General features: G+C 64.2%; 52 protein-coding genes, 1 tRNA gene and 1 other RNA gene (2 of these 54 cut by a window edge). 30 read left to right on the top strand and 24 right to left on the bottom strand.

Annotation, left to right across the window (positions count from 1 at the left end; all coding sequences use genetic code 11):
* The 4 genes from ACZZ0O_RS12365 to ACZZ0O_RS12380 form a co-directional block, all read right to left on the bottom strand.
* A protein-coding gene (locus tag ACZZ0O_RS12365) for a M2 family metallopeptidase (RefSeq protein ID WP_463590897.1) crosses the window boundary here: on the bottom strand, positions 1-1,374 show its 5' portion. The gene continues 645 nt to the left of window position 1, outside the view; 1,374 of the gene's 2,019 nt are visible here — the first part of the coding sequence; the start codon lies at positions 1,372-1,374; its stop codon lies off the left edge, out of view.
* A gap of 136 nt (positions 1,375-1,510) precedes the next feature.
* On the bottom strand, positions 1,511-3,172 hold the full coding sequence (locus ACZZ0O_RS12370) for a phosphoethanolamine transferase (RefSeq protein ID WP_463590898.1): 1,662 nt from the start codon (positions 3,170-3,172) through the stop codon (positions 1,511-1,513).
* Complete coding sequence (locus tag ACZZ0O_RS12375) at positions 3,169-3,933, bottom strand: phosphatase PAP2 family protein (RefSeq protein ID WP_463590899.1); 765 nt, start codon at positions 3,931-3,933, stop codon at positions 3,169-3,171. Before ACZZ0O_RS12375 ends, ACZZ0O_RS12370 begins: the two co-directional genes overlap by 4 nt.
* A gap of 99 nt (positions 3,934-4,032) precedes the next feature.
* Entirely contained in the window at positions 4,033-5,766 is a 1,734-nt protein-coding gene (locus ACZZ0O_RS12380) for an ArnT family glycosyltransferase (RefSeq protein WP_463590900.1), read from the bottom strand.
* A 146-nt stretch (positions 5,767-5,912) separates the two neighbouring features.
* Here ACZZ0O_RS12380 and ACZZ0O_RS12385 point away from each other — a divergent pair, with 146 nt between their 5' ends.
* Together ACZZ0O_RS12385 and ACZZ0O_RS12390 are read left to right on the top strand one after the other, a co-directional pair.
* Entirely contained in the window at positions 5,913-6,629 is a 717-nt protein-coding gene (locus ACZZ0O_RS12385; protein ID WP_055845616.1) for a response regulator transcription factor, read from the top strand.
* Positions 6,622-7,920: a sensor histidine kinase gene (locus ACZZ0O_RS12390; RefSeq protein ID WP_115553257.1), complete on the top strand. Its 1,299-nt coding sequence runs from the start codon at positions 6,622-6,624 to the stop codon at positions 7,918-7,920. Before ACZZ0O_RS12385 ends, ACZZ0O_RS12390 begins: the two co-directional genes overlap by 8 nt.
* A 186-nt stretch (positions 7,921-8,106) precedes the next feature.
* Here the strand turns inward: ACZZ0O_RS12390 and ACZZ0O_RS12395 are convergent, their stop codons facing one another.
* The 5 genes from ACZZ0O_RS12395 to ACZZ0O_RS12415 form a co-directional block, all read right to left on the bottom strand.
* Entirely contained in the window at positions 8,107-8,604 is a 498-nt protein-coding gene (locus tag ACZZ0O_RS12395; RefSeq protein ID WP_463592445.1) for a hypothetical protein, read from the bottom strand.
* 150 nt (positions 8,605-8,754) lie between these two features.
* Positions 8,755-9,012, bottom strand: a complete 258-nt coding sequence (minE, locus tag ACZZ0O_RS12400) for a cell division topological specificity factor MinE (protein ID WP_005994583.1) — start codon at positions 9,010-9,012, stop codon at positions 8,755-8,757.
* Positions 9,013-9,014: 2 nt separating this feature from the next.
* Entirely contained in the window at positions 9,015-9,824 is an 810-nt protein-coding gene (gene minD / locus ACZZ0O_RS12405; protein WP_055845610.1) for a septum site-determining protein MinD, read from the bottom strand.
* A 35-nt stretch (positions 9,825-9,859) separates the two neighbouring features.
* Positions 9,860-10,606, bottom strand: coding sequence for a septum site-determining protein MinC (minC, locus tag ACZZ0O_RS12410; RefSeq protein ID WP_055845608.1), 747 nt, complete (start codon positions 10,604-10,606; stop codon positions 9,860-9,862).
* A gap of 2 nt (positions 10,607-10,608) precedes the next feature.
* The gene (locus ACZZ0O_RS12415; RefSeq protein WP_055845605.1) at positions 10,609-11,208 is read right to left on the bottom strand and encodes a GNAT family N-acetyltransferase; all 600 of its coding nucleotides are present in this window, start codon (positions 11,206-11,208) and stop codon (positions 10,609-10,611) included.
* Positions 11,209-11,439: 231 nt separating this feature from the next.
* Here ACZZ0O_RS12415 and ACZZ0O_RS12420 point away from each other — a divergent pair, with 231 nt between their 5' ends.
* The 6 genes from ACZZ0O_RS12420 (at position 11,440) to ACZZ0O_RS12445 (ending at position 16,274) form a co-directional block, all read left to right on the top strand.
* Entirely contained in the window at positions 11,440-12,636 is a 1,197-nt protein-coding gene (locus ACZZ0O_RS12420) for a sensor histidine kinase (protein ID WP_463590901.1), read from the top strand.
* Entirely contained in the window at positions 12,636-13,277 is a 642-nt protein-coding gene (locus ACZZ0O_RS12425) for a response regulator (protein WP_005990002.1), read from the top strand. Before ACZZ0O_RS12420 ends, ACZZ0O_RS12425 begins: the two co-directional genes overlap by 1 nt.
* 7 nt (positions 13,278-13,284) lie before the next feature.
* Positions 13,285-13,428 (top strand): transcriptional regulator, encoded by a 144-nt coding sequence (locus tag ACZZ0O_RS12430; protein WP_115527308.1) that lies wholly within the window; start codon positions 13,285-13,287, stop codon positions 13,426-13,428.
* Between the two features lie 518 nt (positions 13,429-13,946).
* Positions 13,947-15,131 carry a polyketide cyclase gene (locus tag ACZZ0O_RS12435; protein WP_055845596.1) on the top strand — a complete coding sequence of 395 codons (1,185 nt, stop codon included), beginning with the start codon at positions 13,947-13,949 and terminating at the stop codon, positions 15,129-15,131.
* 95 nt (positions 15,132-15,226) lie between these two features.
* The gene (locus ACZZ0O_RS12440) at positions 15,227-15,598 is read left to right on the top strand and encodes a DUF423 domain-containing protein (protein WP_463590902.1); all 372 of its coding nucleotides are present in this window, start codon (positions 15,227-15,229) and stop codon (positions 15,596-15,598) included.
* Between the two features lies 1 nt (position 15,599).
* The gene (locus tag ACZZ0O_RS12445) at positions 15,600-16,274 is read left to right on the top strand and encodes a DNA-3-methyladenine glycosylase family protein (protein ID WP_463590903.1); all 675 of its coding nucleotides are present in this window, start codon (positions 15,600-15,602) and stop codon (positions 16,272-16,274) included.
* Between the two features lie 33 nt (positions 16,275-16,307).
* Here ACZZ0O_RS12445 and ACZZ0O_RS12450 read toward each other — a convergent pair whose 3' ends face one another.
* From ACZZ0O_RS12450 to ACZZ0O_RS12470, 5 genes are all read right to left on the bottom strand, one after another.
* Positions 16,308-17,105, bottom strand: coding sequence for a M15 family metallopeptidase (locus ACZZ0O_RS12450; RefSeq protein ID WP_463590904.1), 798 nt, complete (start codon positions 17,103-17,105; stop codon positions 16,308-16,310).
* A 15-nt stretch (positions 17,106-17,120) separates the two neighbouring features.
* On the bottom strand, positions 17,121-17,732 hold the full coding sequence (locus tag ACZZ0O_RS12455) for a PH domain-containing protein (RefSeq protein ID WP_463590905.1): 612 nt from the start codon (positions 17,730-17,732) through the stop codon (positions 17,121-17,123).
* A gap of 172 nt (positions 17,733-17,904) precedes the next feature.
* Positions 17,905-18,084 carry a type II toxin-antitoxin system antitoxin gene (locus tag ACZZ0O_RS12460; protein ID WP_055845582.1) on the bottom strand — a complete coding sequence of 60 codons (180 nt, stop codon included), beginning with the start codon at positions 18,082-18,084 and terminating at the stop codon, positions 17,905-17,907.
* The gene (locus tag ACZZ0O_RS12465) at positions 18,081-18,365 is read right to left on the bottom strand and encodes a hypothetical protein (RefSeq protein WP_055845579.1); all 285 of its coding nucleotides are present in this window, start codon (positions 18,363-18,365) and stop codon (positions 18,081-18,083) included. Before ACZZ0O_RS12465 ends, ACZZ0O_RS12460 begins: the two co-directional genes overlap by 4 nt.
* A gap of 9 nt (positions 18,366-18,374) precedes the next feature.
* On the bottom strand, positions 18,375-19,244 hold the full coding sequence (locus ACZZ0O_RS12470) for an SPFH domain-containing protein (protein WP_115527315.1): 870 nt from the start codon (positions 19,242-19,244) through the stop codon (positions 18,375-18,377).
* 127 nt (positions 19,245-19,371) lie between these two features.
* Between ACZZ0O_RS12470 and purT the strand changes: the two genes are divergently transcribed.
* Positions 19,372-20,574, top strand: a complete 1,203-nt coding sequence (purT, locus tag ACZZ0O_RS12475) for a formate-dependent phosphoribosylglycinamide formyltransferase (RefSeq protein ID WP_115559490.1) — start codon at positions 19,372-19,374, stop codon at positions 20,572-20,574.
* A gap of 267 nt (positions 20,575-20,841) precedes the next feature.
* Here the strand turns inward: purT and ACZZ0O_RS12480 are convergent, their stop codons facing one another.
* On the bottom strand, positions 20,842-22,071 hold the full coding sequence (locus tag ACZZ0O_RS12480) for an endonuclease/exonuclease/phosphatase family protein (RefSeq protein WP_463590906.1): 1,230 nt from the start codon (positions 22,069-22,071) through the stop codon (positions 20,842-20,844).
* Positions 22,072-22,122: 51 nt separating this feature from the next.
* Positions 22,123-23,037: an arginyltransferase gene (locus ACZZ0O_RS12485; RefSeq protein ID WP_115527318.1), complete on the bottom strand. Its 915-nt coding sequence runs from the start codon at positions 23,035-23,037 to the stop codon at positions 22,123-22,125.
* Positions 23,038-23,076: 39 nt separating this feature from the next.
* On the opposite strand from ACZZ0O_RS12485, the gene ACZZ0O_RS12490 reads away from it, so the two are divergent.
* Complete coding sequence (locus tag ACZZ0O_RS12490) at positions 23,077-23,676, top strand: EF-hand domain-containing protein (protein ID WP_463590907.1); 600 nt, start codon at positions 23,077-23,079, stop codon at positions 23,674-23,676.
* A gap of 11 nt (positions 23,677-23,687) precedes the next feature.
* Here the strand turns inward: ACZZ0O_RS12490 and ACZZ0O_RS12495 are convergent.
* From ACZZ0O_RS12495 to ACZZ0O_RS12510, 4 genes are all read right to left on the bottom strand, one after another.
* Positions 23,688-23,763, bottom strand: a non-coding RNA gene (locus tag ACZZ0O_RS12495) — sX9 sRNA.
* 420 nt (positions 23,764-24,183) lie between these two features.
* The gene (locus ACZZ0O_RS12500) at positions 24,184-24,687 is read right to left on the bottom strand and encodes a putative signal transducing protein (RefSeq protein WP_055845563.1); all 504 of its coding nucleotides are present in this window, start codon (positions 24,685-24,687) and stop codon (positions 24,184-24,186) included.
* Positions 24,688-24,918: 231 nt separating this feature from the next.
* A complete protein-coding gene (gene tesB, locus ACZZ0O_RS12505; RefSeq protein WP_463590908.1) occupies positions 24,919-25,824 on the bottom strand; it encodes an acyl-CoA thioesterase II in 906 nt (301 codons plus the stop codon).
* Between the two features lie 59 nt (positions 25,825-25,883).
* Positions 25,884-26,654 (bottom strand): enoyl-CoA hydratase/isomerase family protein, encoded by a 771-nt coding sequence (locus ACZZ0O_RS12510; protein ID WP_115527321.1) that lies wholly within the window; start codon positions 26,652-26,654, stop codon positions 25,884-25,886.
* A gap of 23 nt (positions 26,655-26,677) precedes the next feature.
* On the opposite strand from ACZZ0O_RS12510, the gene ACZZ0O_RS12515 reads away from it, so the two are divergent.
* The gene (locus ACZZ0O_RS12515) at positions 26,678-27,142 is read left to right on the top strand and encodes a copper chaperone PCu(A)C (RefSeq protein ID WP_463590909.1); all 465 of its coding nucleotides are present in this window, start codon (positions 26,678-26,680) and stop codon (positions 27,140-27,142) included.
* A gap of 240 nt (positions 27,143-27,382) precedes the next feature.
* Here ACZZ0O_RS12515 and ACZZ0O_RS12520 read toward each other — a convergent pair whose 3' ends face one another.
* Both ACZZ0O_RS12520 and uvrA read right to left on the bottom strand, forming a co-directional pair.
* On the bottom strand, positions 27,383-27,787 hold the full coding sequence (locus ACZZ0O_RS12520) for an acyl-CoA thioesterase (protein WP_323538013.1): 405 nt from the start codon (positions 27,785-27,787) through the stop codon (positions 27,383-27,385).
* The gene (gene uvrA, locus ACZZ0O_RS12525) at positions 27,787-30,753 is read right to left on the bottom strand and encodes an excinuclease ABC subunit UvrA (RefSeq protein WP_463590910.1); all 2,967 of its coding nucleotides are present in this window, start codon (positions 30,751-30,753) and stop codon (positions 27,787-27,789) included. The genes ACZZ0O_RS12520 and uvrA overlap by 1 nt, the downstream gene beginning before the upstream one ends.
* Before the next feature lie 292 nt (positions 30,754-31,045).
* Here uvrA and rplU point away from each other — a divergent pair, with 292 nt between their 5' ends.
* From rplU to obgE, 3 genes are all read left to right on the top strand, one after another.
* On the top strand, positions 31,046-31,366 hold the full coding sequence (gene rplU, locus ACZZ0O_RS12530; RefSeq protein ID WP_005989959.1) for a 50S ribosomal protein L21: 321 nt from the start codon (positions 31,046-31,048) through the stop codon (positions 31,364-31,366).
* 12 nt (positions 31,367-31,378) lie between these two features.
* Complete coding sequence (gene rpmA / locus ACZZ0O_RS12535) at positions 31,379-31,639, top strand: 50S ribosomal protein L27 (RefSeq protein WP_002807880.1); 261 nt, start codon at positions 31,379-31,381, stop codon at positions 31,637-31,639.
* 254 nt (positions 31,640-31,893) lie between these two features.
* Positions 31,894-32,943, top strand: coding sequence for a GTPase ObgE (obgE, locus tag ACZZ0O_RS12540; protein WP_055845546.1), 1,050 nt, complete (start codon positions 31,894-31,896; stop codon positions 32,941-32,943).
* A gap of 91 nt (positions 32,944-33,034) precedes the next feature.
* Here obgE and rpsT read toward each other — a convergent pair whose 3' ends face one another.
* Positions 33,035-33,304, bottom strand: coding sequence for a 30S ribosomal protein S20 (gene rpsT / locus ACZZ0O_RS12545; protein WP_002807888.1), 270 nt, complete (start codon positions 33,302-33,304; stop codon positions 33,035-33,037).
* A 116-nt stretch (positions 33,305-33,420) separates the two neighbouring features.
* Here rpsT and murJ point away from each other — a divergent pair, with 116 nt between their 5' ends.
* The 13 genes from murJ to ACZZ0O_RS12610 all read left to right on the top strand — a co-directional run bounded on the left by murJ (position 33,421) and on the right by ACZZ0O_RS12610 (position 49,841).
* On the top strand, positions 33,421-35,025 hold the full coding sequence (gene murJ, locus ACZZ0O_RS12550; RefSeq protein ID WP_463590911.1) for a murein biosynthesis integral membrane protein MurJ: 1,605 nt from the start codon (positions 33,421-33,423) through the stop codon (positions 35,023-35,025).
* Positions 35,026-35,297: 272 nt separating this feature from the next.
* Complete coding sequence (locus ACZZ0O_RS12555) at positions 35,298-36,386, top strand: bifunctional riboflavin kinase/FAD synthetase (protein ID WP_463590912.1); 1,089 nt, start codon at positions 35,298-35,300, stop codon at positions 36,384-36,386.
* A 6-nt stretch (positions 36,387-36,392) separates the two neighbouring features.
* Positions 36,393-39,224, top strand: a complete 2,832-nt coding sequence (gene ileS, locus ACZZ0O_RS12560) for an isoleucine--tRNA ligase (protein WP_463590913.1) — start codon at positions 36,393-36,395, stop codon at positions 39,222-39,224.
* A gap of 299 nt (positions 39,225-39,523) precedes the next feature.
* The gene (gene lspA / locus ACZZ0O_RS12565; RefSeq protein ID WP_055845533.1) at positions 39,524-40,042 is read left to right on the top strand and encodes a signal peptidase II; all 519 of its coding nucleotides are present in this window, start codon (positions 39,524-39,526) and stop codon (positions 40,040-40,042) included.
* A 64-nt stretch (positions 40,043-40,106) separates the two neighbouring features.
* The gene (ispH, locus tag ACZZ0O_RS12570) at positions 40,107-41,057 is read left to right on the top strand and encodes a 4-hydroxy-3-methylbut-2-enyl diphosphate reductase (RefSeq protein WP_463590914.1); all 951 of its coding nucleotides are present in this window, start codon (positions 40,107-40,109) and stop codon (positions 41,055-41,057) included.
* Positions 41,058-41,197: 140 nt separating this feature from the next.
* A tRNA-Thr gene (locus ACZZ0O_RS12575) sits at positions 41,198-41,273 on the top strand.
* Between the two features lie 360 nt (positions 41,274-41,633).
* The gene (cyoA, locus tag ACZZ0O_RS12580; protein ID WP_115512260.1) at positions 41,634-42,569 is read left to right on the top strand and encodes a ubiquinol oxidase subunit II; all 936 of its coding nucleotides are present in this window, start codon (positions 41,634-41,636) and stop codon (positions 42,567-42,569) included.
* Positions 42,569-44,569 (top strand): cytochrome o ubiquinol oxidase subunit I, encoded by a 2,001-nt coding sequence (gene cyoB / locus ACZZ0O_RS12585; protein ID WP_055845528.1) that lies wholly within the window; start codon positions 42,569-42,571, stop codon positions 44,567-44,569. The genes cyoA and cyoB overlap by 1 nt, the downstream gene beginning before the upstream one ends.
* Complete coding sequence (gene cyoC, locus ACZZ0O_RS12590; protein ID WP_181112921.1) at positions 44,566-45,198, top strand: cytochrome o ubiquinol oxidase subunit III; 633 nt, start codon at positions 44,566-44,568, stop codon at positions 45,196-45,198. Before cyoB ends, cyoC begins: the two co-directional genes overlap by 4 nt.
* Positions 45,198-45,533, top strand: coding sequence for a cytochrome o ubiquinol oxidase subunit IV (gene cyoD, locus ACZZ0O_RS12595; protein ID WP_005989936.1), 336 nt, complete (start codon positions 45,198-45,200; stop codon positions 45,531-45,533). Before cyoC ends, cyoD begins: the two co-directional genes overlap by 1 nt.
* Positions 45,534-45,703: 170 nt before the next feature.
* Entirely contained in the window at positions 45,704-47,584 is a 1,881-nt protein-coding gene (locus ACZZ0O_RS12600; protein ID WP_463590915.1) for a M61 family metallopeptidase, read from the top strand.
* Between the two features lie 198 nt (positions 47,585-47,782).
* Positions 47,783-49,174 (top strand): DNA repair protein RadA, encoded by a 1,392-nt coding sequence (gene radA / locus ACZZ0O_RS12605; RefSeq protein WP_115527328.1) that lies wholly within the window; start codon positions 47,783-47,785, stop codon positions 49,172-49,174.
* A 280-nt stretch (positions 49,175-49,454) separates the two neighbouring features.
* Positions 49,455-49,841: a DUF805 domain-containing protein gene (locus ACZZ0O_RS12610; protein WP_463590916.1), complete on the top strand. Its 387-nt coding sequence runs from the start codon at positions 49,455-49,457 to the stop codon at positions 49,839-49,841.
* A 708-nt stretch (positions 49,842-50,549) separates the two neighbouring features.
* Here ACZZ0O_RS12610 and ACZZ0O_RS12615 read toward each other — a convergent pair.
* Positions 50,550-51,335, bottom strand: coding sequence for a response regulator transcription factor (locus ACZZ0O_RS12615; protein WP_115561606.1), 786 nt, complete (start codon positions 51,333-51,335; stop codon positions 50,550-50,552).
* A 901-nt stretch (positions 51,336-52,236) separates the two neighbouring features.
* Between ACZZ0O_RS12615 and ACZZ0O_RS12620 the strand changes: the two genes are divergently transcribed.
* From ACZZ0O_RS12620 to ACZZ0O_RS12630, 3 genes are all read left to right on the top strand, one after another.
* A complete protein-coding gene (locus ACZZ0O_RS12620) occupies positions 52,237-53,592 on the top strand; it encodes a helix-turn-helix transcriptional regulator (RefSeq protein WP_463590917.1) in 1,356 nt (451 codons plus the stop codon).
* A 223-nt stretch (positions 53,593-53,815) separates the two neighbouring features.
* A complete protein-coding gene (locus ACZZ0O_RS12625) occupies positions 53,816-55,684 on the top strand; it encodes an ATP-binding protein (RefSeq protein WP_463590918.1) in 1,869 nt (622 codons plus the stop codon).
* Between the two features lie 24 nt (positions 55,685-55,708).
* Positions 55,709-56,833, top strand: the start of a protein-coding gene (locus ACZZ0O_RS12630; protein ID WP_115561607.1) for a tetratricopeptide repeat protein. Its footprint extends 1,200 nt past the window's final position; the window shows 1,125 of its 2,325 coding nt (coding positions 1-1,125); the start codon lies at positions 55,709-55,711; its stop codon lies off the right edge, out of view.

The following is a 56,833-nucleotide window of genomic DNA, read 5'->3' on the forward strand; positions in this document are numbered from 1 at the left end:
GATGGTGTCGCCGATCGCTTCGTGGAAGCCGTCGTTGGCGCCGTTCTGAAACAGCGGCGGCAGCGGGTTGTAGGCCAGGTCGTAATAGATGTGGCCGAGCTCGTGATAAATGGTGGTGAAGTCTTCTTCGGTGGGCTTGATGCACATCTTGGTGCGCACATCGGCACCGATGTTCTGGTTCGGCTCGCCGCCCATGTTCATGTCCCACGCGCTGGCATGACAGACCACATCGCGGTCCAGCGGCTTGATGAACTGCGAGCGTTGCCAATAGGTGTCGGGAAGCTTGGGCATACCCAGCGAGGTGTAGAAATCCTGCGCGCGCTCGGTCATCTGTTTGGCGGTGCGCAGTTGCGCCTCGCGCTCGGCATTGAAGCGTGCCGCCGTCCCGCCGTCGCCGCCGGTGTTACGCGCCAGTACCGCGCTCAGATTGCCCTGGTACTGTTTTTCCAGCGCGGAGGTGATGTCCAGATCGCCGGCGCCGGGGTAGGGCTGCAGCAGATCCCACAGATTGCTCCAGTCCTGCTGCCACATATTGCCCATCAAATGCGCCGGCAACAGACCGCCGGCCACTTCGCCCTTGTCCTTGCCGTACTGCGTATCGAGCTTGCCGCGCGCGTAGCACTGCAGCTGCGCATACAGCGGTTTGACTTGCTCCCACAACCGGTCGGTCTCGCTGGCCAACTGCGCCGGCGGCATGTCGTAGCCGCTGCGCCACATCACCCCGACATCGGCAAAGCCGTTGCCGCGCGCGCCTTCGTTGGCCAGCTCGACAAAGCGCTGGTAGTCCTTGCGCATCGGCTGGGCGGTGCTATGCCAGCCCTGCCAGGCATCGAGTTGTTCGGTGTAGTCGCGGCTGCTGGCCAGCACTTGTTCCAGCTCGCCGAGCTGGCGGCAGCGGCGTTGTTCGCCATCGCCCACGCAGTAACTCCCGGCGCCGTAGTCGCCTTCCATCTTGGCGGCGATGCGGGTGAGTTCAGCCAGTTTGGCCGGGTCGCGCGGTGCGGGTAGGGCGCTCATCAGTTTGAGCAGCTGCAGTGCGCGTGCGCTGTCTGCCGACATCGGCGTACCGACGTACTGCTTGGATTGTTCGATCCAGCGATCCAGCTGCGCCAGCGAACGCTCGTTGGCCTTTGCGGCCAGCAGCTGCGAGTCGCCGTTGATGTAGGTCGACGACAGCCACTGCGCGGCAGTGACTTCCGGGTAGGCGGCCTTGTACTCGGCGCTGATGCGCGCGACGAACTGGTCGGCGCTTTCGGCAGGCGCGGTGTTGGTCGCTGCCGGTTTGGCTGGCGGCGGGGCATCCTTGCGGCAGGCCGACAGCGATAACGTGCCGGCGGCCACAGCCAATGCCAGCAACAGCAGACGAGGATTCACGGGTGGTCCTTGCAGTGAAGTCCGGCGAAGGCTAGAGCGCGCGAGGCTTCAGGGCAAGCGGTGCTTCATGGGCAAGCGGTGCCGGTGCGGATGCCACGCAGCGGCAATGGATCCCGCCGTTGGCGGTCCGGAACGCTCAACCTTTCCCCGTGCACGGCGCAAACACGTCGCGTTCGCGTGCATACACGCTGGTCTTGACCTGCATCAGGCCCAGCACCGAGGGGAATAGCGCGTCCTGATCGGTGTATTGCCCGGCGCGATGGCGCAGGCAGGCCTCATCCAGGCCACGGTCGCGCGCAAACTCCGGCGAGAACCACATCACCATTGGTACGTGGGTCTGCTCCTTCGGTGCGATGGCATACGGCACGCCATGCAGATACAGGCCCTTCTCGCCCAGCGACTCACCGTGATCGGAGAGATAGATCATCGCGGTGTCGTAGTCGGACAAACCACGCAATGTATGGATGGCCTGATTGAGGAAATGATCGGTATAGCCGATGGAGTTGTCGTAGGCGTTGACGATGCTCTGACGGCTGCAGCTACCCAGATCAGCGGTCTTGCACACCGGCTTGAAGCGCTCGAACTGCGCCGGGTAACGTTCGAAATAGCTGGGGCCGTGGCTGCCGAGTTGATGCAGCACCACCACGCGGTCGCCGGGCTTGGCACGCACTTGCGCCGCCAGATCGCGCAACAGGATTTCGTCCATGCAACGGCCATCGGCGCACAGCTCCGGCGTGGTGGCATCGTCCAGCTTCTGGATCTCCAGCCCCTCGCACACGCCCTTGCAGCCGGACTGGTTGTCGCGCCACAGCGTGGAGATGCCGGCGTGTTCAAGCACGTGCAAGAACGACTGGTGGCCGCGGATCATGTCTTCGTTGTAATCACGGCGGCCGAACGGTGAAAACATGCAGGGCACGGACACTTCGGTGCTGGTGCCGCACGAATGCATGTCCGGGAAATTGATCACGCCTGCCTGCGCCAGTTCCGGCGTGGTCTGGCGCGCATAGCCGCTGAGGCCCCAGTTCTGCGCACGTGCTGTTTCGCCCAGCACCAGCAGCAACAGACGCGGGCGGCTGCCAGCAGCGCGCGGCGTGGCGATGGCGTCATGTTCGATCGGCTGCTTGGGCGCACGCTTGATCGGCGAATCGGACTTGAGGTTCTGGCGCAGTGCGACGATGTAGTTGATCGGCGTGGCCAGGTAGCGCACTTCGCGGTGATTGCGCATCAACGCTGAGATATCCTGCGATGACAGCATGGTGCCGGCGGCACCCACCACCGCTACCGCCAGCAAGAAGCCGACCCGCACCAGCAGCGACTTGCCCATGCTGCGTGCACGCAAGCGCGTACGCCACAGCAGCACGGTGGGAATCAGGAAGTAGCACAGCAGCGGAAAAATCAGCCCCGGCGTGAGCAGCTCGCGCGATTCCTTGTGGTCGGTATGCAGCACGTTGCGCAGCATGTCCGCATCCAGATAGACGTTGTAGCTGTCCATGTAGTGCGCAGCCAGCGCGGTGGTGAACAGCAGCAGGGTCAACAGCGGTTTGGCGTTCCAGCGCCACACCAGCAGACCCAACAACAGCGCGTGCACGGCGACCAGTAGCGCCATCAACGAAATGGCAAACCCGATACTTCCCGGGTGCGTGGCCATTGCCGTGCGCCAGAACAGCTGATTGCATACCAACGCGAAAAACACGCTCGCCAGCAACACCAGCGCTTCGGTCGACACGATCGGCCGAGTACTCCATGTCAGCGCGCGCGTGCTGGTGCGCCCGCGCGGTTCCGGTAACCAGGTGCTCATGCTGCATCCCCCGATGGCAACATCGAATCAGACGTGCGATGTGGCCGAGCCAGCATCACGCAGTACAACCCCAGTGCCGTCAGCCAGCACACTGCCAGCGACCATACATCGTGCGAGAGGAAATGCGCGCCGCGCAGTTGCTGCGCAACGCCGAAAACGAGACCTGCTGCCAGCCCTATCAATAAACCTGGAACGCGCCACGCAGGACGCAGCGACAACGCACAGAAATACAGTGCGACCCACGCATACCCGGCACTGGCATGGCCCGCCGGAAAACAACCGGACGCGGCAATGCCCTGGCGCGATTCGAACAAGCCGATCATCGCCTGCGTGCCGCCATATCGGCTCAGATCCCACGGGCAATCCATTGCGGTCCACGACTTGAGCAACGACACCAGCGAGGTCGACAACGCGATCGATGCGGCTAGATAGGTGAGGGGCCAACGCAGCACGCGCAAACGCGGCCTGCACCAGGCAGCCACCGCCAGAATCACGACGCTGACACCCGCAGCGGTACTCAACCCTCTGCCGATGCGATGAATCACGCCACTGGTAAACCAGTGGTCCTTGAGCAGCCAGTGCCCGCCTTCCAGCCGATACAGCGCATCGGCAATCCACTGGTCGCCGCCCGCGCCCATCAACAACGCGCTGACCAACAGCACAGCCGCCAGCGGCATCCACAGATGGCGAACGAAGAAGCGCGCCTGCACATCACGGGCGGTGCGCGCCAAAACTGGCGCGTGGACGGGAAGCGTGCTCATCGAGATGTCGGCCTGTGTCATTGCCCGGCATCTTCGAAACCCGGATGTCGGAGAGCGGTCGGACTGAAGTTGCCCAGCCGTTAACCCGACACCAAGCGTTCAGTCTGTGTCGCCGTCGCTACCGGTTTGTTCGCTGTCGGACGCCGTGGTGATGCAACCGGCGTGCCACGCGGTGCCTGGCACCAATTGCCATTGATTGCGATTGGATTCGCCGATATCGATGCGTTGCGCCGGATCGATGCACGCCGGTACAGCCTGCTTGAGCACGAACAACCAACGTTTTTCTGGCGCCTGCGCAAGCCAAGGGCCTGCCTTGTCCCATTGCTGCTGCCAACTCGCCTTGAAGCCGAAATCGGTCACCGCGCGGTCGACCTGCAGCAGGTTCTGCTCGCGCCAGGCCAGCATGCCCAGCTCGGCATCCGGGCCGATACGCTGGCCGACGCGCTGCATCAGCCGCGCGGACGAACTGTAAGGGTCCAGCGCGGGCATCAAGCCCAGGCCGTACACGCTCCACAGCGCCGCCGTCATGACCACCACCGCGGTGCCAGCGCGACGACCGCGCGACCACGCCAGCGCCGCCACGCCGACGATGCCAAGGCCGATCAGCCAGAAACCCACCGACTGCAACGACGCCAGCTCCATGCCGCGCTTCAGCGCGGTGTTTTCGGCCCAGTGCAGATGCAGCGCAATGCCGGCACCCAGGACCAGGCCGGCAAGTGCGAGCAGCAGCACATAGCCGGTGAGCAGCACGCGGACACCGCGACGGCGCAGCAGCCCGGCTAGCAACGGCGCCGCTGCCACGCACAGCGCGGGCAGCATTGGAAAGATGTAGACCTCGCGCTTGCCCGGGCTGGCACTGAAGAACAGCAGCACCAGCACGCTCCACGCCAGCAGCAGCACATAGCGCGGGTCGCCGCGACGCAGCCGCCGCCACCACGCCGGCAGCAGCCACGGCAACAACAGGCAGCCCGGCAGCCACAGCGTGGCGATCACTTGCAGGTAGTACCAGAACGGTTTGACGTGATGCCAGGCGTGCGCGTAACGCGTGCCGGTTTGCTTGAACAGCAGCTCATGCGCGTAAGCGTGCAATTGCGGGTCGTCGCTGTGCAGCAGCGCGATGCCCAGCGGCCCCAGCCAGACTGCGGTGCCAGCCAAAAACGCCGGCAGTACCAGCAGCCAGCTGCGCCCGGCCTGCGCCCGCGCCGGCAGCACGCTCCAATGCCGGCGCGGCAGCGCCATCCACGGCAGCAACAGCAGCAGCGGCAGGAAGCCGACGCCCTTGGTCACCGTGCCGACGCCAGCGGCGAACAGGCCCAGCGTCCACGCGCGCCAGTCCGGCCCGCGCAGCACATGCCGCAGCAGCCCCCACAGCGACAGCGTGGTCAGCGCCACCAGCACCATGTCGATCTGCGCACGTTTGGCCATCAAGCCGAACTGCAGCACCGCAAATAACGCCAGCACCGCGTAGCCGGCCACGCGCCGGTTCCACAGCCGGCGCGTCATGTCCCAGGTCAGCCACAGCGTTGCCAGCGCGGCCAGCAGCGAGGGCAACAGAAACGCGACAGACCAGTGCGGCACCAGCTCATAACTCGCCGCCTGCAGCCACATGAACACCGGTGGCTTTTCCGCGTACAGCTCGCTGCCACGGTGCGGCAGCAGCCAATGGCCGCTTTCGACCATGGTGCGTGCGGCCAGCACAAAGCGCGGCTCATCCGGCGGATTGGGTTGGCGTAGCCCGAGCCCGGCCAGCAGGCTGACGACGATCAGCAGCAACGCGGCAAGCAACGCGCGCCGATGAGGGAGAGAGGCAGAGCTGGCAGCCGACAAGTGCATGCCCCGATTAAAAGGGGCCGAACGATAGCTGGCAAGCAGGTCGGAGTTTTGTCGGAACGCGCGCCGAGCCGCTTGGAGCGGTCGGGTTCGGCTCGGCTCGGTTAGGATGCGCAAACCGTCCCTGTCGGGCTGTTCTGGAAACCGCCATGCGGCTGCTGGTCATCGAAGACAACCGCAACATGGTTGCCAACCTGTTCGACTATTTCGAAGCGCGCGGGCATACCCTGGACGCAGCGCCCGATGGCGTTACCGGCCTGCATCTGGCCACCACCCAGCAGTACGACGTGCTGGTGCTGGACTGGATGATGCCGCGCATGGACGGGCCGGAGGTGTTGCGCCGCCTGCGCGAGCAGCATCAGTCCGAACTGCCGGTGATCATGCTGACCGCGCGCGACGAATTGCCGGACAAGATCGCCGGCTTCCGCGCCGGGGCGGACGATTACCTGACCAAGCCGTTCGCGCTGCCCGAGCTCGAAGTGCGCATCGAGGCCTTGCTTGCGCGTGCACATGGCCGCCGCCGCGGCAAGCTGTTGCAGGTGGCCGATCTGCGCCTGGATCTGGCCACCCTGGAGGCCACCCGCGACGGGCAGGTACTGCACCTGTACCCGGCCTGCCGCAAATTGCTGGAAGTGTTAATGCAGGCCAGCCCGGCCGCCGTCACCCGGCAGCGCCTGGAACAATCGTTGTGGGGCGACGACCCGCCCGACGGCGACATGCTGCGCTCGCATATCTACGAATTGCGCCGCAGCGTGGACGGCCCGTTCGCGCAGAAGCTGATCCATACCCTGCCACGGCTCGGCTACCGTTTGGCAGAACTCGATGGCGCCAGCGAACCGACGAGCAGCGATCGCGCCGATGGCTAAGCCGCGCCCGTTGGGACGTCGGGTCATGGTGTGGTTGTTCGGCTACACCTTGCTGATGACGTTGGCGGTGTTCGGCACCGCGCAATACCTGCACGAGCGCGCCGAGCATGGCGTGTGGCGCTCGCTGCTCAACTCGGAACTGGACAGCATCCTGGACAGCAGCGCGCAAAGTCCCGGTTACCACTGGCAGGATTCGGACACCTTGCGGTTGTATCGTCTCGATGGCAGCAAGCCCGTGCCGCCGTTGTTACGCACCTTGCATCCCGGCCTGCATGAGCGTGACGTCGATGGCCGCCCGAGCGCGTTGATGGTGCGCGACACGCCGCATGCGGGTCGCCTCGTGCTGGTGCTGGATATCACCGATTTCGAAGCGCTGGAAAAATTCCTCACCCGCTGGATGCTGGCCGCCGGGATCGCGCTGATCGGCATCACCTTGCTGATGGGCGCTTACGCAATGGCCCGATTGGTGAGCCCGTTGGTGAAGCTGGCCCGCGACATCGGTGCGCTGCGTCCGGAACGCCGTGCGCAACAGATTGCCGTGGGCGCGCAGGGCAGCGCCGAGTTGTACGTCATCGCCGATGCGCTCAACGATTATCTGGAGCGCAACGGCCAGTTCGTCGAGCGCGAACGCGCCTTCATCGACAGCGCCAGCCACGAGCTGCGCACGCCGATTGCGGTGATCGGCAATGCGGTGGAACTGGCCTTGGAGCAACCCGGCACGCCGCCGGCGGTGCGCCATCAATTGCAGCGCATCGCACAGACCAGCGCATCGGTAGAGCAACTGATCACCTTGTTGCTGGTGCTGGCGAAAGACCCAAGCCGGCTGGTGGGCAGCAGCGATACGTTGCGGCTGGATCATCTGATCCCGGACATCGTCGCCGACCACGCGCATCTGTGCGCAGACAAGGATCTGCAGCTGGTCATCGACCCGTTGCCGCCATGCAGCCTCACCGCCCCGGTCGCCATCGTGCAGACCGCCATCGGCAATCTGCTGCGCAATGCGATCGAAAACAGCGACCGCGGCATTATCCGCATCACCCTATCGGCGCCCGGCATGGTACGCATCGCCGACCCGGGCCACGGCATGACGCCGGAAGAGATCAGCGCGATCTACGCACGCCTGGCGCGCGGCAATGCACGGCAGGGCAACGGCATCGGTCTGGAACTGATCGGGCGGCTGTGCGAGCACCTGGGCTGGAAACTGAGCCTGGAATCCGATGCAGGGCAGGGCACCGTCGCGACGCTGGATCTGTTCGGTGCCGTGGCCGCGATCGAGCCCACACACGCATAGCCCTCAGCGTGCGCACTGCCTGCATCGCAAGACGGTGCAGCGCACGGCGCACGCTGCGACGGCATGCTGATCGCGCACGTTGATCTGCAGGCACAGGCAATAGTCCTCAGCCTGCACCCCAAGCCATGCAAGCGTCTTGCCCCTTGGTGGGCGCCACAGCGCGCACCGCACCATCATGCAGCCAGCTCAGACCGGCAGCAGCCCGCGTTCGTGCAACCAGCTGCGCGCGTTCTCCGCATCCTGCTCGAACCAGGCACGGGTGGACCCCAGTCGATAGGTATAGCCCCAGGCATCCATGTCGGCCATCAGCCGCGCACTGCCCACGCCCGGTAACTGGTCGGCCAGCAGAATCTGCAGGTAGCAGGTGGCGTCTTCTTCATCCACCGAATCGGTGGCATCGGTATGTACGGCGGCGCGTTTGTCGGCAGGCAGCACGATCAGGTGCCCGGCTTCATGCAGCATCGAATGCACCGGCGTGTCGTCGCGCACATAGACATCGCAGCCGATGATGCCCGCTTCCGGTTCGCCCCAGAAACTGCCAGGAATCGGCGCGTCAGCGTCCACGCGATTCAGGCGCAGGCCATACCGGCCAAGCAAGGCTGCCGGTGCGTCCAGGCCGATATCGGCCACGCACAGCACAGCGGAAGCATCGGACGCGGAAGCAGGATGTGGAATCACGCGCAGTGGCTCGCGGTCGGGCGCGCCGCAATGGCGCGTAGTGGGGCAGAAACCAAAACGGCACCGTGCGAACACGGTACCGTCAGGAGGACAATGCGGCGACCGCCACACAGCGCGCAAGCGTCTACGGGCTGCACGCTGGCGGCAATGACCGCGTTACTTGTCGCCGTCTTCCGGCAGGGCGACTGAAATATCCAGCACGTCGTGCTCGCCGTCCTTGACCAGATCCACCCGCACCGCATCGGCATCGATGTTGACGTACTTCTTGATCACTTCCAGCAATTCGCGCTGCAGCAGCGGCAGGTAATCCGGCCCGCCACGGTGGTTGCGCTCCTGCGCAATGATGATCTGCAGGCGGTTCTTGGCCGTCTCGGCGGTGTTCTTCTTGCTCTTGAGAAAATCGAGCAGGCCCATGCTTAGCCTCCGAACAGCTTGCTGAAGAAGCCTTTCTTCTCCACGGATATGAATCGCATCGGGCGCTCTTCGCCCATGATGCGTGCGACCGCGTCGTCGTAGGCCTGGCCGGCCGGGGACTCGCCATCCAGGATCACCGGCTCGCCCTTGTTGGAGGCGTTGAGCACGTCGCCGGACTCGGGGATCACACCGATGGCCTTGAGCCCCAGCACTTCTTCCACGTCGGTGATGCTGAGCATCTCGCCGCCTTCCACGCGGCCCGGGCTATAGCGGGTCAGCAACAGGAACGCCGGTACCGTCTTGCCTTCTTCGGCCTTGCGGGTCTTGGAATCGAGCAGGCCGATGATGCGGTCGGAGTCGCGCACCGAGGACACTTCCGGGTTCACCACCACTACGGCGCGGTCGGCGAAATACATCGACAGGAACGCGCCTTTTTCGATGCCGGCCGGCGAATCGCAGACGATGTACTCGAAGCCGTCGGCGGCCAGGTCCTTGAGCACCTTCTCCACGCCGTCCTGGGTCAGCGCATCCTTGTCGCGGGTCTGCGAGGCAGCCAGCACGTACAGGTTGTCGAATCGCTTGTCCTTGATCAGCGACTGCTTGAGCGTGGCTTCGCCATGCACGACGTTGACGAAGTCGTACACCACGCGCCGCTCGCAGCCCATGATCAGGTCCAGGTTGCGCAAACCGACGTCGAAGTCGATGACGGCGACCTTCTTGCCGCGCCGTGCCAGCCCGCAGGCCAGGCTCGCGCTGGTGGTGGTCTTGCCGACGCCGCCCTTGCCGGAGGTGACTACGATGATTTCAGCCAAAGGATTTCTCCGAATATTTCTGTGGTTGGGCCGCGTCAATCAAGCGCAGCGATCTTGATCTGATCCTGCTCCAGCCAGACCTGGACGGCCTTGCCACGCAGGTCCATGGGAACATCGTCCAGCACCTTGTAGTGGCCAGCGATGGCGACCAGTTCGGCGTGGAAGTCGCGGCAGAAGATGCGCGCGTCCGGGTTGCCCTGCGCGCCGGCCAGAGCGCGGCCACGCAGGGTACCGTAGATATGGATGCTGCCGTCGGCGATGACCTCCGCCCCGGCGCCGACCGTATTGAGTACGGTCAGGTCGCAGTTTTCCGCATACAGCTGCTGGCCCGAACGCACCGCATTGCGTTGCATGCGGCCCGGCGCCGGGCGCGCGGCCGGCGCTGCGGGTTCGGCGCGTGCCGCCGGCGGCGGTGGAGGCGGTGGGCTGACCGCGGTCGGCTCGTATTGCGCGCGGAACTTTGCCAACAGCGGCACGCCGAGTTGTTGCGACAGTAGGTCGATCTCGCTGGTGCCGTAAGCCAACGCTACCGGCAGCACGCCAGCATCGCGCAGGCCATCCAGCAGCGCCTTGGCGGTGGCCACGTCCGGCACCTGCGAGAGGCCGCCGAAATCCAGGATCACCGCCGCCCGGCCGAACAGCTTGGGTGCGCGGGTCACGCGCTCGCGCATTTCCTGCACCAGGCGCGGCACATCCAGCGTCCGCACGCGCAGGTTGGCAATGCCCACCTGGCCGATCTTGAGTTCGCCGGCCTGTTCAAAATCCACATTCACACTCGACACACTCAGCTCCCCGTCGATGGGTTGTCGGTGGCGGCGGCATGCCGCGGCCGGCCGACCCACGGCAATTCTTCGGGCAACTTGCCGCCATAGGTCTCCTTGACCCACGGATAGCTGCTCATGTCTTTCATCAGCATGCTCGCGCGCACTTCCACGTCGGGCATGGTGTTCTGGCCGACCTCGCGGAAGCCGAAGCTGCCATGGAACAGCAACGCCGCATCGGCGCCGTGGTCCAGGAACACCTCGCAGGCCAGCTGCGGGTAGCGCAACTCGGTGTAGCTCTGCACATCGGCATAGAACGCACGCCCGACGCCACCGCCGCGACGGCGGCTGGCGACCACGATGCGGTCGATATAGAAGAATTCCGGATGACGGTCCCGGAACCAGGCGAAGTTGCTGCTGTCATGGGCACTGCCGCTACCGAACCCGACCAGGAAGCCGGCCAGGTTGCCGTCGCGCTCGGCGACGCGGAAATATTCGGCCTGTTCGTAGAAGCGTTGCAGCTTGTTTGAATCCAGCGGCAGGATCGCCAGTCCGGCATTGTTGTTCAGGGCCAGGACGGAATCGAGCTCGTGCTCGCGCACGTCGCGGATGACGATCGACATTGGGACTCCGTGGGGTAACGCTCTCGATCCGAAATCGGATCTGCGTCGGATTATTACATGCGTGGCCTGAAGCGGCGACCTGCCGCGTGCGCCCCGGCGCGCAAGTCGCCTTCGCGCAGGGCAACGCGCATGCGCAAACCCGGCCCGGCCGGCAGGTACGTGCAGGCGAACACGTGCATGCATGACTTCCGGCAAGAGGGCAGCGGCGGCGCTTGGGCCTAAGATGCCAGCATGTTGGGATACCTCAGTCATACGCGCGTCCTGCGCTTCGCCGGCCTGTTCACCTGGGCGATGATCGCCATGCCGTTGGTGTACACGTATTGGCCCGCTGCCGAAGAGGGCGACCACCGCAGTGCGGCGGAAGGTCTGCTGATGTCGACGGTTTTCGTCGGATTTGGCGCCAGCTACTTCTGGCTGACCCGTGGCTTGAGCGGTGGCGGACACGCCCATTGGTACGATCGGCTGATCCTGCTGCTGCTCACGATCTTCGCGCTGGCGGTCAGCTATCTAAGCGGAACCGGGCTGGGCAGCATCCTGATGATGGTGGCCGCCGGTGTGATCCCCTGGTTGCTGCCGCTGCGCATTGGCGTGGCTTGGTTGGTGCTCAGCCAGCTGGCTGTGCTGCCGGTCTTCTATTACTTGCGCCCGGATTTCACTTTGTTCGCTGCGCTGATGCAGTCGTTGTTGTACGGCGGTTTCTCGATGTTCATTTTCGTGACCAGTCTGGTGGCGCGCCAGCAGACCGATGCACGAGAAGAACAGCGCCGGCTCAACGCCGAACTGCGCGCCACCCGCGCGCTGCTGGCCGAAAGCGCACGCATCAACGAGCGCACCCGCATCTCGCGCGAGCTGCACGATCTGCTCGGTCACCATCTCACCGCGCTCAGCCTAAACCTGGAAGTGGCCGGCCACATCACCGATGGCCAGGCGCAGGAACACGTGCGTCAGGCGCACACCCTGGCCAAGCTGCTGCTCACCGATGTGCGCGAGGCGGTCAGCCATTTGCGCGACAGCGGTGCCATCGATCTGGAAGCGGCGCTGCGCCCACTGGTGACCCAGGTCCCGTCGCTGGACATCCATTTGGATATCGCCCAGCCGCTGACCCTGGACGACCCCGAGCGGGCGCACGTGCTGCTGCGCTGCACCCAGGAAATCATCACCAACGCGGTGCGCCACGCCGGCGCGCGCAATCTGTGGATCCAGGTGCGGCGCGATGCGGATACCGTGCTGATCGACGCCCGCGATGACGGCCATGGCGCCGATGCGGTGGCGCCCGGCAACGGACTGCGCGGCATGCGTGAACGGCTCAACCAGTATGGTGGCAAGCTGGAAATCCAAACCCGGCGCGGCGACGGCTTCGGCCTGCGCATCTGCGTTCCAGGCGCGCCGGCACTGATGCCTGCGGCCGTTACTCAAGGAGTGTTCTGATGATCCGTGTGTGCCTGGTCGACGACCAAACCCTGGTGCGCCAGGGGATCCGCTCGCTGCTGGCGCTGGACAACGGCATCGAGGTGGTGGCCGAGGCCTCGGACGGCAAGCAGGCGGTGGAGCAGATTCCGCAGATCCAGCCGGACGTGGTGCTGATGGACATGCGCATGCCGGTGATGTCCGGCCTGGAAGCCCTGCAGATGCTCTCGCGCAACGGCACGCTGCCGCCGACCATCATCCTGACCACCTTCGACGACGACCAACTGGTGCTGGCCGGGCTCAAGGCCGGCGCCAAGGGCTATCTGCTCAAGGACGTGTCGCTGGAACAGCTGGTCGGTGCGATCCGCACCGTGGCCGACGGCGGCTCGCTGGTGCAGCCGGCGGTCACCCAGCGCCTGCTCTCGGGCCTGGAGCACATGCGTAACGAGTTCGTCAGCCTGGACCGGCCCGATCCGCTCACCGATCGCGAGACCGAGATCCTGCGGCTGATGGCGAGTGGCTTTTCCAACAAGGAAATCGCCAATTCGCTGGGCGTGGCTGAGGGCACCATCAAGAATCACGTGTCCAACATCCTGTCCAAGTTGGGCGTGCGCGACCGCACCCGCGCGGTACTCAAGGCATTCGAGCTGCAGCTGGTCTGACGGCAGGATGTCTCGCCCGGCGCAGCGCGCCGGGCGTTCGCGGGCGCGCAAGCCTGCGGCTTGCAGGCAGCGCCTGCTCACCCTGTCCAAACTGGGCGTGCGCGACCGCACCTGTGCGGTGCTCAAGGCGTTCGAGCTGCAGCTGGTCTGACGGCAGGATGTCCCGCCCGGCGCAGCGCGCCGGGCGTTCGCGGGCGCCTAAGCCTGCGGCTTGCAGGCAGCGCCTGCTCACCCTGTCCAAGTTGGGCGTGCGCGACCGCACCTGTGCGGTGCTCAAGACGTTCGAGCTGCAGCGCGTCTGACGGCATTGCTGTCGTAACGCAATGCCGCCCTGCACGGCGATTGCTGCGCGATGCGGTATCGCGGTCCTGCATGCATTTTTATGCGGTTGCGTTGCGCCGAGTGGGGCGGTGACACACCCCTCAATGCCTTTGGCTAACGCGGCATCACACGCACGCAGCGCGCGATGTGCATGATGACTGCGCGCAATTGGCGCAAACCCTTGTACAGACTGGGATTGCGCAGTTCCGCAACAGCGCCGCGTGCGCTAAATGACACCGCAAGACCGCGCTACCCGTCGCACAACTGAACATCTTTCTCGAAGCCTGCTAGGATGGTGGCTTCGCTTCACTCAACCCGGCCGTGGGATCGGCCCCGGAGACCTCCTGAATGACCCGTATTATCGAGTTCCTGATCGCCTTGGGGATCGTGGCTGGCTTGTTTGTCGTGGTGGGCTTGGTGTTGCCCTCGGAGCGGCAGATGTCCGAGAGTGTTGAGACCAACCGCAGAATGACGATTGTTTACGACACCGTGAACAGCTTCCGTCGTTTCAAGGATTGGAACCCGCTTGTGCTGCGTGACCCGAAGATCCAGCTGAAGCTGGCCGGCCCGGAAGAGGGCAAGGGTGCACGCGTCGAATACAGCTCCACCGAGGGCTATATCGGCAGCGGCAGCTGGGAAATTAAAAACACCGTCAAGAACGAGCGTGTTGAGATCGCGATCGAAGATCCCACCAAGGGCTACGACAAGGTCACCAATTTCACTCTGGCTCCGACCGGCAAGAACAACAAGAACGTCAAGATCACCCAGGACTACAGCGTCAAGTACGGCTGGAACCTGTTCGGTCGTTATGCGGGCTTGTATGTCAGCCGCCACGTGGGCGACGACCTGAAGCTGGGACTGTCGCGTCTGGCAACCGCATTGGCCACCGTGCCGAATTTCGACTACCGCGCGCAGCTGGACGGCAAGCCGGTGTTGAGCGATCTCAAGATCGTCGATGTGCCGGCCGAGGACCTGTTGGTCGTCACCGCGGGCAATATCGATCGTGATAACGAGACGATCAAGAAGTCGATCAAGGACAACCAGGAGTGGATCAAGCGCGTGATGGACGCCAATGGTCTGGAAGCTGCTGGTCCGGTTCGGATCGTCACCACCGACTTTGCCAGCGACAAGTACGCGTTCGACGTCGTGCAGCCGGTCCGCAAGCGTGCCGGTGGCGCGCCGAAGGCCGATGCCAAGACCGACACCGCCAAGACCGACGCCAAGAAGGACGACGCCGCAGCAGCTGCTGCACCTGTCGATGCGACACCGGTTGCCGCAACGGGTGAAGAGCTGAAGCTCAACATCCCGTCCGAAGCTCCGGTGAAGTACGAGCGCACCAAGGCACACCGTTCGGCATTTGCTACCTACGCAGGCCATATGGCCGGCCTGGACGCCGTCCGCAGCTCCCTGCGTGCCTGGTCTGCCACCGGCGGCAACGACGTGACCGAACGTCCGTACGAGTCCTGGAAGGGCGGCGTGGACAAGTCGTTTACGCAGGACGGTACCTATGACGTCTACTGGGCCATCAAGTAATCGTTTCACCACGATGATCTGATCCAGACGAAAACGCGCCGCAGTCTTGCGGCGCGTTTTTTTTGCGCCACGGCGCCGCAACGGAAACTGCCCGCATGTCTTTAATCGAACGTCGCAAGAAACATCCCTCGTTGCTGGCCTTTTGCGGCGGCTTGCTGGCCGCCATCGCGGTGGGGCTGTCGGCCTATGCCTCGCACGGCGTGACCGACGCGCTGGTGCAGTCGCGCTTGCAGTTGGCATCGCTGTACGCATTCGGGCACGGCGCCGTGCTGGTCGTGCTGGGCGCCACCGAAACGCGTGCGCTCGCGCGCGTCGGGTTGTATCTGTTGTTGCTCGGCACGTTGCTGTTTGCCGGTAGCCTGGTTGGCGGCGCCTTGCTGCACTGGCCGACCAACCTTGCACCGATCGGCGGGGTCGGCCTGATGCTGGGCTGGGTGGTGTTGGCGATCGGCGCGTTGAGGCGCTGAGATGCCACGGCATACCCGCGGATTCGATGTAGAGGCGGCGTTCGCGCAGTTGAGCCGGCGCGACCGTGCGTTGGGCGCGTGGATGAAGCGCATCGGCCCCATCGCTCCGCAGCCAGGTTGGCGCAAACCGTTCGACCCGGTGGACGCGTTGGCGCGTGCCATCTTGTTTCAGCAACTCAGCGGCAAGGCCGCATCCACGATCGTGGCGCGGGTGGAGGTGGCGATCGGATCGAGCCGTCTGCACGCCGACACCCTGGGGCGCGTGGACGATGCGGCGCTGTGCGCCTGCGGCGTCTCTGGCAATAAGGCGCTGGCATTGCGCGATTTGGCGCGGCGCGAGCTGGATGGAGAAATCCCCTCGTTACGCAGGCTCGCCTTCATGGAAGACGACGCCATCGTCGAAGCACTGGTGCCGGTGCGTGGCATCGGCCGCTGGACGGTGGAAATGATGCTGATGTTCCGCCTGGGCCGCCCGGACCTGCTGCCCATCGACGACCTGGGTGTGCGCAAGGGCGCCCAGCGCGTAGACAAACAAGCGCAGATGCCCACGCCGAAGGAACTTGCCGAGCGCGGGCAACGCTGGGGCCCATACCGCACTTACGCCGCGTTTTATCTATGGAAGATCGCCGACTTCAGCGTCGCGGCGAAAGTGCCGACCCCGCGCTCGCAGGAATAGACGCGCTCGGTGCGCGCCGGATTGCGGCAGGCATCAGCCCGCGTGCCAACGCCAATGCCAGGGTTCGTAGACTATGCCGTGCGGGTTGTCGCGCGGATAACTCAGGCGGTAGCCGAAGTGCGGCGCGTGACTGCGCAGCCACGCAAACGCGGTGGTGGCCTCGAACGATTCCTCGGCCGGTGGTTCGCCCGGAGTGCCGATATCGAGTGCATCGCCGCTGTGATGTTCGCTGAAGCCCGGTGCGGCATTGACCGCTAGAATCTGGTCCAGCGTCAGCCCGCGTGCGAACTTGCGTTCGAAGATGCCCAGTTGGTAATCGTGGCTGCGGTAGCCGGAGATCGCATCGAGCACGATGTCCGCACGCAGCGCAGCCGCACGCATCTGATGCCACGCACGCACGGCACCTGCGCTGAGCCAGAGCGGCCGGCCGAAGCGATCGCGCCCGGCGAGCTGCAACGTTGCCGGTTCGGCGATCAGGCGCAGGCCGGTCTGTTCTACATAGTCATCTGCAACAAGCCCGAGCTGTGTGAGGCGATGTTGCAAGCCGTCGACCGCCAGGACGCCCGCGTGGCCTTGGCTGGAACGCGCAGTGGCGCTCTGCAGCCGGTCCAGTGCCTCGTCCAGACCAGGTTCGTGCGCCAGTCGCGGCACCAGCGGCATCAGCCCGTGCGGCAGCTGCGCGGCCAGATAGCGCCCATCGCGTTTGCGCCGCAGTAGCCAGTCGGCCTGCGCCAGTACGCGCGCATCGGCATTGCTGCGCGCGCGCATGATCGCGGCCGGCACCAGTTCGATGGCGGTGGTGTTGAGCAGCAGGGACAGTCTTGGGCGCATCGCGACAGGGTAGGGCTAAGCGCGTTGCGCGGCCAGTTGCTGTAGATCCTGCAGCAGCTGGCGCGGCTGTTCGGGACTGAGCACGACTACGCTGCCGTCCTTGAGTGGGAGGGTCAGCACTCGGGCCGATTGGGTGATCAGATAGAACCCCGGGCCTGCCTGTCTGCTGCGGTAGTACCCGGAATGGAAACCCGGATAGCCAAAGCCCAACGACTTTCGGCCTGGCTTGAAGGCAGGGTGCTCGGCCAGATCGACCACGCGCGCGGTGTCCAGCCGCATCTGGTCGACGGACACTTGCTTGGTGAACAGTGTCGAGCGCACGATCAAGCGATCGTCCTGCAGCCGGATACCGCGTCGCGCATGCGCGGCGGTGCAGCTCACTGCGATTGCCAGCAGCAATGCCAGGTGGGTGTACAGGGCGGCAGGATGCCCATGACGGACATTGTCCGCATGTACCACGACGATCACGCACGCGACAGCCAGCAACGGAAGCCACAGCCACAGCGCAAGCCCGCAGGGCGCGACCGGAGCGACGGGGTACTCGCGCCGATGCGGTGGCTGGCGGTGACCGGTGTGTGCCGTGTGCTGTGCAACGCCGCCGTGGCGTTGACCGGATCGCGTCGTCATCGGGCGTCCTTGATCGTCACCTGTGGCGTGACGCTTGGCGATACGTGTGGGCGCCTGACAGCGAGCATGCCGGGGTTGTTTGGTAGGGCCGCCGCGACCTGGACGTCATCGCCGTTGACGGCGTGGAGACATGACAGCGATGCGGCGACGCTTCGCCCGTTGCAGCGCCTGCTCATGTCTGCGGCTCCTTGTCGCCCTGCGGCTTCGGCAAGCGCCCTGCCTTGCGTAGTGCGTCGCGCAGCACGTATTCGATCTGCGCATTGAGGCTGCGTAGTTCGTCATCGGACCAGCGCTGCACAGCAGCCAGTACATCGGCGTTGATGCGCAGCGGATAGGCCTTCTTTTCGCTCACTCGCGCTCACCGCGGCCGCTGTAACGGCGCAGGTGCATGACCATCGAGACGATCAATACGTTGACGCCGATGATCATGCCGATCACCACCGCATAGATACCGGCGCGGTTGTCGCCGGCCCAGTACAGGCAGGCAGCGCCGATCAGGATCACCAGGCTGATCAGCGCCCAGCGCAGGCCCAGACCGCGTGCGCGGTCGTCGTCGTCCGCACCGATGGAGGCGGCGATCGCCAGCGCGGGCAAACCGGACAGAGCGACCACCAACGGCACCATGACATTCATTGTTTCACCTCAATAGAGCGAGCCGGCGTTGACCACCGGTTGGGTGCCGCGATCAGAACACAACACGGTGAGCAGGTTGCTGACCATATGCGCCTTGCGCTCTTCGTCCAGCTGCACCACGCCGTTTTTCTGCAACTCGGCCAGTGCCATCTCCACCATGCCCACGGCGCCTGCCACGATACGCGTGCGTGCGGCGATCACTGCATTGGCTTGCTGGCGCTGCAGCATGGCTTGCGCGATTTCCGGTGCATAGGCGAGATGGCTGATGCGCGCTTCGATCACATCCACGCCGGCCTGGGTCAGGCGCTCGTCGAGATGGCGCTTGAGCTGTTCGCTGATTTCGGCCGGATGGCTGCGCAACGAAATCTGACCATCTTCGTGCTGATCGTAGGGATAGCTGGTAGCCATGGCGCGCAGCGCCGCTTCGGACTGGATATGCACGAAGCTTTCGTAGTCGTCGACGTTGTACACCGCTTCCGATGCATCCATGACCTGCCACACGATCACGGCAGCAATTTCGATCGGGCTGCCATCCAGTTCGTTGACCTTGAGCCGGCCGCTTTCAAAATTGCGCACACGCTGGCTGACCCGGCGCTTGGCATAAAAGGGGCTGTTCCACCGCAGGCCAGGGTCCTTGACCGTGCCCACGTACTTGCCGAACAGGCTGAGCACGGCGGCCTGGTTGGGTTCCAGGGTGTACAGCCCGGCCAGAAAAAAGATGCCGACGGCAACCACCACGATGGTGGCGATCAACGCGAGCGGAATCGCCTCGGCCGAGGCCGCCACGGTAAGCAGCATCCAGGCGCTGGCTGCGAACGCCGCACCGACGGCGATGATGACGGGGATGCCAGGCAATGAGTTGATCGGCTTCTCTTTCATGAGCGGATGTCCTTGAGTTTGGAATAAAGATATCAAAGTGATATCAAGTGATGCAAGATTCGCGGGCAGCGTTTGAGCGGAAGGCCCAGTTAGAATGGCCGCCCCCTTCCGATCTGGACCCGCGCTCATGACTACTCTCGGCACGCCGTTATCGCCTTCCGCCACCCGGGTGCTGCTGCTGGGGTCGGGCGAACTGGGTAAGGAAGTAGCGATCGAACTGCAGCGCTTCGGGGTGGAAGTGATCGCGGCCGATCGCTATGCCAATGCACCGGCGATGCAGGTGGCGCACCGCTCGCACGTGCTGGACATGCTCGATCCTGCCGCGCTGCGCGCGCTGATCGCCGCCGAGCAGCCGCACCTGATCGTGCCGGAGATCGAAGCCATCCATACCGAAACCCTGGTGGCGCTGGAGCGCGATCAGGGCCAGCGCGTGATTCCCACCGCGCGCGCCGCGCGCCTCACCATGGACCGCGAAGGCATCCGCCGCCTGGCTGCCGAAACCCTGGGCCTGCCGACCTCGCCGTATCGCTTTGTCGACACTGCCGCCGAGTACCGCGATGCGATCGCCGCGGTGGGCCTGCCGTGCGTGGTCAAGCCGGTGATGTCGTCCTCGGGCAAAGGCCAGAGCACCTTGCGCAGCGAGGCCGACATCGATGCGGCATGGGACTACGCGCAGACCGGTGGACGTGCCGGCGCCGGGCGTTGCATCGTCGAAGGCTTCATCGATTTCGATTACGAGATCACCTTGCTGACCGTGCGGCACGCGGGCGGCACCTCGTACTGCGACCCGATCGGCCACTGGCAGCAGGATGGCGACTACCGCGAAAGCTGGCAGCCGCAACCGATGTCGGCTGCCGCCTTGCAGCGCTCGCAGGAGATTGCGAAAGCCATCACCGACGATCTGGGCGGCTGGGGCTTGTTCGGGGTGGAGTTGTTCGTCAAGGGCGACGAGGTATGGTTCAGCGAAGTCTCGCCGCGTCCGCACGACACCGGGCTGGTAACGCTGGTGTCGCAGGAATTGAGCGAATTCGCGCTGCACGCCCGCGCGATCCTCGGCCTGCCGGTCGGTGCTGAAAACGGCGGCGTCATCCGTCAGAGCGGCCCGTCGGCGTCCTGCGCGCTGCTTGCGCACGGCAATGGCGTGCCGGTGTTCGACAACGTTGCCGATGCATTGCGCGACCCGGACACCGCGCTTCGCCTGTTCGGCAAACCGCGCGTCGACGGCCACCGCCGTGTCGGCGTCACGTTGGCGCGTGCTGACAGCATTGATGCAGCACGCGAGAAAGCGCGTGTGGCGGCTGCGGCGTTGACGATTCAGTTGAAAGACTGAGCAGCGCTTTGCTTGCTTGAAAGAGTGCAGCTTGGTGCTGCACTTCTTTCAGAACGCCAGCTGCAAGCATGTGTCGACGCGCTTGCCATCAACAGCGATGGCAAGCTGTGCGAGCAGTCACTCGCCGAAGTGCAGCTGTCGTCAGCTCTCTACAAGGCCAGCGCAAGCGATGCCTGCGTCCATGGACCTGTCATCGCAGGCTTGGGAAGTACGGCAGATTCCAGAACCCGACGTTACCAATCCCAACTCCCTAATCGCTAATCCCGGCTACAAACCAACATCCACCCACACCGCATGATGGTCGCTGCCATCGGCAATCGTTGCTTCCGGGGCGGTGCTGGCCGGCCAGAAGATGCCGCTGCCGATCAGGGTGAACTGGTGCGATGGCAGCACGTAGTCCAGGCGCATGGTGCCGGCTTGCGGTCCAAAGTCGCCGGTGACTTGGTGCGGGTCGCCGGTGTGCACGATGCCTTGCGCGGCGTATTCGGCGGTCTTTTCCGGGCCGCCGTCGCTGCGCGGGGTGGGGTATTGCAGCACGCTCGGATGATTGACCAGTGCGCGGATCGCGTCGTGGCGGCCGGCGCCATCGATCGGATCGTTGTTCAGATCGCCCAGGATCACGAAGTGCGCATCGGCCGCCAAGCCGCCGCAGATCCCCTTGTCATCGCACAGCCAGCGCTTGCTGTCGGCGGCGTTGTCCAGGTACGCACGCCACAGCGCGAGCTCGTCGTGGTTGCGTGCGGCGTTGCGCTTTTCCGCGCCATCGAACACCGGTGGCGTCGGGTGCGACACCAGCGCATGCACGACACCGAGCGGCGTGCGCACCGGCACGTCCCAATGCGATTTTGACGACAGGCGCAGCTGCGACCAGATCGCGTCGCTATAGAACGAACGCCCGGTGCCCGGATCCAGCGGCCGCAATGCGCCCGGCAGCGCGCTCCATTTCAGCAATTGAAAACTGCGCACAGACTGCGCATCGATCGGATACCGCGACAGCACCAGCATCCCGTACTGACCAGGATGCAGCCCATAGCCCCAGGCATCGTTGCCACGCGAGCGGCCATCGCCACCGACGGTACCGTTGCTGTCCAGATCCAGGCCGCTCGGCACGCCGGTATTGACCGGTGCCAGATACCGATACGGATAACGCAACGGCTCGCCGCCGCCTGGCTGGGCGACCTGCAGGTAGCGCTGCTGGAACAGATCGGCAGCGCGGTGGTCCGGGTCGAAATCGAATTCGTTGAGCAACACCAGATCCGGACGTACGCGCTGCAGTACCGCAGCGATCTTGCGTGCATGCGCGCTGTCGCCCTGCAGTTCGCGCACCAGGCCGCCGGCCTCGTCGGAGTACAGCGAGGTGTTGTAGGTGGCGATGCGCAGCTGTGTCGGCACAGGGTCGCCGGTGGCGCTATCGGAGGTAGCGGCCGATGCCGGGGTGCGATGGGTACAGGCAGCGCAGAGCGCGGTCAGCGCAAGCAACAAAAGAGGTCTGATCATCGCGCGATTCTCGCATGCTGGATGCGACAGGCCGATGTCGCGCGCTGCGATTCACGGCGCCGATGCGGTCGCGGGTAATCCGCGCCACTGACGGCCGTCGTAGGCTTCCAGTGCGCTGAAACGACGCTTGTAATTCATCTTTGCATGGCCGTCGATCCAGTAGCCCAGATACACATGCGCGCGTCGCTCGCGCTGAGCCCATTGAATCTGCTGCAGGATCGCGAAAGTGCCCAGGCCGCGCGCGGCCGCCTCCGGCGCGTAGAACGTGTAGACCGCAGACAACGCATGCTCGGTGACGTCGGTGACCGCAACGGCGAGCAGCCGCCCCGGTGCATGCGCCACCGCCGGTTCGCGAATCTCCAGAAACCGCCCATGCGACCAGCCGCCGATCAGGAACTGATCGAATTCGGTGCCGCCATGTTCGTCCATGCCGCCACCGGGATGCCGGGATTTGAGGTACTGGCGATACAGGGCGAGTTGCTCGTCGGTGCGTTCGGCTGCGACCACGCGCACGACCAGATCCTGATTGCGCGCAAGGCAACGGCGTTGACTGCGATCGGGTCGAAACGCATCCACTGCAATGCGCACCGGCACGCACGCGCGGCAGCGTTCGCAATGCGGCCGGTACACCAGGTCGCCGGAGCGACGAAACCCCCATGCCAATGCCTGCGGATAGATCGTGCCCAGGCGCGGGTCATGCGGGTCCAGCACCAGATCGCGCGCACGACGCTCGGGCCAGTAGCCGCAGGCATGCTCGCCGGTCTGGAACAGGCGCAGGTCGTCGTGGGTGTCGGCGTGGATGGCCATGCGCGCAGGATAGCGCCTGTGCGTCGCAACAGCGGCGACTGTCCGCCGGATGAATACGCCAGGTGTGCGCGTCAACGTGTGCGCCGATGGCTCGTTGATGTGGGTGTTGGTGGCAGCGCACGGCCTCTCCGGATGCGCCACCCACGCGATGCGGCCCATGCAGGTGCCGCGTGTGGTTCCCACAATCAGGAGTTTCTCATGACGTCTCGCAAACCTTTCCTCGCCCTGGCCGTGCTGGCTGCGCTGTCCACCGGCGTCGTGTTCGCCGCCACTCCGCCTGCTACCGGCGATGCGCCGCGTCCTGGCAAGCTCGACAGCAATAACGATGGCGTCATCGATCGTAGCGAAGCCGCCGCCGACCCCAAGCTGGCCGCGCAGTTCGACACGCTGGACACCAACAAGGATGGCAAGCTTTCACGCGATGAGCGCCCGCGGCATCGCGGTCCGGGTCGCGAGGGACGTGGCGACTGGATGGCTAAACTCGACACCAACAAGGACGGCCGCATCAGTCGCGAGGAAGCCAAGGCCGACCCGAAGTTTGCCGCGCGCTTCGATCAGATGGACGTCAACAAGGACGGCTTTGTCGATCGCGCCGACCGTGAGCTGCGCATGCAGCAGCATCGCGATGCGTGGTTTGCCAAGGCCGACACCGACAAGGACGGCAAGCTGAGCAAGGCCGAGTTCGACGCCGCATCCAAGATGCGCGGCGAGCATGGTCCGCGTGGCCCGGGTGAGCACGGCGACCGTGGCGATCACGGCAAGCGTCCGATGCCTGCCAAGCCTGCCGCGGGTAACTGAGCATTGAGAGCGGCAAACAAAACGTAGCGAGCAGTCGTCAGGTGGGCGCGGACGGCCCGCAGGAACCGGAGCGTACGGGTGGTACGTGCCGATTCCGAGCGCCGGCCGCGCGCGCTTGGCAGTAAGCACGGTAGTTCTGTGAGCTGCTCTTAGGTGGAGTGCAATTGGTTGAGTAGTGCAGTGGTGGGATGACACCGCCGTCATGGCGGTTGCTCATTCGCAACAGTTAACAAGGCGCCGATCGACAGACGGCCTCCCGCGTAAGCAGGAGGCCGTTTTTTGTGTGTGCGTTGTTAGGCAGCTAACACGCGTACTGCGCGCATCCCGACGATCTGCCATGCGCGCGCGACTGGCACGCAGATCGATCCTTGTGTGGGCGCGCCTCATAGCATCCCCAGCTTGATGGAGTGATGCAGGATCGCCAGTATCACTGCGACGTTGCTGACGATCACGGCGCCAGGGCTTGACCCTGCTAGCCCAAACCACGCCACCACAGCGCAGAAGCGCTCAGCGTGCCGGCTGAATCCGCACCCGCATTTCGTCGTCCTCCGCTGGCGGCGTTGCGTCCGGTGCCGATTGCGATGCGGGCTGTGTTGCTGGGGCGACCGGCGCCGGTGTGCTGCGATGGCGCATCACCACAAACATGGCCACCGCACCGATCACCAGCAACAGCACCAGACGGATACGCCAGGCCCAACTGCGCGCGCTGGAGCTCGATCCGTTTTCGCCTTCGCGGAAGGTGTATTCCACGTTCGGCAGATCGCGGCGGGTGGTGTCGAGCAGGCGTGCATCGCGCAGCAGGTCGCGCGCGCGCGGCTGGTCGTCGGCGTGCACGATCCACACGGTGGGATACGCCTGCGCGTTGCCTTGCTCGAGATAGCTGAACTGCCCGGTGCGCTTGCTCTCATACGAGCGGCCATTGCTCATGCGCACATCGATGCCGGCGTTGCGCAGTAGATTGGCCACGCCCTCGGCGGTTTCGATACGTTGACTGCTGAAGATCTTGCGCATGCTGGTGGAAACCGCCGTTGGGTCCCGAACAAATGGCGCCACTGCTGCGCCGGTTCAAGATGAAAAGAAAGATGTGGGTGATGGCTGCAACTAAGTAGCCGCACGCGCGCCGGTGAGCAGGCCGGCGCGTCGTCGTAACAGCTTGCGTGCTGCGCGACGAACCGGCCGCATGCCCGCCATCTGCGCCGTCGATTGATGAGTCCGCGACACGGTAGCGCCACCCATTTACGCCTAGCCCTTGGCCGGCACGGCAATCGCGCTGCCCTCGGGCACTACGCGGATCAGGCCTTCCTGCGTGGTGCTGGCGACCAGCACGCCATCGCGGGTGAAGAACTGCCCACGTGCCAGGCCGCGTGAGCCTTGCGCGGTGGGGCTATCCAACGAGTACAGCAACCAGTCGTCGGTGCGGAAGGGTCGGTGAAACCACAGCGCATGGTCGAGCGAGGCCATCTGCACATTCGGCATGTAATAACTGATGCCGTGCGGAAACGTGGAGGTGCCCAGCAACTGAAAATCCGAGGCGTAGGCCAGCAGTACCTGGTGCAGGCCGACATCGTCGCCGATCGGGTCGTTCAGACGCAGCCACATCTGCTGAAATGGTGGTCGCTTGGGCGGCTTGAGTTCGTCACGCGGAAATACGTGGCGAAATTCGAACGGGCCACCGCGCGAGAGCCAGCGCTGCACCTTGGCCGGCAGGTTCGCCAGCACCTCCGGCGCAAGCGGTGCGGCCGGTTCGATGTCTTCCGGCGGCGGCACCACCGGCATCACCGATTGATGCTCTGCACCGTCTTCGTGTTCCTGAAACGAGGCCGCGCAGAAAAAGATCACCTTGCCGTGCTGGATCGCAGTAACCCGGCGGACTGAGAAACTGCCGCCATCGCGGGTGCGGTCGACGTCGTAGACGATCGGGTGGTCGATATTGCCAGCACGCAGAAAATAGGCATGCAGCGAATGCGCCTGGCGGCCGTTTTCCACCGTGGCCTGCGCGGCTGACAGGGCCTGGCCCAGCACCTGTCCGCCGAACACGTACTTGGTGCCGATGTCGCGGCTCTGGCCGCGAAACAGATTGTCTTCCAGGCGCTCCAGCGACAACAGGCTGATCAGTTCGGAGACGACGGGTTCGGCGGTGGCGGACAAGGGGCTGGCCTGGGCGTGCGACGGACCACGATTATAGCGGGCCGCCTGCGTACCACCGTTCAGGCCTTTTGTAGGCGTTCGACCAAGCCACGCAACGCGGCCTGCGCATCGGGCGCGTACCAGCCGTCGACGAAGCGCTCCAGCTGGATCAGCTCCGGCGCCAGCGCCGCGCGCAAATCCGCCCTTGCCACCGCACGCGTGGCCAGCATTGGCTGACGCGGCAACTGTTGCAGCTCCTGCAGCCACGCCACTGCGCGCGCGGTGACCAGTTCGCCGTCGACCAGCTCGTCCACCAATCCGATCTGGGCGGCCTGTTCGGCGGGCAGCAATTGCCCGGAAATCAGCAAGCGTTCGGCACGATGCGCACCGACCACGCGGCGCAGCAGCCGCTGGATACCTTCTGGCGCCGCCAACCCCACTTGCACTTCGTTCAGGCCGATGGTGTACGGCCGGGCGGTATCGGCGCTGCGCGCCATCACCCGGTAGTCGCAGCACAGCGCCAGCACGCAGCCACCGGCCGGCGCATGGCCGCCGATTGCCGCGACCACCGGCACCGGGCAGTTGGCCAGTGCTTGCGCTGCATCGAAGAAGGCGGTCCAGCTGGCCAGCAATGCAGCGCGGTCGGTGCCATGCGACAGCAGGTGGGGTACATCCATGCCACCGGAAAAAATGCGTGCGCTGCCCGATAGCACCACGCCGTCGACCGTGGCGTCCAGCTGCTGCACGGCCGCGCTCAGTGCTTGGCAGAGCGCGGTATCCAGTGCATTGACCGGCGGGCGCGCCAGACGGATTTCACGAATTCGGCCGTGGTCTAAGATCTGGATGCTCATTCGGGGCTCCTGGAGGTCGGGTCATGATAGACGGCAGTGACAGCGGGCGGCGCGTGCGGCGCAGCGTCATTGGCGCAGTGGCGCTACTGGTCAGTGCAGGCGCATCTGCGCAATGCATGCCGACCTTTAAGGACGGTTGGGTGCGGATTCCGCCGCCGAGTGGCATGGGCATGGCGGCAGGATTTGGCAGCTTTCACAACGACTGCCCGCATGCAGTGCGGATGACCGGGATCAAGAGCGCCGCCTTTGGCGAGGTGTCGCTGCACCAGACCCTGCAGACCGATGGGGTCAGCCGCATGCGTGCCGTGCCGGAGCTGTTGTTGTTGCCTGGCGCGGTGGTGACGCTGGCGCCAGGCGGGTTGCACCTGATGCTGATGCAGGCGCAGGCGCCGCTGAAGGAGGGCGCACAGTTGCCGGTGGTATTTATCTTGCAGGATGGCCGGCAGGTACAGGCCACGCTACAGGCACGGACGCGCGCGCCGAAGTAGTAACCGTCTCGCCCCGAGTTGCGGATCGGGCGCTGCACAGCAACCTGCGCTGTGTGCTTGCAGTACGTAAGTGCAGCGCGAAGTAAAGCCAGACGCCGACGAAATCGTACGCGCCCACATCGCATCCAGAGCCCCAAGGTTTGCAGTCACTCGCAGCCGGGGACGCCACCAAAAACAAAAACGGCGGCTCCGCTAACGAAGCCGCCGTGCATCACTGACCTGCGTCTTCGCAAGTCTGCGTCAGCTGCTCGCTGCGCGCACCGGATCCGGCAGCGCGGCGCTCTTGCCGGTCTGCGTATCGATCCACACCACTACCACGTTGCCATCCGAATACAGCACGCCCTCGTCCTTCTGGTCGACGATGCGATGGCCGATGGTGATGCTGCTGCTGCCCAGACGCTCGACAAACAACTCCACCGTGATGTCGTTGGGCCACACCAGCGGGCGTTTGTAGTTGACGTTGGTGGCGGCAACGACCGGCGCGATACGGTCGGTCATCGAGACGCCTTGTACGCCCAGCATCCAGCGCACGCGCGCTTCTTCCAGATACGAAATGTACTTGGCGTTGTTGACGTGGCCCATGCTGTCCATGTCGCGCCAGCGCACGCTGATCGGGATGCGTGCCAGGATCTTGTGTTCGCTCATCAGCTTGCCTTCTTCTTTGCAGTTTTCTTGGTGGCGGATTTGGCGACCTTGGCCACCTTCTCCGGTTTGACCTTGCGCGGTGGGCGCGCATCCGGCTTGTTGGCCATTGCGGCCGGGCGGGTCTCGCGTGCCTTGACCGACGGCAGCATCTTGGCCAGGAACTGCCCGGTGTAGGACGCCTCGTGCGCGGCCACGTCTTCCGGTGTGCCGGACACCAGGATGGTGCCACCACGATGGCCGCCTTCCGGGCCCAGATCCACGATCCAGTCGGCGGTCTTGATCACATCCAGATTGTGTTCGATCACCACCACCGTGTTGCCCTCGTCGCGCAGCTTGTGCAGCACGCCGAGCAGCGCTTCGATGTCGTGGAAATGCAGGCCGGTGGTCGGTTCGTCGAGGATGTACAAGGTGCGCCCGGTATCGCGGCGCGACAGTTCCTTGGATAGCTTTACGCGCTGCGCCTCACCGCCAGACAGCGTGGTCGCGCTCTGGCCCAGCTTGATGTAGCTCAGGCCCACATCGATCAGCGTTTCCAGCTTGCGCGCGATCGACGGCACTGGCTCGAACAGGCGCAGCGCGTCTTCGACGGTCATCTGCAACACGTCGCTGATGTTGAAACCCTTGTAACGGATCTCCAGCGTCTCGCGGTTATAGCGCTTGCCGTGGCAGACATCGCACGGCACGTACACGTCGGGCAGGAAGTGCATCTCCACCTTGATCATGCCGTCGCCCTGGCATGCCTCGCAGCGGCCGCCACGCACGTTGAAGCTGAAACGCCCCGGCGAATAGCCGCGCGCACGCGATTCGGGCACCTGTGCGAACAGCTCGCGCAGCGGGGTGAACATGCCGGTGTAGGTCGCCGGATTGGAGCGCGGGGTGCGTCCGATCGGCGACTGGTCGATATCCACGACCTTGTCGAACAAGTCCAGATTTTCCACTTCGCGATGCGGTGCCACCGTATGCGAGGCGCCGTTGATCTCGTTGGCGGCCAGCGTGAACAAGGTATCGTTGATCAGCGTCGACTTGCCCGAGCCGGACACGCCGGTGATGCAGGTCAACAGGCCGGCCGGAATCTCCAGATCGACATTCTTGAGGTTGTTGCCGGTGGCCCCGCGCAGATGCAGCATCATCTTCGGGTTGGGCTTGTGGCGCTGCTTGGGAATCTCGATGCGGCGCTTGCCGGACAGGTACTGACCGGTCAGCGAGCGTGGCGAATCCAGAATGTCCTGCAGCGTGCCCTGTGCGCAGATTTCGCCACCGTGCACGCCGGCGCCGGGGCCGATGTCCAGCACGTGATCGGCCAGTCGAATCGCGTCTTCGTCATGCTCGACCACGATCACCGTATTGCCTAAGTCGCGCAGCCGCGTCAGCGTGCCGAGCAGGCGTTCGTTGTCGCGCTGATGCAGGCCGATCGACGGCTCATCGAGCACGTACATCACCCCGACCAGGCCGGCGCCGATCTGGCTGGCCAGACGGATGCGTTGCGCTTCGCCACCGGACAAGGTGTCGGCCTTGCGCTCCAGGGTGAGGTAATCCAGGCCGACATCGACCAGGAAGCCCAGGCGCTCGGCGATCTCCTTGACGATCTTGCTGGCGATCTCGCCGCGCCAACCCGGTAGCGACAAGCCGCGGAAAAAGTTCAGCGCTTCGTTGACCGGCAGCACCACCAACTCCGGCAGCGGGCGGTCGGCCACAAACACGTTGCGCGCAGCGCGATTCAGGCGTGTGCCGTTGCAGGCAGGGCAGGGCTGCTGACTGACGTACTTGGTCAACTCTTCGCGCACGGCCGGCGATTCGGTTTCGCGGTAGCGCCGTTCCAGATTCGGAAGGATGCCTTCGAAACGATGCTTGCGTGTGGTGCGCCCGCCCGCATCGGTGAAGTAGGTGAAGCTGATCACCTCATCGCCGCTGCCGAACAAAACCGCCTGGCGCACCTGGGCCGGCAGCGTGTTCCACACCGCATCCACGTCGAATTTGTAGTGCTTGGCCAGCGAGGCGATCAGCTGGAAGTAGTAGGCATTGCGCCGATCCCAGCCGCGTACCGCACCCGCAGACAACGACAGTTCCGGGTGCACCACCACCCGGTCCGGGTCGAAGAATTCGGCCACGCCCAGGCCATCGCAACTAGGGCAGGCGCCCACCGGTGCGTTGAACGAAAACAGCCGCGGTTCCAGCTCCGGCAGCGAGTAATCGCAGACCGGGCAGCTGTACTTGGACGAGAACAGATGCGGGGCTGCGGCCGGGTCGTCCAGCGACTGCACCGCCACCATGCCTTCGCCGAGCTTGAGCGCGGTTTCGAAACTTTCCGCCAGCCGCTGCTTGATGTCTTCGCGCGGACGGAAACGGTCGATCACCGCTTCGATGGTGTGCTTCTGGCGCAGCGCCAGTGCCGGCACCGCATCGATCTCGTACAACTCGCCATCCACGCGCACGCGCACGAAGCCCTGCGCACGCAGTTGTTCGAATACCTGCGCATGCTCGCCCTTGCGGTCGCGGATCACCGGCGCCAGCAACATGTAGCGCTGTTCCTGATCCTGGGTGAGCATGTGGTCGACCATCTGGCTGACGGTCTGCGCTTCCAGCGGGAAACCGTGATCCGGGCAGCGCGGCTGGCCGACGCGTGCATACAGCAGGCGCAGGTAGTCGTAGATCTCGGTGATCGTGCCCACGGTGGAGCGCGGGTTGTGCGAGGTGGACTTCTGTTCGATCGAAATCGCCGGGGACAGCCCTTCGATATGGTCCAGGTCCGGCTTTTCCATCACGCTGAGGAACTGGCGCGCATACGCCGACAGCGACTCGACGTAGCGGCGCTGGCCCTCCGCATAAATGGTGTCGAACGCCAACGACGACTTGCCCGAGCCGGACAGGCCGGTGATCACGATCAGTTTGTCGCGAGGCAGGTCGAGGTCGATGTTTTTGAGGTTGTGCGTCCGCGCGCCGCGGATGCGGATGAAATCCATCGCCATGGGGGATCCGATGTCGGGCCGGCGAACCGGCAGTGGTGCGAGCGTGCTCAGCAGGAATGAGTGGCAGTCGATCAGCCTACCCGCCGACCTAGGTGAGGGCAATTGCCCCAAATGCCAGTCTGACCGGGCCGTTGTGGCGACCGGATGATGCGTTGCACCCGCCCGATTCCGGTGCGCGGCGGTTGACCTGCTTGCAGGTTGACCCGAAACCGGCTAAGCCAGTACAATCCCGCTCCTGTCTGCCCTAGGGCACGTCAGTGCGACCATAATAACTACAGAGGAAAACCTGGTCATGTACGCAGTTCTGGTAACCGGCGGTAAGCAATACCGCGTCGCGCAGGGCGAAACGCTCCGCGTGGAAAAGCTCGAAGTCGAAGCAGGCAACGAGATCAAGTTCGACACCATCCTGATGCTGGGCGATAGCGATGGCATCAAGCTGGGCGATGCGCTGAAGGGCGCTTCGGTCACCGCCAAGGTCGTGGCCCATGGCCGCGCCGACAAGGTGCGCATCATCAAGTTCCGTCGCCGCAAGCACCACATGAAGCGTCAGGGACACCGTCAGTACTACACCGAAATCGAGATCACCGGCATCGCCGGTGGCGACAAGAAGTAAGGAGAACCAGTCATGGCACATAAAAAAGGCGTAGGTTCCTCGCGCAACGGTCGCGATTCCAACCCGAAGTACCTCGGCGTGAAGATCTTTGGTGGCCAGGCCATCGACGCCGGCAACATCATCGTGCGTCAGCGCGGCACCCAGTTCCATCCGGGCGCCGGCGTCGGCCTGGGTCGTGACCACACGCTGTTTGCGCTGGTCAACGGCAAGGTCGAGTTCTCGGTCAAGGGTGCGAAGAAGCGTCGTACCGTCAGCGTGGTTGCCGAGGCGTAATCGCCCGCTCCATGCAGGCCAGTTCGTAGCCGCGCCAGCGCGGTTGCGAACGACACGGAGAGCCCCGCTTCGGCGGGGTTTTTCGTTTGACGGCTAAGAATCGGGAATGGGGAATGGGGAATCGGAAAAGCCGGCTCCTGACTCCGTTTCGCTCTCTGCTGTCGTGCCGGTGAGTGCGCTCGCTGGCAGGAGTCACGCCGCTTTTTCTTTGGCCGATTCCCCACTCCCTATTCCCAATTCCCGGTTGTAAGCTCATGAAGTTAGTCGACGAAGCAGAAATCCTGGTGACCGCTGGTAACGGCGGCAATGGCTGTGTCGGCTTTCGCCGCGAGAAGTTCATTCCGCTTGGCGGGCCCGATGGTGGCGACGGCGGTGCCGGCGGCAGCGTCTGGATCGTCTCCGACGAGAACGTCAACACCCTGGTCGATTTCCGTCATGAGCGCACCTTCAAGGCGCAGCGCGGCGAGAACGGCATGGGCCGCCAGGCCTATGGCAAGGGTGGCGAAGATCGCGTCATCGTGGTGCCGGTCGGCACCATGGTCGTCAATGTGCAGACCGATGAAGTGATCGGCGACCTGACCCAGCACGGCGATCGCCTGCTGGTCGCCAAGGGCGGCAAGGGCGGCCTGGGCAACATGCATTTCAAAAGCTCGGTCAACCGTGCGCCGCGCCAGTCCACCACCGGTGAAGAAGGCGAAGAGCGCCTGCTCAAGCTGGAGCTCAAGCTGCTGGCCGACGTCGGCCTGCTGGGTTTCCCGAATGCCGGCAAGAGCACGCTGATCCGCGCGGTGTCCTCGGCAACGCCCAAGGTGGCCGACTATCCGTTCACCACGCTGTATCCGAATCTGGGTGTGGTCAGCGTCGAGGCCTACCGCAGCTTTGTGATCGCCGACGTGCCGGGTCTGATCGAAGGTGCCGCCGATGGCGCCGGCCTGGGTACGCAGTTTCTGCGCCATCTGCAGCGCACGCGCCTGCTGCTGCATCTGGTGGATATTTCGCCGATGGATGGCGGTGTGGATGTGTCGCCGGTGGATCAGGTGCGCACCATCGAGCGTGAGCTGGAGCGCCACGACCCCGAGCTGCTGAAGAAGCCGCGTTGGCTGGTGCTCAACAAGGCCGACCTGATGTTCGAGGACGAGGCGCGTGCCGCTGCCGAAACCATCGTGGCCGAGCTGGGCTGGACCGCGCCGTGGTACCTGGTGTCCGCGCTGGGTCGCGATGGCACCTTCCCGATCATGAAGGACGTCATGGCATTCTTCGACCGCCAGCGCGAGGACGAGCTCGAGGCGCGCAATGCGGGCTGAGTGCACGGACAGGCACACAAAAAACCCGGCCGAGGCCGGGTTTTTCTGTGCTACCGGAAGCCAGGCTTCCGGTAGCGTCGCAGCTGATCGCTTACGCGGCCTTGATGGCCTTGATGCGAGCGGTCAGACGGCTCTTGTGACGCGCAGCCTTGTTCTTGTGAATCAGGCCACGGGCGCTGAAACGGTCGAGGATGGGCTGAGCAACGGCGAAAGCAGCTTCGGCGCCTGCAGCATCGTTGGCGTCAAGGGCCTTGATCACCTTCTTGACGGCGGTGCGCAGCATCGAGCGCTGTCCGGTGTTGCGCTCATTGCGCACAACGGTCTGCTTGGCGCGCTTCTTGGCGGACTTGATATTGGCCACGGTGGTGGGTTCCTGAAGAATCGGTATGGTGGAAAAAGCAAGCGCGAAAGTATGATGGACCTAGATATGTACGTCAAGTCAGTTGTCAAGAGGGATGCAGCGTGAGCAAGCCTGGCATGTTGAGAGGCCTGCTCTCATTCAGCAGTATGACCATGGTGTCGCGGGTGCTGGGGCTGGTGCGCGACCAGGTCATCACCACCACCTTCGGCACCAATGCGTTGACCGATGCGTTCTGGACGGCCTTCCGGGTCCCCAATTTCCTGCGTCGGCTCTTCGCCGAAGGGTCCTTCGCCACCGCCTTCGTGCCGGTGTTCACCGAGGTCAAGGAAACCCGGCCGCATGCCGAACTGCGCGAACTGATGTCGCGCGTGGCTGGCACCCTGGGTGGAGTGCTGCTGCTGGTCACCGCGCTGGCGCTGATCTTCGCACCGCAGTTGGCCACGCTGTTCTCCAGCGGCGTGGACACCGACCCGGCCAAGCATGGCCTGCTGGTGGACCTGTTCCGTCTGACCTTTCCGTTCCTGCTGTTCGTCTCGCTGACCGCGCTGGCCGGCGGGGCACTGAATAGTTTCCAGAAGTTCGCCATGCCGGCGCTGACCCCGGTGATCCTCAACCTGTGCATGATCGCCGGCGCCGTGTGGCTGGCGCCGAAGCTGGGCGGCACTCCGGAAAAGCAGATCCTCGCGCTGGGCTGGGCGGTGCTGGCGGCAGGCATGCTGCAGTTGCTGTTCCAGCTGCCTTCGCTGAAAGGCATCAACCTGCTGACCCTGCCGCGCTGGGGCTGGCAACATCCAGGCGTGCGCAAGGTACTGACCCTGATGGTGCCGACCCTGTTCGGCTCATCGATCGCGCAGATCAACCTGCTGCTGGACACTGTCATCGCGGCCAGGCTGACCGATGGCTCGCAGTCGTGGCTGTCGCTGGCCGACCGCTTCCTGGAGCTGCCGCTGGGTGTATTCGGGGTGGCGCTGGGCACGGTGATCCTGCCGGCGCTGGCGCGCCATCACGTCAAGACCGACCGCAGCGCGTTTTCCGGTGCGCTGGATTGGGGCTTCCGCACCACGTTGTTGATCTCAGTGCCGGCAATGCTCGGCTTGCTGCTGCTGGCCGAGCCGCTGGTGGCGACGTTGTTCCAGTACGGCCAGTTCACCGCCTTCGATACGCGGATGACCGCGATGTCGGTCTACGGCCTGAGCTTCGGCCTGCCGGCCTACGCCATGCTCAAGGTGGTGCTGCCGGCGTTCTACGCCCGCCAGGACACCCGCACCCCGGTGCGTGCCGGCGTAGCGGCGCTGATCGCCAACATGGTGTTCAATTTCGCGTTGCTGGCGGTGGTCTACCAGATCATGGTGCCCCCCGAGCTCAAGGCGCAGGGCGTCATGCAGGCGCTGGGCAAGCAGCCGGGCCTGCACCTGGCGCTGGGCATAGCGAGCGCGCTGTCGAGTTATCTCAACCTGGCTTTGCTGTGGTACTGGCTCGGCAAGTCCGGGGTGTACCAGCGCCGGCCGGGGTGGGGCGGCTATGCAGCGCGCCTGCTGCTGGCATGCGCGGCGATGGTGACGGTGCTGTTGGGCCTGCTGTGGTGGCTGCCATCGTTCACCGTGATGGAGAAGTGGGATCGTATCGGTTGGCTGGCGGTGCTGGTCGGCAGTGGCGGGCTGACCTATGTGGTCGCGCAACTGGCGTTGGGCTTGCGGCCGCGGCATCTGCGCGAGAGCTGAGTCGCGGATGCCGAACGCTGCAATGGCCCCCTGGCGAGTGCAGCCGGTGTCTGCAGTCGGCAAGGGCCGCACAGCCGGGGCAGGTCTGCCGCGGTCTGTGCCGGCGTTGCGGCCAGGGAGCGATTGCAGGCCGCCGCCTGCATAGGCTGCGGTCTCTGCCGACGCTGCGCGCGTCCGGTGCGCGGCCATGCGGCTTGACAGGCACGGCTATACTTACGGGTTATGTATCAGCGAGGGTCGGCCGCCAAGCCGGCATCTGTTTGGATCGAGGAATGAGCAGGCTGTTTAGAGACGTCGAGGGCGGGACGCTGTTCCCGCACGGAAGCGTGGTCTGCATCGGCGCCTTCGATGGCCTGCACCTGGGGCATCGGACGTTGGTGCAGCACGCCGTCGCGCGTGCGCGTGCGCTGGGCGTGCCAGCGGTAGCGTTGAGCTTCGAGCCGCTGCCGCGCGAATTTTTCGCCCCGGCCGCGCCGCCGCCGCGCCTGACCCTGGCGCGCGCCAAGATCGAAGGCCTGTACGACTTCGGTGCCGACAGCGTTGGCCTGATTCGTTTCGACGGCCGCTTGTCGGCCATGCGTGCAGAAGATTTCGTACGCCTGGGGCTGGTTGGCCGGCTATGTGCGCGCGAAGTGTGGATCGGCCCGGAATTCCGTTTCGGTCATCGGCGTGGCGGCGATATCACCTTGCTGCGTGCGTTGGGTGAGCAGCATGGATTTGTGGCTGGCGAAATCACGCCGGTGCACCTGCATGGCGAACGAATTTCTGCCACGCGCATTCGCGAGCTGCTGGGTGCCGGCGAGTTCGTTCCTGCCGGCGAATTGCTCGGCCGCCCGTATGCCATCGGTGGGCGGGTAGTGCGCGGCAAGCAACTGGGGCGCACGCTGGGCTACCCGACTGCCAATCTGCGTTTTCCGCGTACCCCGGCGTTGTCGGGCATCTACGCGACCTGGGTACATGGCGTAGCCGAGCGGCCGTGGCCATCGGTGTCCAGCTTCGGAACGCGGCCCACCGTGGCCGGCGTGGAGCCATTGTTGGAAGCGCACCTGTTCGATTTTCAGGGCGATTTGTACGGCCGGCATATCGAAGTGGAATTCGTCGCCAAGCTGCGCGACGAAGAAAAGTTCGATGGGCTCGACGCGCTCACCGTGCAGATGCACCGCGATGCCGAGCAGGCGCGTGCCGTGCTCAAGGCGAGTCCCTCGCGACTGCGTGCTGCCGATGAAAGCGTTGCACGCTCCGCCGGTCTTTCCATGGAGGGGCAACACGGCGGTTCTTCGCACCGCTCTGCAGACGCAGACGCCGTCGATGCCACTCCCTCGCAACATCCCCGTACATCACCTCACGCAGCGCAACGGTAGATTCCTGTGACCCAAGACTACAAAGCCACTCTCCATCTGCCTGCGACGGAATTCCCGATGCGCGGCGACCTGCCCAAGCGCGAGCCGGCGATGCTGGACCGCTGGGAACGCGAGGGGCTGTATGCGCAGCTGCGCGCCAACGCGGCAGGGCGCCCGCTGTTCGTGCTGCACGACGGCCCCCCGTATGCCAATGGCCAGATCCATCTGGGCCATGCGGTCAACAAGATCCTCAAGGACATCATCGTCAAGTCGAAGTATCTGGCTGGATTCGATGCGCCGTACATCCCCGGCTGGGATTGCCACGGCCTGCCGATCGAGATTGCGATCGAAAAGAAATACGGCAAGGTCGGCGTCAAGCTTGACGCGGCCGAGTTCCGTCAGAAGTGCCGCGAATACGCGACCGAGCAGATCGATCTGCAGCGGCGCGACTTCAAGCGCCTGGGTGTGGTCGGCGATTGGGACAACCCGTACAAGACGCTGGATTTCCGCTTCGAAGCCAACGAAATCCGCGCGCTGGCCAAAGTGGTCGATAACGGCCATCTGACCCGCGGCGTCAAGCCGGTGCATTGGTGCTTCGATTGCGGCTCGGCACTGGCCGAGGCCGAGATCGAATACGCCGACAAGGTGTCGCCAACCGTGGATGTTGCCTATCCGGCACGCGATCCGGCGGCGGTCGCTGCTGCGTTCGGCGCCAGCCTGCCGGCAGGCACCAGCGTGGCGGTGCCGATCTGGACCACCACGCCGTGGACGCTGCCGGCATCGCTGGCAGTGAGCCTGGGTGCGGAGCTCGATTACGTGCTGGTCGAAGGCCCGGCCGATCGCGGTCAGCCGCGCTGGCTGGTGGTGGCCGAGGCCCTGGCGGCCAGGGTGCTGGCGCGCTATGGCGTGGACGACGTGACGGTGCATGGCCATGCCAAGGGCGCCGTGCTGGACCAGATGCTCCTCAATCACCCCTTCTACGCCGAGCGCGAGATCCCGCTGCTGCTGGGCGAGCACGTCTCTGCCGAGGAAGGCACCGGTGCCGTGCATACCGCACCCGGTCATGGTCAGGAGGACTATCAGGTGTCCAAGCAGTACGGCCTGCTGGAGCGCTACAGCGCCGCGCAGATCAATCCGGTGGACGGGCGTGGCGTGTATCTGCCCTCCACGCCGCCGCTGGGCGACACCGTGCTGGCCGGTCTGCATATCTGGAAGGCCAACGACGTCATCATCGACGCGCTGCGCGACACCGGCGTGTTGCTGGCCGCCAGCAAGATGGAGCACAGCTACCCGCATTGCTGGCGCCACAAGACGCCGATCGCGTTCCGCGCCACGCCGCAGTGGTTCATCTCGATGGAGCAGGCCAACCTGCGTGCCGATGCGCTCAAGGCCATAGAGCAGGTGACCTGGTACCCGGCGTGGGGCCAGGCGCGCATCGCCGGCATGGTCGAAGGCCGCCCGGATTGGACCATCTCGCGCCAGCGCACCTGGGGCGTGCCGATCGCTTTGTTCGTGCATCGCGAAACCGGCGAGCCGCATCCGCGCAGCACCGAATTGCTGCGCCAGGTGGCCGACCGCGTAGAGCTGGGCGGCGTGGACGTGTGGTACACGCTGGACGCGGCCGAACTGCTGGGCGATGAAGCGGCCGACTACGACAAGATCACCGACATCCTGGATGTGTGGTTCGACTCCGGCGTGACGCATGAGGCAGTGTTGGTGGACCGCGGCCTGCCCAAACCGGCCGACCTGTATCTGGAAGGCTCCGACCAGCACCGCGGCTGGTTCCAGTCCTCGCTGCTGAGCGGCGTGGCGATGGACAAGGCGGCGCCCTACAAGCAGTGCCTCACCCATGGCTTCACCGTGGACGAGCACGGCCGCAAGATGTCCAAGTCAGACAAAAACGGGATCGAGCCGCAGGAGATCATCAAGACCCTGGGCGCGGATATCCTGCGCCTGTGGATCGCATCGGCCGATTACAGCAGCGAAATGTCGCTGTCGCAGGAGATCCTCAAGCGCAACGCCGACGCGTATCGCCGCCTGCGCAATACCGCGCGCTTCCTGCTCGGTAATCTGCATGGCTTCGACCCGCTGCAGCATCTGGTGGCGCTGGACGACATGGTGCTGCTGGACCGCTGGATCGTGCATCGCGCGCATGAGCTGCAGGAAAAGATCGTCGCCGCCTATGCGCGCTACGACTTCGCCGAGATCGTGCAGGCGCTGCTGAATTTCTGCAGCGTGGACCTGGGCTCGTTGTACCTGGACGTCACCAAGGACCGTCTGTACACGATGGCCGAAGACGCGCGCGGTCGCCGCTCGGCGCAGAGCGCGATGTATCACGTGGCCGAGGCATTCGTGCGCTGGGTGGCGCCGGTGCTGACCTTTACTGCCGAAGAGTTGTGGGCGTATCTGCCGGGCGAGCATGTCGGCAACGTGTTGTTCGCTACCTGGTACGACGGGCTGGCGCCGCTGCCTGCCGCTGCCGCGCTCACCAGTGCGGATGTCGACAAGTTGCTGGCCCTGCGCGAGCAGGTGTCCAAGGTGCTGGAGCCGATGCGTGCCAATGGCGCCATCGGTGCGGCGCTGGAAGCGGAGATCACTGTGGCCGCCGATGCGCAGACCGCCGCGCGCTGGCAGCCGCTGGCCGAGGAACTGCGCTTTTTGTTCATCAGTGGCGACGTCACCGTGACCGCGGCCAGTACCGACGACATCTTCGTCAGCGCGCAGCCGACCACCAAGGCCAAGTGCGTGCGCTGCTGGCACCACCAGGCCAGCGTGGGCAGCGATGCGCGGCACCCGGAACTGTGCAGCCGTTGCGTCAGCAATATCGAAGGCCCTGGCGAGGAGCGTCGCTGGTTCTAGCGTCGCTGGTTCTGATGTCGTGATTGCTTCTCCCGCGAGCGGGAGTCCGTTTCAATACACCTTCTCCCGCAAGCGGGAGTCCGTTCCAATTATTCCTTCTCCCGCAAGCGGGAGTCCGTTCCAATTATTCCTTCTCCCGCAAGCGGGAGTCCGTTCCAATTATTCCTTCTCCCGCAAGCGGGAGAAGGTGGCGCGCAGCGCCGGATGAGGGCCGCGATGGCGCATTCGGCGTTGCTTGCCGATTTGCCCGTCGGGCAGCTTCTCCCGAACCCGGGAGTAGCAACAGTTAAGGTGATTCCATGACCGCAAGACCCAAACCCTCTGCCTTGATCTGGCTCGTGCTGTCGGCCGTCGTAATCGGCCTGGACCAGTGGAGCAAGGCCTGGGTGCTGTCCAGCCTGCCCGAGTACACCCCGGTGCCGGTCATCGACGGCTTCTGGAACTGGTACCGCACCTATAACACCGGCGCAGCCTTCAGCTTTTTGAGCGATGCCGGCGGCTGGCAGCTGTGGTTCTTCACCGCGTTGGCGGTGGGTATCAGCGGCCTGCTGGCGTTCTGGCTGTCGCGCACCGCCCGCGGCGAATGGCGCAGCGCGCTGCCCTACGCGCTGGTGATCGGCGGGGCGATCGGCAATGTGATCGACCGGCTGATGCACGGCCACGTGGTCGATTTCATTCAGTGGTACATCGGTAGCCATATCTGGCCGTCATTCAATATCGCCGACTCGGCCATCGTGGGCGGTGCCATCGGGATTGCCGTGTTTGGGCTGTTCGACAAGGGCGGCAAGCGCGAGCCGGGAATCGGGAATCGCCCCTGAAGCCCGGCTACCGACGCGCTCCGCTTGCTCCGACCCTCTTCTCCATTCCCGTAGAATGCTCGCCATGGATGTCCTGCTCGCCAATCCCCGTGGTTTTTGTGCCGGTGTCGACCGTGCGATCGAGATCGTCAAGCGCGCGATCGAGACGCTGGGCGCGCCGATCTATGTACGCCATGAAGTCGTGCACAACCGCTTTGTGGTCGACGACCTGAAGCAACGTGGCGCGATTTTCGTCGAAGAGCTCGACGAGGTGCCCGATAACGCCACGGTGATCTTCAGCGCACACGGCGTCTCGCAGGCGGTGCGCCAGGAGGCTGAGCGCCGTGGCTTGAAGGTGTTCGACGCTACCTGCCCGCTGGTGACCAAGGTGCATTTCGAGGTCGCGCGGCACTGCCGGGCCGGCCGCGATGTGGTGCTGATCGGCCATGCCGGGCATCCGGAAGTAGAAGGCACCATGGGCCAGTGGAGCCGCGAGCGCGGCCCGGGCACGATCTATCTGGTGGAAGATATCGATCAGGTCGCCACGCTGCAGATCAATCAGCCGGAAAATTTGGCGTACACCACCCAGACCACGCTGTCGGTCGACGACACCATGGGCATCATCGAGGCGCTGCGCGCACGCTACCCGGCGATGCAAGGGCCGCGGCACGACGACATCTGCTACGCCACCCAGAACCGCCAGGACGCGGTGCGCGATCTGGCGCGGCAGTGCGATCTGGTGCTGGTGGTCGGCTCGCCCAATAGCTCCAATTCCAACCGGCTGAGCGAACTCGCCCGCCGCGACGGGGTGGAGTCGTATCTGATCGATAACGCCAGCGAGATCGATCCGGCCTGGATCGTCGGCAAACAGCATATTGGCCTCACTGCCGGTGCGTCCGCCCCGCAGGTGCTGGTCGATGGTGTGCTGGCCCGGTTGCGCGAGCTGGGTGCGGGAGGCGTGTCCGAACTGGAAGGTGAGCCCGAATCGATGGTGTTTGCACTGCCCAAGGAACTGCGGCTGCGTCTGGTCAGCTGACCGCGCGTCGATGGCCAACGTTGGCCGCGGCAGAGTGAGCAGCGTTTGGGTACCGCCACGTCACCGGCGCCGGCCACGGCAGCCGCCCGCCCCTGGGGCGATTGACCAGCCCCCGGCTCCGCTCCTACAATGCACGGCTCGCCGGAATAGCTCAGTTGGTAGAGCGGCGCATTCGTAATGCGTAGGTCGTAGGTTCGATTCCTATTTCCGGCACCATCGCTTCAGCACTGGGTCGGCCCTTGGCCGGCCCAGTTGCGTTTTTGGCCTCTGCAGGCGCAATTTCACCCAGTTGTCGCATGCATTGCAGTGCGATTGCAGGCCGCAACGACGGCCATCACAGCACCCATCTTGGCTTACGCTGCGCTGCGACAACATGTCGCACGATTTTGCGCGCATTTATTGCGGCAGATCATTGCCAATGGGTTTCGTGCAGGTGCAGCAAAGACTAAAATTAGCGCGCTAACTCGTGTCTTCGGTCTGCGCGGGCCCGCCTTCAACAGGGAAGGGCATCGTCGGACATCTCCCTTGCCGGAGACGATGCGCGCGGCTGGCGTTCCTTCGCACTTGGATCGACCGATGATTCCGCTGAAACATCTCGGGCGTTTACTTCGTCCAGGTCTGATGTTGCCCTTCCTGCTGTTGGCAGGGTGCAACTCGGCCATCCTCAATCCGAAAGGCCAGATTGGCCACGACGAGAAGCAACTGCTGATCACCTCCGTGGTGCTCATGCTGATCGTGGTCATCCCGGTGATCGTGATGACGATTGCGTTCGCGTGGAAATATCGCGCATCCAACACGAAGGCGCGCTACGAGCCGGATTGGTCGCACTCCACCGCCATCGAAGTGGTGGTGTGGTCGATCCCGTGCGTGATCATCCTGGTGCTGGCGGTGCTGACCTGGCGCTCGTCGCATGCGCTGGACCCGTACCGGCCGCTGGATTCGGACGTCAAGCCGCTCAACATCGAAGCGGTGTCGCTGGACTGGAAGTGGATGTTCATCTACCCGGATCAGAACATCGCCACCGTCAACGAGATCGCGTTCCCGGTGCATACGCCGCTGAACTTCAAGATCACCTCCGATACGGTGATGAACTCGTTCTTCATTCCGCACCTGGGCACCATGATCTACGCGATGGCGGGCATGGAAACCAAGCTGCATCTGGTGGCCGACGAGCCCGGCGAATACTTCGGCCTGTCGACCAACTACAGCGGTCACGGCTTTTCGAAGATGAGCTTCAAGGCGCATGCGGTCGATCAGGCCGGCTTCGACGCGTGGGTGGCCAAGGTCAAGGCATCGCCGACGTCCTTGAATGCCGCCGAATATCAGGTGTTGGCTGCCAATCGCAACGACAAAGAACAGTATCCGGTCACCTACTACTCGTCGGTGCAGGACGGCATGTTCCGGTCGCTGGTCGACAAATACATGAATGGTCCTGGCCATAGCAAGGGCCATGGCGACCATGAGGCATCGGCTGCAGAGCCGGTCGCCATGTGCACTTCTGGAGACAAGTGATGCTAGGCAAACTTACCATCGAGGCGGTTCCGTACCACGAGCCGATCATCATGATCGCGCTAGGTGGTGCAGGCCTGCTCGGCCTGCTCATCGCGGGCGCCATCACCAAGTACAAGCTGTGGGGCTACCTGTGGAAGGAGTGGTTCACCTCGGTGGATCACAAGCGCATCGGCGTGATGTACATCATCGTGGCGCTGGTCATGTTGCTGCGCGGTTTTGCCGATGCGGCCATGATGCGTACCCAGCAGGCATTGGCGGGTAACGGTGGCGAAGGCGTTCTGCCTCCACACCATTACGACCAGATCTTTACCGCGCATGGCGTGATCATGATCTTCTTCATGGCCATGCCGTTCATGACCGGCCTGTTGAACCTGATCGTGCCGCTGCAGATCGGTGCACGCGACGTGGCGTTTCCGTTCCTGAACTCGCTGAGCTTCTGGCTGTTCGTGGCCGGCGCAGCGTTGATCAACATCTCGCTCGGCGTCGGTGAATTCGCGCAGACCGGTTGGCTGGCGTATCCGCCGTTGTCGGGGCTGGAATACAGTCCAGGGGTCGGTGTCGATTACTACATCTGGGCGTTGCAGGTCTCAGGGTTAGGTACGTTGCTGACCGGCGTGAACTTCTTCGTGACGATCATGCGGATGCGCGCGCCGGGCATGACCCTGATGCGCATGCCGATCTTCACCTGGACCGCGTTGATCACCAACATCCTGATCATCGCTGCGTTCCCGATCCTCACCGTGGCGCTGGCGCTGCTGGGTGCCGACCGTTACCTGGGCACGCACTTCTTCACCAACGACGGTGGCGGCAACGCCATGATGTACGTCAACCTGATCTGGATCTGGGGTCACCCGGAGGTCTACATCCTGATCCTGCCGGCGTTCGGCATCTTCTCCGAATTGATCGCCACCTACAGCCGCAAGCGCTTGTTCGGCTACACCTCGATGGTGTACGCCACCTCGTGCATCGGCGTGCTGTCGTTCGTGGTGTGGTTGCATCACTTCTTCACCATGGGCTCGGGTGCCAACGTCAATGCCTTCTTCGGCATCACGACGATGATCATCTCGATTCCGACCGGCGTGAAAATCTTCAACTGGTTGTTCACCATGTTCCGCGGTCGCGTGCACATGACCTCGCCGGTGCTGTGGACCATCGGCTTCATCATCACCTTCACCATCGGCGGCATGACCGGCGTGATGTTGGCGATTCCGGCCGTGGACTTTGTGCTGCACAACAGCCTGTTCCTGATCGCGCACTTCCATAACGTGATCATCGGCGGCGTGGTGTTCGGCTACCTGGCAGGTCTGACCTACTGGTTCCCGAAGGCGTTCGGCTTCAAGCTCAACGAGAAGATCGGCAAGGCCTCGTTCTGGTGCTGGATCATCGGTTTCTTCGTGGCCTTCATGCCGTTGTACGTGCTCGGCTTCATGGGCATGACCCGTCGCATGAGCACCTACAACCATCCCGAGTGGGCGCCGTGGCTGTATGTCGCTGCGGCCGGTGCTGCGATCATCGGCATGGGTATCTTCCTGAATCTGCTGCAGATCGTTTACAGCGTGTGGAAGCGCAAGGAGCACATGGACTACACGGGCGATCCGTGGGATGGCCGTACGCTGGAGTGGGCAACCTCTTCGCCGCCGCCGTTCTACAACTTCGCCGTGCTGCCGCACATCGACGACCGCGATCAGTTCTGGGCCGACAAGCAGAATGGCAAGGGCTGGGTGCGTCCGTCCAAGTACGAGCCGATCCATATGCCGCGCAATACCGGTGCAGGCGTGTACATGGGTGCCTTCAGCGTGCTGATGGGCTTCGGTCTGATCTGGCACATCTGGTGGCTGGCCATCCTCGGCCTGGTGGGCATGATCGGTAGCTTCATCGTGCGCACCTTCGACGACGACATCGATTACTGGGTGCCGGCCGATGAAGTGGAGCGCATCGAAAACGCGCGCTTCGCCCTGCTCGAACAGCAACAGGCGGCGCAGGCCGCGAAGGTGGTATGACCATGGCTTCCTCGACCACGCTTGACCACGCCGCCCACGCGGGCGGCCACGATCACGACCACGAGCATCACGACGGCGGTGGCAACACCGTCTTCGGGTTCTGGGTCTATCTGATGAGCGACTGCCTGCTGTTTGCCGGTCTGTTCGCCACCTATGCGGTGCTCTCCGGCGCCACGGTGGACGGGCCGACCGCCAAGGAGCTGTTCGATCTGAAGTTCGTGTTGGTGGAAACCTTCCTGCTGTTGTTCAGCAGCTTGAGCTTCGGCTTTGCGATGATCTCTGCGCACAAGCGCAGCATGACCGGCCTGTATGGCTGGCTGGGCGTGACCGCGCTGCTGGGTATCGGTTTTCTGTGCATGGAAGTCTGGGAGTTCAATCACCTGATCCATGAAGGTGCCGGCCCGGGGCGCAGCGCGTTCCTGTCCGCCTTCTTCACCCTGGTCGGAACCCACGGTTTGCACGTGGCGTCGGGCCTGTTGTGGATGGCAGTGCTGGTGATCCAGATCTCCAAGAACGGCCTGACTGCGCGCAACAGCACGCGTCTGGCCTGCCTGAGCCTGTTCTGGCACTTCCTGGACATCATCTGGATCGGTGTGTTCACCGTCGTCTATCTGCTGGGAGCGCTGTAATGGCCAATCACCACCACACCGAGACCGCGGCCGATGCGCATGCCGGCGGTTTGAAGTCCTATCTGATCGGCTTCGTCATGGCCGTCATCCTCACCGTCATCCCGTTTGCGATGGTGATGAGCGGGGCGTTCTCCAAGGGCGTCACCATCGTCGTGATCTCGGTCATGGCTGCGGTGCAGATGCTGGTGCACATGGTCTACTTCCTGCATATGGATCGCACACCCGAGCAGCGCTCCAACGTGCAGGTGGGCCTGTTCTCGCTGCTGATCATCGGCATCGTGATCGTCGGTTCGCTGTGGGTGCTGCACAACATGAACGTCAACATGATGCATTGAGACGGCGCCACGCCGGATCGCGTCATGCTGTTATGAAGAAGGCCGCCAGCGATTGGCGGCTTTTTTTTGCGCATGAATTTGCCTGCGGCATGACCAATGGCATACGGGGAAGCCGTGATGGGCGCTTAGCATCGTGGGCTTGCCTGTTTCAGGTCACCCGCGGAGTTGCGATGAAGATGCCCACCCTGTTGTCCGTGTCGTTGCTGGCAGCGCTGTCGTTGCCCGCCGCCGCGCAAACCGCGCCGCCGCAGGACGTGCCGTTCGACGGCACCTTGAAGATCGACGTCGATGCCACCGACCTGGCGCACCGCATCTTCAAGGTCAAGACCACCATGCCGGCAAAGCCCGGCCCGATGACGCTGCTGTATCCGCAGTGGATTCCCGGCAACCACTCGCCCACCGGTCCGATCGACAAGCTGGCCGGTCTGGTGATCAAGGTCGATGGCAAGGTGGTGCCATGGACTCGCGACCAATTCGACGTCTATGCGTTCAAGGTGGATGTGCCCCAGGGCGCCACCGAGCTGGTGGCCGAGTTCAAGTTCCTCTCTCCGCAGGCCCCCAACCAGGGCCGGGTGATGATGACTCCGGAGATGCTCAACCTGCAGTGGAACACCACGGCGCTGTATCCTGCCGGCGTCTTCGCACGCAACATCAAGGCGCAGGCCAGCGTGACGCTGCCAGCCGGCTGGAGCTATGCCACGGCGCTGGAAACCGACCGCCGCGTCGGCGACACGGTGACCTTCAAGCCGATCGATTTCGATGATCTGGTCGATTCGCCGATGTTCGCCGGCAAGTACTACAAGCGCGTGGAGCTGAGCGCCGGCAAGCAGCCGGTCTACCTCAACGTATTCGCCGACGAAGCCAAGTCGCTGGACGCCAAGCCCGAGCAGATCAAGGCGCATGCCTCGCTGGTGCAGCAGATGGACAAGCTCTACGGCGCGCGGCATTTCGATCACTACGAATTCCTGCTGGCGCTGACCAAGAAGTTGGGCGGCATCGGCCTGGAGCATCATCGCTCCAGCGAAAACAGCGGTGTGCCCACTTACTTCACCGAGTGGGACAAGAGCTGGACCGGGCGCGACCTGCTCGCACACGAATTCAACCATTCCTGGAACGGCAAGTACCGCCGCGGCGCCGATCTGGCCACGCCCAACTTCAACGTGCCGATGGGCGACAGCCTGCTGTGGCTGTACGAGGGCCAGACCCAGTTCTGGGGCGAAGTGATGTCCGCACGTTCGGGCCTGTGGACGCAGGATCAGGCGCGCGAGATCCTGGCCGGCGTGGCGGCCAGCTATGAGCGCGGCCGCCCCGGCATGGCCTGGCGCACGGTGCAGGACACCACCAACGACCCGACCATGTCGATGCGCCGTCCCAAGGCGTACCGCAGCTATCAGATGGCCGAGGACTATTATTCCGGCGGCCAGATGATGTGGCTGGAAGTGGACAGCAAACTGCGCGCGCTGACCAACAACAAGCGCTCCATCGACGATTTCGGCAAGGCGTTCTTCGGCATGAAGAACGGCGATTGGGACGTCAATCCGTACACCTTCGACGACATCGTCGCCACGCTCAATGGCGTGGCCGCCTACGACTGGGCGAGCCTGTTGCGTAGCCGCATGGACGGGCATGGTTCGTTGAACGGCGGCATTGAAGCCAACGGCTGGAAGCTGGTCTACAACGAGGAGCCGAATCTGGCCACCAAGGCCGACGAGAGCGACGACAAGGACGCCAGCCTGACCTATTCGCTTGGACTGTCATTGAAAGCCTCGGGCGATATCAGCGATGTGCTGTGGGACGGCCCGGCCTTCAACGCCGGCTTGATCGCAGGCAACACGATCATGGCGGTCAACGGCCGTGCCTTCAGCAGTGAGGTGATCAAGGACGCGATCAAGGCGGCCAAGGGCACCACCGCGCCGATCGAGTTGCTGGTCAAGCGCGGCGATCGTTACGACACCGTGCGCATCGATTACCACGGTGGTCTGCTGTATCCGCATCTGGAACGCATCGCCGGCACGCCTGACCGTTTGAGTGAGTTGTACAAGGCCAGGTAAGTGCATGGCTGATGTGCGCGCGTAGGCGCATGTCGACAACGCAGCCGCAGGGGCGACGGACGTCGATCCTGCGGTTTTTTTGTGGCTGCAGAATCAGAACTTCCCGATCGCAGGTCGGCCGCGCGATGCAGCGCCGTCGCGCATGCTGAGACCGTCAGCCACTATCCTGTCGCATCAACGACAACAGGCAAGACGACGATGGCGAAGGCGAAGACGGCCTATGTCTGCGGCGAGTGCGGCGCCGAGTACTCCAAATGGCAGGGGCAATGCACCGAATGCGGTGTGTGGAATACGCTCAGCGAAATCGTGCTGGAAAGTGCCACCCCTGGCGGCAAGGCCTCGCCTGCGGCGTCGCGTCGCAGTGGTTGGGCCGGCAAGACCGAGGCGCCCAAGATCACTGCGCTCAAGGATGTGCAGCAGTCCGAACAAGCGCGCGTGTCCACCGGCATCGGCGAGTTCGATCGCGTGCTGGGCGGTGGCCTGGTCGAAGGTGCGGTGGTGCTGATCGGCGGCGACCCGGGGATCGGCAAGTCGACGCTGCTGTTGCAGGCGCTGGCCAGCATGGCCTCAACGCTGCCGGTGCTGTACGTCACCGGCGAGGAGTCGCTGGCGCAGGTAGCCGGGCGAGCGGTGCGGCTCGATCTGCCGCTGGAAGGCTTGAACGCCCTGGCCGAAACCGGCATCGAAAACATCCTGCAGCACGCCAGCGTGGCGCGGCCGAAACTGATCGTGGCCGACTCGGTGCAGACCTTGTGGACCGAATCGTTGACCGCAGCACCTGGGTCGGTCAGCCAGGTGCGCGAGAGCGCGGCGCGGCTGGTGCGCTATGCCAAGGAGACCGGTACGGCGGTGTTCCTGGTCGGGCATGTGACCAAGGAAGGCGGCATCGCCGGCCCGCGCGTGCTCGAGCACATGGTCGATGCGGTGCTGTATTTCGAAGGCGAAAGCGGCAGCCGGTTCCGCCTGCTGCGCGCGTTCAAGAACCGCTTCGGCGCGGTCAACGAGCTGGGCGTGTTCGCGATGGGCGAGAAGGGCCTCAAGGAGGTCTCCAACCCGTCGGCGATCTTTCTGTCTGGCGGCAGTACCCAGCAGCCCGGCAGTTGCGTCATGGTGACCCGTGAAGGCACCCGGCCGCTGATGGTGGAAGTGCAGGCGCTGGTGGATGCCTCGCCGCTATCCAATCCACGCCGGGTGGCGGTGGGATTGGAGCAGAACCGGCTTGCGATGTTGTTGGCGGTGCTGCATCGGCATGGCGGCATCGTGGTGGGCGACCAGGACGTGTTCGTCAACGTGGTCGGCGGCATTCGCGTGCAGGAGACCGCGGCCGATCTGCCGGTGTTGCTGGCGGTGCTGTCCTCGCTGCGCGATCGGCCGTTGTCCGAGAAGACGATTGCCTTTGGCGAAGTCGGGTTGTCCGGCGAGATCCGTCCGGTACCCAATGGCGAGGACCGTCTGAAGGAGGCCGCCACCCATGGCTTCAAGCGCGCGATCGTGCCGCGTGCCAACGCACCGAAGACGGCCAGCATCAAGGGGATGGAGATCATCGCGGTGGAGCGGCTGAGTCAGGCGCTGGAGGCCGCGGCCGACTGAGGTGTGCGACTGCGACTGCGCCGGGGGGCAGGGACGGGGCAGGCTGTCCGGCCAAGCGCGGGTTCGCGCAGTGGGCTTTACCAGCAGGCAGCGTCAAACATTGCCATCGCCTGACGCTCCCCAGCAGAGCCGGCGACCGTCCGTCGGCTGGCGCCCGGCAATTTGCATGTGGGTGTGAAGAAAACGTTTTCACCAGAGTGCGGCTATGGCACCATGCGCGGCCCGTTGCACTGTGCACCGGATCACAAACACCGCTGACTGCTCGTACTGGAGAACCACGATGGAATGGATGTTGTTGCCGCTTAAGCGTTACGCCGACTTCGAAGGTCGTTCGCGTCGCAAGGAATACTGGATGTTCATGCTGCTGCAGGTGATCGTTCTGGTCGTGCTGGGCATCATGTTTGGTATCGCAGCGGCGGTGATGGGGGGCGAGAACGGCCCCGGTCCGCTGGCATGGGTGGTCGGCGCCATCATCGCAATCTTCTTGTTGGCGCTGATCGTGCCCAGCATTGCCGTGACCGTGCGCCGGCTGCACGACCAGGACAAGTCGGGCTGGTTCTATCTGATCAGCTTAGTGCCTTACGTCGGCGGGTTTATCGTGCTCGTGTTCATGTGCCTGGACGGCACGCCGGGCCCGAACCAGTACGGTGAGAGCCCGAAGCAGTAATCGCTTCGCGCGAAGTGGATTGAACGATGGCGCAGGAATTCCTGCGCCATCGTCGTTTATGCGGTTTGGAGCGACCAGGCAAGCGTCGCGAGCGGTGGTCAGGTCAGGTCGCGTAGACCGCGCGAAGAAGTCGCAATGTCGCGTGGTACCTGCTGATCTGCAGCACGGGCTGCGCTGCCGCGCTGATTGCATGGCGTACCGAGCACGCCATCGCCGGGCGCAATCACGGCGACGCGCTGTGGCCGCATCGAGCCGATTGCCGCCCGATGGTTGCGTAGTCGTTCTGTCAGTTGCCCTTTGGCGTCTGCACTGGGCTAGCTGCTCCAGCGGAGCGGCCCTAAGCGCAATCGGTTGTACCTCGGCCAATGCAGGTGGTTCTCGTGCATGCAACCGGGCGAGCTGCATTCCGCAAGATGACAAGGCAGCAAGCCTGCAAGGCGCCTCACTTGGCTGATTCCCAGCGTGGGAGAGCGCATGAGCAGCGCAGCGGCCTGCAGTCCATCTGTGCCGATGGAACTCCTGTCGGTTCCTGTTCAAGTCAGCCTAAACAGTTCGAAACTGAAGTTAATCGGATAACTCAAGTTCGCTGAAAATCGCAACTAAGACCGCATGACGCCGTCGCTAGTGAATGCACGTCGCTACCGTCGCTATCCGCAATGCAGTTACCCCGATACCTGCATCAGTCTGGCCTGATCCCGAAAGCAGCGTTCAGCAGGCGGCGGCGTGATGTCCGGTACTCGAACTCACGCTTTTGCCAAGCATTGGCGGGTCCCTGTCCTGCAGCGCGAGCTCCAGCTTGTAGCCATGCGAATACACGGTTCTGATGCGCACCACTCCACTGTGGTTGCACAGCTGCAATTTCTTGCGCAGCTTGTAGATGTGTTGCTCCATCGTGCGATCGGTGAACTCGGTGTGGCTACCCCAGACCGCCTTGGCGAGCTGGCAGCGGCGGAAACAGACGCCGGGGCTGGAAAACAGCATCCAGGCAATCGAGAACTCGCGCGCGGTGAGTACGATCGGCTTGCCGTGCAGATAGACGGTGTTTTCTTCGCGTATCAGCTGATACGGGCCGACGGTGAGGTGCTGCGATTCCTGGCAGGTCTGGGGTGCAGGGGCAATCGCCAATGCCGCGCGCACCTGTAGCTCACAGGAATTGAATGGGAGCGCTAACACTTCTTGTGCGCCGGCTTGGTACCAGGCCAGGATGTCGTCAGGGCAGTCGAAACGTCCCAGCACGATCAGCGGCGTGGGATGACCGCTGTGGCAGCGCTGCCAGGCCAGGACCGAGCTATCGTCCGAGGCGACGCAGGTCGCATCAAAAATCAGCAGTTCGCAGGGCGAATGCCGCAAGGAGCGCAACAGCTCCAGCTCATCGGAAAACACTGCAAATTGCGGCCCCAGCGGGGCGAGGCTCGCGTTGACCTGCGATGCCAGACGCGCGTCCTGCGTCAACAGGAAAGCCGATCCATGCTTGCCGGGAGGATTACCGTGCATCAGCCAGCCTTCCCATGACGGCACACGTACCAGTCGTGCGTGCGGTGCCGATCACGGGCCGCAGGCGTCGCCACAAAATCCACAGAGAGAGATAAGTGCATTGCCATACCATCCGGCTGCGAAGGGGGGAGGGTCTGACCGAGGTCGGACGAATGGTATGTACCATTCCAGCGGCAGAAAGTTTCACCGCTACGCACTTTTCTTCGGGTTTGGGTCGGTGCGCTTTAGCTTGCGCTCATCTATAAGCAACGCAGCTCTTACATCTTGGGTATGTATAAGCCTATGCATGCATATCCACGCGCCGTGTTTGGACATGTTTGTCCGGATGGGCAGTAGAAAATTGGTTTGGAAAGGTCTAGACCAAGGTATTGCGATTACGGCGAACCCGCCGCGCTTAGGGAATAGGTTCACCTGGGCAGGTAACACGAAAGTTACTTTCGTTATGAGCGGGACGTGCCCGCAGCTGCGTGGCTACAGTGCGCCTGTCGCGCATGCCGAAATCGACTCAAACACCCCATAATCCGCATCGAGGCCGTGCGTTGGCAGACGTTACAGGACGCCGCTGCGCTATCCGGGCGCAGCGCGACGTCCGTACGTGTTCGGATGGTGGGAAATGTCCTGCGCTAGACAATGCGCACGCTCTGCAGAAAAGAATGCCGCATATGCAAAACGCACGGCAGAAGCGTTGGAAGACAGAGTGAGGTTTTTTGATTTTTGCGGTGCTTGCAGGTGGGAAATTCCATTGGATCCGCTGCATACAATCGTTTGCGCCAGTGAGAGCTGCGCATTGTTTGTTTTTGCTCGTCCCCCCAAGAGAGAGCCCGGCATGATCCTTTCAACCTACTTCGCAGCGATTTCTGCGTTGTCTTACGCAGATCGTCTTCCTACCTATACAAGCAGGATGCTGGTTGGTGCCTGGCCGCAAGGTCTGCAACATCTTCAACAACGCCGTGATAGCCAGGGAACACCCGATGGCCCCGACGATGAGGTCAGCCTGCTGGGCGCCAGCGGCGATGCCCTATTGATTCTCGAATACCAGGAAGAAGCCGAAGATGCATACCGCCATGCGCTGAAGGCAATGCGCGGCCAACAGCGGCAGCTGCGGCTGCTCTCGTGCCGCAATACCGCCTGGTTGATGCTGAGCCAGCGTCGTCTGAGTGCGGCGTTGAACTGCTTCGCGCAGCTTGCGATGGACCGCGATACGCCGGCCTGCCTATGCGGCGAAGGTCTGCTTGGCAAGGCGCTGACCCACTTTCACCTTGGCCAGAGTACGTTGGCCCTGCAGACGCTGGAGCGTGCGCGCGAGTCGCTGTCCGAGCTGGAAACCGGTGCCTCGGACTGGTTACGCGTTGCCACCGCGCTGCGCCTGGACATGATTGCGCAGCTGCGTATCCGTCGTGCCGACCGCATGAGCGACCACGTGTTCTGGCAGGCCACGTTGCGCCAGGAAGACGCCGCGCATGCCTTCGAGCCCAGCGAACTGCGCGCCTGTATCGCCGATCTGGCCGAGAGCATGCCGGTGCTGGCGCAGCGGATGCGCCACGTGCGCAACCTGCTGCGGATCGCTGGCGGCGACACCTTTGGGTTCGACGCGCAGATCGATGCGCTGCCGGCCGCGGCAACCGGCTGCCCGCCCTGCGCGCGGCAGGATGCGCAGGTGGAGCTGGCATTGGCTGCACTGGCGGTAGGCCGCGCCGATCTGGCCGAGCGTGCCCTGGCCGGGGCCGGCCGGCATCACGCGCCGCGCTGGAATCTGGAGTTCGAGTACTGCCAGGCCAAGATCAGCCAGGCGCTGGGCCGTACCGAACAGGCCCTGCTGCTGTACAACCGCTACGCGCTGGGTGCGGTGCAATGCCTGCGCAGCGAAGTGCAGGCACCGCGTCTGCTGGAAAGCGGCACCCCGGCGCACGTCAGCGACGATATCTCCGCGCGCCTGCCGGCCAAGTACCGCCGTGCCTACGGCTACATGATCACCAATGCCCACCGCTCGGACCTGTCGATCAATGAAGTGGCCGCGCAGATCGGTGTGACCGGGCGTGCCTTGCAGCAGGCGTTCAAGTCGGCCACCGGGCTGTCGCCGACCCAGGTGCTGCGGCGTTATCGCATGCAGAGCATCCGCGACGAGCTGCTGGCCGAAGGCGGCTGCGGCAGCGTGTTGCAGGCGGCCAGCCGCTGGGGCGTTGGCAGTCGTTCAGCGCTGGCCAAAGGCTATCGCCAGCACTTCAATGAAGCGCCGATGGAAACCCTGCAACGTTAGCCGACAGCGCCACGGCCCGGCATGTACGCCGGGCCGTGGCGCGTCGTTTCCGACGACTGGATACGGGCTGGTCGCGGGACGTACGCAGCTGTACGCACGCTGGCACAGAAGCCGAAGTGAGACGTGCGTCCAGGATGGCTTGCGGCTATCCTTGCCGGCTCGCACTGCCACCCAGGAGGCGCGTCCGAGGACGGGCGTGGCCGCCAAGGAAACGACGACGATCATGCAAGATCATATCTCCGAGGCGACGGACGCCTCACAGATCCGCCGCGCCGGCGTCGATCTCAATGGACTGATGTCCGTTCTCAGCAAGCATCTGTATTCCACGCCGGTGGTCGCCCTGCGCGAGCTGGTGCAGAACGCGCACGACTCAATCCTGCGGCGCCGCCTGGAACAGCCCGATTGGCAAGGCGAAGCGCGCATCCATGTGCATGCCGATCCGGCGCAGGGCATCGTGCGCATTACCGATACCGGGGCCGGGCTCACCCAGCAGGAAATTCACGATTATCTGGCCACCGTAGGCGTGGGTTACACCCGTGGGCTGCGCCAGGGAGGCCACGAAGATAGCGGCCTGATCGGGATGTTCGGGCTGGGTTTCTTGTCGGCCTTCGTACTGGCGCGACGCGTCACCGTGCGCACCACCTCGTACCAGAGCCCGACGCTGGGTCATTGCTATATCTCCAGCAATGCCGAGCAATACACAGTCAGCCCGATCCCGGCGCGCGCGCAGGTGGGCACCGAGGTGGTGCTGGAATTGCACGACCAGTATCTGTCGTTGGCGCAGGACGCGCGCCTGCACGAGATTCTGTCGCGCTACTGCGCCTTGTTGCGCGAGTTGATCTGGGTCGGTGCCGATGCGCAGCCGATCAATCCGGAGCCGCCGCCGTGGCGCATGGACGACGCAGTGCCGCTGCATCCGGTGCAGGCATGGCGCCGGCAACGCGAGTTTGCGGCGCGCTTCGAACGCAATTTCGAACCGCTGTGCTGCATGCCGGTGCGTGCCGCCGACGGCAGCGATGCGGTCGGCCTGTTATGGGTGCAGGACGGGGCCACCTACGGCACCAGCGACAACCGCAATCTGTCGGTGTTTTTGCGCGGCATGTTGCTGGACGACAATGCGCGCGAATTGCTGCCGCCGTGGGCCGGTTTCATCGGCGGGGTGATCGAATCCAACCGTTTGACGCCGACTGCGAGCCGCGAGGATCTGCAGCGCGATACGGTCTATAGCTCGGTGCAGCACGCCTTGTCCGAAGCCCTGGTGCAGGGCCTGGCGGAGGTGGCGCGGCAACAGCCCGAAGCCTGGCGTCGCATTCTGTTGCGGCATAACGAGGCCTTGTTGGGTGCGGCGCTGTGCGATGAGCGTCTGTTCGACTTGCTGCTGGAACATGTGCGCGTGCCGACCTCGCAAGGCGATCTGCCGGCCCAGCAGCTACCGGCGCGTGGCGCGGTGCATGTGATCCTGGATAGCGACAGCGGTTTCGAAGAAATGTTGTTCCGCGCGATGGGCGTGCCGGTGGCGTATGGAAACCGCTACGCGGTAGTGCCGTTTCTGCGTCGATGGGCGCAGGCCAAGGGCGTGCGCCTGGTCGAGCTGGGCACCGAGCATGGCAACCGCCAGTTGTTCCATCTCGATACGTTGCCGGCCGACGAACTGGCGTGGCTGGAACAGCATCTGGGCGATGGCGAAGCGCTGGTGCCGGCGCGTTTCAGCCCCGAAGAGCTACCGCTGGTGGTGGTGCCCGACCGCGAGGCGGAACTCAAACGCCGGCTGGAGCAGGACGAAAACGACAAGCGGGTGTCGACTGCAGCGCTGCGGCTGGCGCGGCAGTTCACTGCGCGGATCGAAGCGCGCCAGACCCAGCGGTTGTATCTCAATCTCGACAATCCCGCGCTGCAGGCATTGCTGGCCGCACAACGTGCCGGCAACCCGCAGGCCGCGGTCGCCGCGCGCTTGCTGCGCTCGCTCAAGGTGATTGTCTCTGCGCAAGGGCGCGCGCAGCCGCAGGCGGGTGGCGCGGAGTCGGGCGGTTCGGATCTCAACAAGGCCTTCGGCGATCTTGCCGAGGCCGTGACCCAATTGCTGGCGCGCTGAGCGCCGCACTCAAGGAACAACGCAATGGAAATCTGGAACTGGGTGGAGAAGCTGCAGGACGACCTGGGCGAAGCCGGGCAGCCGCAGAATGCGCAGCTGCTGACACGCCTGACCGACCATATCTGCGATCTGCAGATCGAGCGTGCCGAAGCGTTGTTGCCCGAGGCGCGTGCGCTGGGCAAGACGCTGGCCAACCCCTGGCTGGAGGTGTTCGTCGGCCATTGGGAAATGCGCAACCGGGTCGGGAATCTATGCGAAGGCGAGCGCGCGCTGGGCGATGCGGTGGCACTGTTCGAGCGCGCGCATCGCGCCGATGCGGTGGAGTGCCCGCAATCGGTGTGTGTCACCCAGGATCTGGCGGCGTGCTACGCCAACATCGATGGCCCGGGCTGGGTGGAAGAGCGCATCGAGGTCTGCGATGAAACCCTGGGCCGCATCGACCCGAGTTGGTCGTGCTACCAGTGCCTGAGCTGCGAAAAAGCCGACGCCCTGCTCGACGACGGCCGTGGCGACGCGGCGCTGAGCTATCTGGAGCAGCAGTCGCAGACCATCGTGGCGCACGGCGGCCAGATCTACGACGGCGTGCCGGACATGCGGATCTCGATCCTGCTGTCGTTGGGGCGTGCAGCCGATGCCCTGGCGCTAATCGAACAGCGCGAAGTCGAGGCCGCGCGCGAAGGCGCGGAGTGGGCCAACTGCAGTCAGCCGCGTCGTCTGCAGAAGGCACGCGCGCTGGCGCTGTTGCAGCGCGATGACGAAGCGATGGACGCGTTGCTGCCGTGGCGCGAAGTGGCGCCGCGCTATCGCCTGCATTGGCTGCGCGCGGTGGCGGTGCTGACGTCACGCGCACCCGAGCGCAACACCTGGGATCTGGGCAGCCGCCTGCAGGTCATGCTGGATCATTACGCGCAGGTCGGTGCGCATCGCATCCTGATCGAGGCCGCCGAGCTCGCGATGGATCTGGCGCTGCAGCGCGGTGCGGTGTGGACCGCACGCCGGCATCTTGCACTGGCGCGCGCGCATGCGCCCAAGTTGCGGCAGGACCGTGGCGCCACGCAGGCGCTGGATGGGTGGGCTGCGCGCATCGCATCCGCATCGGCGGGCGAGGACGCGCCTGTACCTGCGGCGCAGTTGCTGGAATGGTTGAAC

Source organism: Xanthomonas sp. AC360 (genome assembly GCF_979258225.1).

Excerpts from the sequence above, each read along its gene's own strand:
- ACZZ0O_RS12500 (WP_055845563.1), bottom strand. The coding sequence starts at position 24,687 with ATGCGCAAGATCTTCAGCAGTCAACGTATCGAAACCGCCGAGGGCGTG.
- ACZZ0O_RS12515 (WP_463590909.1), top strand. The coding sequence starts at position 26,678 with ATGATAGACGGCAGTGACAGCGGGCGGCGCGTGCGGCGCAGCGTCATT.
- cyoD (WP_005989936.1), top strand. The coding sequence starts at position 45,198 with ATGGCCAATCACCACCACACCGAGACCGCGGCCGATGCGCATGCCGGC.
- ACZZ0O_RS12450 (WP_463590904.1), bottom strand. The coding sequence starts at position 17,105 with ATGCGCCCAAGACTGTCCCTGCTGCTCAACACCACCGCCATCGAACTG.
- uvrA (WP_463590910.1), bottom strand. The coding sequence starts at position 30,753 with ATGGCGATGGATTTCATCCGCATCCGCGGCGCGCGGACGCACAACCTC.
- ACZZ0O_RS12485 (WP_115527318.1), bottom strand. The coding sequence starts at position 23,037 with ATGGGCCGCATCGCGTGGGTGGCGCATCCGGAGAGGCCGTGCGCTGCC.
- ACZZ0O_RS12480 (WP_463590906.1), bottom strand. The coding sequence starts at position 22,071 with ATGATCAGACCTCTTTTGTTGCTTGCGCTGACCGCGCTCTGCGCTGCC.
- ACZZ0O_RS12415 (WP_055845605.1), bottom strand. The coding sequence starts at position 11,208 with ATGTCGATCGTCATCCGCGACGTGCGCGAGCACGAGCTCGATTCCGTC.
- ACZZ0O_RS12520 (WP_323538013.1), bottom strand. The coding sequence starts at position 27,787 with ATGAGCGAACACAAGATCCTGGCACGCATCCCGATCAGCGTGCGCTGG.
- cyoB (WP_055845528.1), top strand. The coding sequence starts at position 42,569 with ATGCTAGGCAAACTTACCATCGAGGCGGTTCCGTACCACGAGCCGATC.
- ACZZ0O_RS12455 (WP_463590905.1), bottom strand. The coding sequence starts at position 17,732 with ATGACGACGCGATCCGGTCAACGCCACGGCGGCGTTGCACAGCACACG.
- lspA (WP_055845533.1), top strand. The coding sequence starts at position 39,524 with ATGACCGCAAGACCCAAACCCTCTGCCTTGATCTGGCTCGTGCTGTCG.
- rpmA (WP_002807880.1), top strand. The coding sequence starts at position 31,379 with ATGGCACATAAAAAAGGCGTAGGTTCCTCGCGCAACGGTCGCGATTCC.
- ACZZ0O_RS12435 (WP_055845596.1), top strand. The coding sequence starts at position 13,947 with ATGACCCGTATTATCGAGTTCCTGATCGCCTTGGGGATCGTGGCTGGC.
- ACZZ0O_RS12440 (WP_463590902.1), top strand. The coding sequence starts at position 15,227 with ATGTCTTTAATCGAACGTCGCAAGAAACATCCCTCGTTGCTGGCCTTT.
- ACZZ0O_RS12370 (WP_463590898.1), bottom strand. The coding sequence starts at position 3,172 with ATGAGCACCTGGTTACCGGAACCGCGCGGGCGCACCAGCACGCGCGCG.
- ACZZ0O_RS12510 (WP_115527321.1), bottom strand. The coding sequence starts at position 26,654 with ATGAGCATCCAGATCTTAGACCACGGCCGAATTCGTGAAATCCGTCTG.
- ACZZ0O_RS12425 (WP_005990002.1), top strand. The coding sequence starts at position 12,636 with ATGATCCGTGTGTGCCTGGTCGACGACCAAACCCTGGTGCGCCAGGGG.
- ACZZ0O_RS12430 (WP_115527308.1), top strand. The coding sequence starts at position 13,285 with ATGTCTCGCCCGGCGCAGCGCGCCGGGCGTTCGCGGGCGCGCAAGCCT.
- ACZZ0O_RS12610 (WP_463590916.1), top strand. The coding sequence starts at position 49,455 with ATGGAATGGATGTTGTTGCCGCTTAAGCGTTACGCCGACTTCGAAGGT.
- murJ (WP_463590911.1), top strand. The coding sequence starts at position 33,421 with ATGTTGAGAGGCCTGCTCTCATTCAGCAGTATGACCATGGTGTCGCGG.
- ACZZ0O_RS12615 (WP_115561606.1), bottom strand. The coding sequence starts at position 51,335 with ATGCACGGTAATCCTCCCGGCAAGCATGGATCGGCTTTCCTGTTGACG.
- ACZZ0O_RS12375 (WP_463590899.1), bottom strand. The coding sequence starts at position 3,933 with ATGAGCACGCTTCCCGTCCACGCGCCAGTTTTGGCGCGCACCGCCCGT.
- purT (WP_115559490.1), top strand. The coding sequence starts at position 19,372 with ATGACTACTCTCGGCACGCCGTTATCGCCTTCCGCCACCCGGGTGCTG.
- radA (WP_115527328.1), top strand. The coding sequence starts at position 47,783 with ATGGCGAAGGCGAAGACGGCCTATGTCTGCGGCGAGTGCGGCGCCGAG.
- ACZZ0O_RS12385 (WP_055845616.1), top strand. The coding sequence starts at position 5,913 with ATGCGGCTGCTGGTCATCGAAGACAACCGCAACATGGTTGCCAACCTG.
- minE (WP_005994583.1), bottom strand. The coding sequence starts at position 9,012 with ATGGGCCTGCTCGATTTTCTCAAGAGCAAGAAGAACACCGCCGAGACG.
- cyoA (WP_115512260.1), top strand. The coding sequence starts at position 41,634 with ATGATTCCGCTGAAACATCTCGGGCGTTTACTTCGTCCAGGTCTGATG.
- ACZZ0O_RS12380 (WP_463590900.1), bottom strand. The coding sequence starts at position 5,766 with ATGCACTTGTCGGCTGCCAGCTCTGCCTCTCTCCCTCATCGGCGCGCG.
- ispH (WP_463590914.1), top strand. The coding sequence starts at position 40,107 with ATGGATGTCCTGCTCGCCAATCCCCGTGGTTTTTGTGCCGGTGTCGAC.
- ACZZ0O_RS12420 (WP_463590901.1), top strand. The coding sequence starts at position 11,440 with ATGTTGGGATACCTCAGTCATACGCGCGTCCTGCGCTTCGCCGGCCTG.
- obgE (WP_055845546.1), top strand. The coding sequence starts at position 31,894 with ATGAAGTTAGTCGACGAAGCAGAAATCCTGGTGACCGCTGGTAACGGC.
- ACZZ0O_RS12465 (WP_055845579.1), bottom strand. The coding sequence starts at position 18,365 with ATGAATGTCATGGTGCCGTTGGTGGTCGCTCTGTCCGGTTTGCCCGCG.
- ACZZ0O_RS12390 (WP_115553257.1), top strand. The coding sequence starts at position 6,622 with ATGGCTAAGCCGCGCCCGTTGGGACGTCGGGTCATGGTGTGGTTGTTC.
- ACZZ0O_RS12620 (WP_463590917.1), top strand. The coding sequence starts at position 52,237 with ATGCTGGTTGGTGCCTGGCCGCAAGGTCTGCAACATCTTCAACAACGC.
- ACZZ0O_RS12600 (WP_463590915.1), top strand. The coding sequence starts at position 45,704 with ATGAAGATGCCCACCCTGTTGTCCGTGTCGTTGCTGGCAGCGCTGTCG.
- ACZZ0O_RS12445 (WP_463590903.1), top strand. The coding sequence starts at position 15,600 with ATGCCACGGCATACCCGCGGATTCGATGTAGAGGCGGCGTTCGCGCAG.
- ACZZ0O_RS12625 (WP_463590918.1), top strand. The coding sequence starts at position 53,816 with ATGCAAGATCATATCTCCGAGGCGACGGACGCCTCACAGATCCGCCGC.
- ACZZ0O_RS12490 (WP_463590907.1), top strand. The coding sequence starts at position 23,077 with ATGACGTCTCGCAAACCTTTCCTCGCCCTGGCCGTGCTGGCTGCGCTG.
- ACZZ0O_RS12555 (WP_463590912.1), top strand. The coding sequence starts at position 35,298 with ATGAGCAGGCTGTTTAGAGACGTCGAGGGCGGGACGCTGTTCCCGCAC.
- ACZZ0O_RS12470 (WP_115527315.1), bottom strand. The coding sequence starts at position 19,244 with ATGAAAGAGAAGCCGATCAACTCATTGCCTGGCATCCCCGTCATCATC.
- rplU (WP_005989959.1), top strand. The coding sequence starts at position 31,046 with ATGTACGCAGTTCTGGTAACCGGCGGTAAGCAATACCGCGTCGCGCAG.
- cyoC (WP_181112921.1), top strand. The coding sequence starts at position 44,566 with ATGACCATGGCTTCCTCGACCACGCTTGACCACGCCGCCCACGCGGGC.